At 38.7% G+C, this 57,671-nt stretch carries 53 protein-coding genes; 42 read left to right on the forward strand and 11 right to left on the reverse strand.

Translation table 11 applies throughout. The features are described from left to right. Positions 1 to 67 precede the first annotated feature (67 nt). Positions 68 to 1,933 carry a type VI secretion system baseplate subunit TssF gene (locus BM107_RS12120; protein ID WP_090983644.1) on the reverse strand — a complete coding sequence of 622 codons (1,866 nt, stop codon included), beginning with the start codon at positions 1,931 to 1,933 and terminating at the stop codon, positions 68 to 70. Between the two features lie 27 nt (positions 1,934 to 1,960). Continuing rightward, complete coding sequence (locus BM107_RS12125; RefSeq protein WP_090983646.1) at positions 1,961 to 2,395, reverse strand: GPW/gp25 family protein; 435 nt, start codon at positions 2,393 to 2,395, stop codon at positions 1,961 to 1,963. Between the two features lie 179 nt (positions 2,396 to 2,574). On the opposite strand from BM107_RS12125, the gene tssO reads away from it, so the two are divergent. The 23 genes from tssO (at position 2,575) to BM107_RS12230 (ending at position 26,010) form a co-directional block, all read left to right on the forward strand. Beyond that, positions 2,575 to 3,096 (forward strand): type VI secretion system TssO, encoded by a 522-nt coding sequence (tssO, locus tag BM107_RS12130; RefSeq protein WP_090983648.1) that lies wholly within the window; start codon positions 2,575 to 2,577, stop codon positions 3,094 to 3,096. A 10-nt stretch (positions 3,097 to 3,106) separates the two neighbouring features. Then, a complete protein-coding gene (locus tag BM107_RS12135) occupies positions 3,107 to 3,592 on the forward strand; it encodes a type VI secretion system transmembrane protein TssO (protein WP_159435233.1) in 486 nt (161 codons plus the stop codon). Positions 3,593 to 3,626: 34 nt separating this feature from the next. Further along, positions 3,627 to 4,610, forward strand: coding sequence for a PKD domain-containing protein (locus BM107_RS12140; protein WP_090983650.1), 984 nt, complete (start codon positions 3,627 to 3,629; stop codon positions 4,608 to 4,610). Between the two features lie 41 nt (positions 4,611 to 4,651). Continuing rightward, complete coding sequence (gene tssR, locus BM107_RS12145) at positions 4,652 to 7,027, forward strand: type VI secretion system protein TssR domain-containing protein (protein WP_090983652.1); 2,376 nt, start codon at positions 4,652 to 4,654, stop codon at positions 7,025 to 7,027. Positions 7,028 to 7,032: 5 nt separating this feature from the next. Beyond that, positions 7,033 to 9,519 (forward strand): ATP-dependent Clp protease ATP-binding subunit, encoded by a 2,487-nt coding sequence (locus BM107_RS12150; protein ID WP_090983654.1) that lies wholly within the window; start codon positions 7,033 to 7,035, stop codon positions 9,517 to 9,519. A gap of 86 nt (positions 9,520 to 9,605) precedes the next feature. After that, positions 9,606 to 10,052, forward strand: a complete 447-nt coding sequence (locus tag BM107_RS12155; protein ID WP_090983656.1) for a hypothetical protein — start codon at positions 9,606 to 9,608, stop codon at positions 10,050 to 10,052. A gap of 18 nt (positions 10,053 to 10,070) precedes the next feature. Then, positions 10,071 to 11,459 carry a DUF5458 family protein gene (locus BM107_RS12160; RefSeq protein WP_090983658.1) on the forward strand — a complete coding sequence of 463 codons (1,389 nt, stop codon included), beginning with the start codon at positions 10,071 to 10,073 and terminating at the stop codon, positions 11,457 to 11,459. Positions 11,460 to 11,582: 123 nt separating this feature from the next. Next, the gene (locus BM107_RS12165; protein WP_090983660.1) at positions 11,583 to 12,155 is read left to right on the forward strand and encodes an NAD(P)H-dependent oxidoreductase; all 573 of its coding nucleotides are present in this window, start codon (positions 11,583 to 11,585) and stop codon (positions 12,153 to 12,155) included. Positions 12,156 to 12,494: 339 nt separating this feature from the next. Further along, positions 12,495 to 12,890: a type VI secretion system tube protein TssD gene (tssD, locus tag BM107_RS12170; RefSeq protein WP_090496868.1), complete on the forward strand. Its 396-nt coding sequence runs from the start codon at positions 12,495 to 12,497 to the stop codon at positions 12,888 to 12,890. Positions 12,891 to 13,011: 121 nt separating this feature from the next. Further along, a complete protein-coding gene (tssD, locus tag BM107_RS12175; protein ID WP_090983662.1) occupies positions 13,012 to 13,407 on the forward strand; it encodes a type VI secretion system tube protein TssD in 396 nt (131 codons plus the stop codon). 153 nt (positions 13,408 to 13,560) lie between these two features. Beyond that, a complete protein-coding gene (locus tag BM107_RS24690) occupies positions 13,561 to 13,722 on the forward strand; it encodes a hypothetical protein (RefSeq protein ID WP_159435234.1) in 162 nt (53 codons plus the stop codon). 33 nt (positions 13,723 to 13,755) lie between these two features. Next, entirely contained in the window at positions 13,756 to 15,618 is a 1,863-nt protein-coding gene (locus BM107_RS12180) for a type VI secretion system Vgr family protein (RefSeq protein WP_090983664.1), read from the forward strand. Positions 15,619 to 15,621: 3 nt separating this feature from the next. Further along, the gene (locus BM107_RS24695; protein ID WP_159435235.1) at positions 15,622 to 15,798 is read left to right on the forward strand and encodes a hypothetical protein; all 177 of its coding nucleotides are present in this window, start codon (positions 15,622 to 15,624) and stop codon (positions 15,796 to 15,798) included. A 2-nt stretch (positions 15,799 to 15,800) separates the two neighbouring features. Then, positions 15,801 to 16,775: a hypothetical protein gene (locus BM107_RS12185; protein ID WP_090983666.1), complete on the forward strand. Its 975-nt coding sequence runs from the start codon at positions 15,801 to 15,803 to the stop codon at positions 16,773 to 16,775. 3 nt (positions 16,776 to 16,778) lie between these two features. Beyond that, entirely contained in the window at positions 16,779 to 17,714 is a 936-nt protein-coding gene (locus BM107_RS12190; protein ID WP_090983668.1) for a hypothetical protein, read from the forward strand. Between the two features lie 94 nt (positions 17,715 to 17,808). After that, the gene (locus BM107_RS12195; RefSeq protein ID WP_090983670.1) at positions 17,809 to 18,756 is read left to right on the forward strand and encodes a hypothetical protein; all 948 of its coding nucleotides are present in this window, start codon (positions 17,809 to 17,811) and stop codon (positions 18,754 to 18,756) included. Positions 18,757 to 18,758: 2 nt separating this feature from the next. Beyond that, entirely contained in the window at positions 18,759 to 19,238 is a 480-nt protein-coding gene (locus BM107_RS12200) for a DUF4280 domain-containing protein (protein ID WP_090983672.1), read from the forward strand. Positions 19,239 to 19,241: 3 nt separating this feature from the next. After that, entirely contained in the window at positions 19,242 to 21,842 is a 2,601-nt protein-coding gene (locus tag BM107_RS12205; protein ID WP_090983674.1) for an OmpA family protein, read from the forward strand. 9 nt (positions 21,843 to 21,851) lie between these two features. Further along, positions 21,852 to 22,547, forward strand: coding sequence for a hypothetical protein (locus BM107_RS12210; protein WP_090983676.1), 696 nt, complete (start codon positions 21,852 to 21,854; stop codon positions 22,545 to 22,547). Positions 22,548 to 22,611: 64 nt separating this feature from the next. Then, the gene (locus BM107_RS12215) at positions 22,612 to 23,394 is read left to right on the forward strand and encodes a hypothetical protein (RefSeq protein WP_139222290.1); all 783 of its coding nucleotides are present in this window, start codon (positions 22,612 to 22,614) and stop codon (positions 23,392 to 23,394) included. Between the two features lie 282 nt (positions 23,395 to 23,676). Beyond that, complete coding sequence (locus BM107_RS24700; protein WP_090983680.1) at positions 23,677 to 24,366, forward strand: hypothetical protein; 690 nt, start codon at positions 23,677 to 23,679, stop codon at positions 24,364 to 24,366. A gap of 99 nt (positions 24,367 to 24,465) precedes the next feature. Then, a complete protein-coding gene (locus BM107_RS12225) occupies positions 24,466 to 25,428 on the forward strand; it encodes a hypothetical protein (RefSeq protein WP_090983682.1) in 963 nt (320 codons plus the stop codon). 120 nt (positions 25,429 to 25,548) lie between these two features. Beyond that, complete coding sequence (locus BM107_RS12230; protein ID WP_090983683.1) at positions 25,549 to 26,010, forward strand: hypothetical protein; 462 nt, start codon at positions 25,549 to 25,551, stop codon at positions 26,008 to 26,010. Here BM107_RS12230 and BM107_RS12235 read toward each other — a convergent pair whose 3' ends face one another. Continuing rightward, positions 26,011 to 26,904: a LysR family transcriptional regulator gene (locus BM107_RS12235; RefSeq protein ID WP_090983685.1), complete on the reverse strand. Its 894-nt coding sequence runs from the start codon at positions 26,902 to 26,904 to the stop codon at positions 26,011 to 26,013. It abuts the gene before it with no gap. 77 nt (positions 26,905 to 26,981) lie between these two features. Between BM107_RS12235 and hutH the strand changes: the two genes are divergently transcribed. Beyond that, positions 26,982 to 28,517 carry a histidine ammonia-lyase gene (hutH, locus tag BM107_RS12240; RefSeq protein WP_090983687.1) on the forward strand — a complete coding sequence of 512 codons (1,536 nt, stop codon included), beginning with the start codon at positions 26,982 to 26,984 and terminating at the stop codon, positions 28,515 to 28,517. Between the two features lie 18 nt (positions 28,518 to 28,535). Beyond that, entirely contained in the window at positions 28,536 to 30,542 is a 2,007-nt protein-coding gene (locus tag BM107_RS12245) for a urocanate hydratase (RefSeq protein WP_090983689.1), read from the forward strand. Positions 30,543 to 30,718: 176 nt separating this feature from the next. On the opposite strand, the gene BM107_RS12250 is transcribed toward BM107_RS12245, so the two are convergent. Together BM107_RS12250 and BM107_RS12255 are read right to left on the reverse strand one after the other, a co-directional pair. Beyond that, positions 30,719 to 33,214, reverse strand: coding sequence for a PAS domain S-box protein (locus BM107_RS12250; RefSeq protein WP_090983691.1), 2,496 nt, complete (start codon positions 33,212 to 33,214; stop codon positions 30,719 to 30,721). A gap of 85 nt (positions 33,215 to 33,299) precedes the next feature. Next, positions 33,300 to 34,202 (reverse strand): LysR family transcriptional regulator, encoded by a 903-nt coding sequence (locus BM107_RS12255; RefSeq protein ID WP_090983806.1) that lies wholly within the window; start codon positions 34,200 to 34,202, stop codon positions 33,300 to 33,302. Between the two features lie 99 nt (positions 34,203 to 34,301). On the opposite strand from BM107_RS12255, the gene BM107_RS12260 reads away from it, so the two are divergent. Further along, positions 34,302 to 34,889, forward strand: coding sequence for an NAD(P)H-dependent oxidoreductase (locus BM107_RS12260; protein WP_090983808.1), 588 nt, complete (start codon positions 34,302 to 34,304; stop codon positions 34,887 to 34,889). 12 nt (positions 34,890 to 34,901) lie between these two features. After that, entirely contained in the window at positions 34,902 to 35,186 is a 285-nt protein-coding gene (locus BM107_RS12265) for a putative quinol monooxygenase (RefSeq protein WP_090983693.1), read from the forward strand. Here BM107_RS12265 and BM107_RS12270 read toward each other — a convergent pair whose 3' ends face one another. Then, a complete protein-coding gene (locus BM107_RS12270; RefSeq protein WP_090983695.1) occupies positions 35,187 to 36,038 on the reverse strand; it encodes an EamA family transporter in 852 nt (283 codons plus the stop codon). Positions 36,039 to 36,152: 114 nt separating this feature from the next. Then, the gene (locus BM107_RS12275; protein ID WP_090983697.1) at positions 36,153 to 36,500 is read right to left on the reverse strand and encodes a hypothetical protein; all 348 of its coding nucleotides are present in this window, start codon (positions 36,498 to 36,500) and stop codon (positions 36,153 to 36,155) included. 118 nt (positions 36,501 to 36,618) lie between these two features. Here BM107_RS12275 and BM107_RS12280 point away from each other — a divergent pair, with 118 nt between their 5' ends. Then, positions 36,619 to 37,149, forward strand: a complete 531-nt coding sequence (locus BM107_RS12280; RefSeq protein WP_090983810.1) for a superoxide dismutase family protein — start codon at positions 36,619 to 36,621, stop codon at positions 37,147 to 37,149. 112 nt (positions 37,150 to 37,261) lie between these two features. Further along, complete coding sequence (locus BM107_RS12285) at positions 37,262 to 37,795, forward strand: biopolymer transporter ExbD (RefSeq protein WP_090983699.1); 534 nt, start codon at positions 37,262 to 37,264, stop codon at positions 37,793 to 37,795. 627 nt (positions 37,796 to 38,422) lie between these two features. Here the strand turns inward: BM107_RS12285 and metK are convergent. Next, the gene (metK, locus tag BM107_RS12290; protein ID WP_090983701.1) at positions 38,423 to 39,673 is read right to left on the reverse strand and encodes a methionine adenosyltransferase; all 1,251 of its coding nucleotides are present in this window, start codon (positions 39,671 to 39,673) and stop codon (positions 38,423 to 38,425) included. 223 nt (positions 39,674 to 39,896) lie between these two features. Between metK and BM107_RS12295 the strand changes: the two genes are divergently transcribed. The 5 genes from BM107_RS12295 (at position 39,897) to hisS (ending at position 45,782) form a co-directional block, all read left to right on the forward strand. Beyond that, positions 39,897 to 40,778, forward strand: a complete 882-nt coding sequence (locus tag BM107_RS12295; RefSeq protein ID WP_244278801.1) for a diacylglycerol/lipid kinase family protein — start codon at positions 39,897 to 39,899, stop codon at positions 40,776 to 40,778. A 105-nt stretch (positions 40,779 to 40,883) separates the two neighbouring features. Next, on the forward strand, positions 40,884 to 41,234 hold the full coding sequence (locus BM107_RS12300; protein WP_090983705.1) for a translation initiation factor: 351 nt from the start codon (positions 40,884 to 40,886) through the stop codon (positions 41,232 to 41,234). Positions 41,235 to 41,760: 526 nt separating this feature from the next. Further along, entirely contained in the window at positions 41,761 to 43,431 is a 1,671-nt protein-coding gene (locus BM107_RS12305) for a sensor histidine kinase (protein WP_090983707.1), read from the forward strand. A gap of 1 nt (position 43,432) precedes the next feature. Next, complete coding sequence (locus BM107_RS12310; RefSeq protein ID WP_090983709.1) at positions 43,433 to 44,176, forward strand: LytR/AlgR family response regulator transcription factor; 744 nt, start codon at positions 43,433 to 43,435, stop codon at positions 44,174 to 44,176. A gap of 73 nt (positions 44,177 to 44,249) precedes the next feature. Next, complete coding sequence (hisS, locus tag BM107_RS12315; protein WP_090983711.1) at positions 44,250 to 45,782, forward strand: histidine--tRNA ligase; 1,533 nt, start codon at positions 44,250 to 44,252, stop codon at positions 45,780 to 45,782. Between the two features lie 133 nt (positions 45,783 to 45,915). Here the strand turns inward: hisS and BM107_RS12320 are convergent, their stop codons facing one another. After that, positions 45,916 to 46,647: a class I SAM-dependent methyltransferase gene (locus BM107_RS12320; protein WP_090983713.1), complete on the reverse strand. Its 732-nt coding sequence runs from the start codon at positions 46,645 to 46,647 to the stop codon at positions 45,916 to 45,918. A gap of 188 nt (positions 46,648 to 46,835) precedes the next feature. On the opposite strand from BM107_RS12320, the gene BM107_RS12325 reads away from it, so the two are divergent. The 5 genes from BM107_RS12325 (at position 46,836) to BM107_RS12345 (ending at position 52,795) form a co-directional block, all read left to right on the forward strand. Beyond that, positions 46,836 to 48,134 (forward strand): MFS transporter, encoded by a 1,299-nt coding sequence (locus tag BM107_RS12325; protein ID WP_090983715.1) that lies wholly within the window; start codon positions 46,836 to 46,838, stop codon positions 48,132 to 48,134. 291 nt (positions 48,135 to 48,425) lie between these two features. Continuing rightward, on the forward strand, positions 48,426 to 49,706 hold the full coding sequence (locus tag BM107_RS12330) for a replication-associated recombination protein A (protein WP_090983717.1): 1,281 nt from the start codon (positions 48,426 to 48,428) through the stop codon (positions 49,704 to 49,706). A 66-nt stretch (positions 49,707 to 49,772) separates the two neighbouring features. After that, the gene (locus tag BM107_RS12335) at positions 49,773 to 51,245 is read left to right on the forward strand and encodes a DUF5687 family protein (RefSeq protein WP_090983719.1); all 1,473 of its coding nucleotides are present in this window, start codon (positions 49,773 to 49,775) and stop codon (positions 51,243 to 51,245) included. Positions 51,246 to 51,247: 2 nt separating this feature from the next. Then, positions 51,248 to 51,940 carry an ABC transporter ATP-binding protein gene (locus BM107_RS12340; RefSeq protein ID WP_090983721.1) on the forward strand — a complete coding sequence of 231 codons (693 nt, stop codon included), beginning with the start codon at positions 51,248 to 51,250 and terminating at the stop codon, positions 51,938 to 51,940. 177 nt (positions 51,941 to 52,117) lie between these two features. Beyond that, entirely contained in the window at positions 52,118 to 52,795 is a 678-nt protein-coding gene (locus BM107_RS12345) for a YiaD family glycine zipper/OmpA-like lipoprotein (RefSeq protein ID WP_090983723.1), read from the forward strand. A 557-nt stretch (positions 52,796 to 53,352) separates the two neighbouring features. Here the strand turns inward: BM107_RS12345 and BM107_RS12350 are convergent. Further along, complete coding sequence (locus BM107_RS12350; RefSeq protein ID WP_090983725.1) at positions 53,353 to 53,703, reverse strand: hypothetical protein; 351 nt, start codon at positions 53,701 to 53,703, stop codon at positions 53,353 to 53,355. A gap of 105 nt (positions 53,704 to 53,808) precedes the next feature. Between BM107_RS12350 and BM107_RS12355 the strand changes: the two genes are divergently transcribed. The 3 genes from BM107_RS12355 to BM107_RS12365 are packed head-to-tail and all read left to right on the forward strand — an operon-like array spanning position 53,809 to position 56,536. After that, on the forward strand, positions 53,809 to 54,846 hold the full coding sequence (locus BM107_RS12355; protein ID WP_090983727.1) for a Gfo/Idh/MocA family oxidoreductase: 1,038 nt from the start codon (positions 53,809 to 53,811) through the stop codon (positions 54,844 to 54,846). Positions 54,847 to 54,854: 8 nt separating this feature from the next. Further along, positions 54,855 to 55,628 (forward strand): M90 family metallopeptidase, encoded by a 774-nt coding sequence (locus BM107_RS12360; protein WP_090983729.1) that lies wholly within the window; start codon positions 54,855 to 54,857, stop codon positions 55,626 to 55,628. Between the two features lie 17 nt (positions 55,629 to 55,645). Then, on the forward strand, positions 55,646 to 56,536 hold the full coding sequence (locus BM107_RS12365; protein ID WP_090983731.1) for a DUF6263 family protein: 891 nt from the start codon (positions 55,646 to 55,648) through the stop codon (positions 56,534 to 56,536). Positions 56,537 to 56,582: 46 nt separating this feature from the next. Here BM107_RS12365 and BM107_RS12370 read toward each other — a convergent pair whose 3' ends face one another. Beyond that, on the reverse strand, positions 56,583 to 57,569 hold the full coding sequence (locus BM107_RS12370; RefSeq protein ID WP_090983733.1) for an alpha/beta fold hydrolase: 987 nt from the start codon (positions 57,567 to 57,569) through the stop codon (positions 56,583 to 56,585). Positions 57,570 to 57,671: the final 102 nt, after the last annotated feature.

The raw sequence follows: 57,671 nt of genomic DNA on the forward strand, positions 1-57,671 counted from the left end.
TATGCAAACCTCTCCGTTATACGGCGTTCAATCCGATTGCTATCGGATTGAAATGTGGCACCTATTATTACACCGCCCTATACAATGCCGGCTTCAACATTAACCGATAATGTACATTCATCGTGCTTCTTAATTTTAATTTCGCCAGGGTAAGACTTAAAAGTTCGTCCCAATCTTGTGTACTAAGTTGAAGGTTGTCCGCAGGTTCAATGATAATATCTATCGTTTTAATAAAGCCTGCATTTGGCTTGTTATCCATAATAATGCCTTTAGCCAGCGTAACGCCTTTTAACTTATTGCCCAGTTCGTAACGGCAAAAATTAATGACGTCTGCTTTGGTGATAATCCGGTCTGCTGTGGTCAATCCATATTTATAGGCCTGTACGCTGTTCGTTGCATTTAACTTCGATCGGCCTCCTTTGGTCTGGCTCAACAAAAAAATACTTTCTGCATTTACCTTATTATTGTCGTATAGTGCTAATCGGCTACCGGCATTAATGTGGTTAGCCTCTTCGGCCTGTGTTACCCAGATATCCAGAAATAAAATATCGGCATCGTCAATTGGTTTTAATACAATATAGCTGGGTAACTCTTTGATGTCTTTTAACGCCGAACGGCTCTTTTGTTCGATAAGTGCTATATTTTGTTCTAAATTTTTAAGAATTGTACTTAAAAAATCAGGTCCATAGGCAGAGAATGAAGCTTTCTCATCCCGGAGCAGTTCAAACAGATAATCGACCAGTTCTTTTGCATTTCTGGTATCGAAACGCTCCGTGCCGCCATATCTGATCGAGAACGAACCATCCCCCTTATCATTCTCATTGGTGTAAGGGATTTCGTTATAGCTTTTGCCTTTATTGTCTTTCAGATTTTCTACCGCAAGCATCTGGTCCATCGCCTCGGTTTTAATCGGAATGATATTATTCATGGTTTTAAGCCGGTGTTTAATCTGGCTTAGCTTTTTATTCACCACCGGAAAAGCATTAATATAGATATGAAGTTCGTTCAGCATTTCCTGGTTAATGCCGGCGGGGAAAACCACCTTTAACCATTTCACTTTTGGGTCAATCTGGTTTAGTGCATTTGGTTGAAAAACGTGTGAGAAAGCAACTGGTAATTCCTGGCTGTTATCAATATTGAAATCATTAAGATCGCCAAGCGTAATAAATCTATTGTTGTAAAACTGTAAAACATCGGCCTTAACCAGATTAAGCAACTGTTTGTGATGAAATGGTGCTTCTATTTTACCTGTTAAAGGCTCGTCCATAAACCTTTCTGTATAAGCCGTAATTTCGTTGTCTTTATAGAACCATTTACCCAGCGATAACAGGTCGTAAGTGTTTTCTGGTACTGAATAATTCTTCCAATCGAAAAATAAGTTCAGTTTATTAAAATCCATCCAGTTCTTTATCCCGGTAAAACCAATATACAGGGTATTTTTTTCTAATGAAAAACCAGGCAATGTATTGAGCACTGGCTGTTTGCTCATGTGTTCTACATTAAAGAGTGTAGTTCCGGTGGCAATGTATTTTATAGCTGCATTTTTAACTTTTACAGTGTGTAAAGGGCTAAAGAAAATATCTGTTTTTTTAGCCTTATCGTTTTCCTGCAGGATATTTTTCTTGAAAGCAAACTGGGTATATGGCGATAGATAGTCCTCTTCTTCAATAGCGCGGGCATGGATGATGGCATGGGCAGGTAATGATGAGGTTAAATGATCCGGCGCAAGGATGCGGCTAATTTTATCGAAGATTCTATTCTCCAAGTTTTTTACATCATTGGATACATTAAAAAGCTCATTGCTCAGGGCATCAATAATCAGCTTTACAAGTGGATCAAAATCGTTACTGTCTTTAACATTCCAAAAATCTTCGGCATTTTTTAGAATTCTATTCCTGATTTCATCTTTTGATGAATAAAAAACTGGTTTCATGTGTAGAATATTTTGAGCGTTTTAATTTTAGGTTGATAATGGGCTAAGAAATAAAGCGGTATTAAAAAAGTATTTTTCTCCGGTGGTTTTTATTAGTGCCCTCACACTAATATCTACTTTCTTTTTGATCTCGGTTATCTTACGTAACGGATATACATTTTCTACCTCGGTAATGTGCACTTCAACGGAAGTATTATATATCCTAAACTCATAGTCGGTAATCGATTTTAGTAACGATCTGCGGAATTTTTCCTCCCAGATACTTTCGCTTACAATTAATTCAAAGTCAAGGTCCCATATCTCGCACCCAAAATCGTTGTTGAACCGATGTTCTCCAAACCGAGTAAAAATAATTAGCTCTATGTGGTTAGAAATCGATTTACCCAGGTCGGTTGGCTGAAGGCCACTGCCCGAAAAAACGGACTTAAATCTGAAGGGTTTGTGATAAAAATTTTCAGACATAGACGATTTGGCTTAAAGTTTGTTAAAAATAAAAGAAATAAAATCGTTTTTATTACCAAACAACGAATATTGAAAATTGTTATAGTACGGTGATAATTTGAGAAGAAATGTGTGATTTTAAGTGAATTTGATGTCAGATTAATCATTAAACTATTGTTATGCGAAACTATTAACCTTCTATGAAACCTATTAACGCCGTCGAAATTAGGAGTGCTTATACCAAGTTTATCTTAGACTTTGTGCTACTTGCATTATTCTCTATTTTGTGTGTATATCTTTTCTTTGCAGCTTCCGATTACGAGTACAGTCTACTCGATAAAAAGGTAAAAGAAACCGATAAACTCTCTTACTTAAGAAAAGATATCAATACAAATTTTGATCTTATTCAGGTTCGTTTTAAGGAGCTTGCCCAATATCGCGACTATAATGCAAACGAAATGAGCAAGCAAAGTATCCTGCTTAGTGATATCCAGAGTGCCAATAACCGGATCAAAGAATTGATTTCCAAAAAAACTGAATCCAGTCCGAGTTTTGATCTGTATGAGAAATTAAACAAAAATGTTGGTGCAATGGCCGATCTGCAGGATTCGCTTTTCCAATCAAGGAGCGATATACAGCGGTATAAAGAACGGATAAATGAATGCCAAAGGGCAAATCAATCTGCGGCACAAAAAATAAGAAGTGGTAGATATGGCAGGTAATTAATACGATATGATAAAATTAAGCATAAAAGAAAGGCGCGAACAATTCCTGTTTTTTACAGCGTTGTTCGTTTTTACGGTAGGGCTTTTAAGCTTCGGGATTTTCTATAGCGATAAATCGCGGTATGAAATTTCTAAAGAAGAACTCGAAGTAAAGATTAATGAGAACGAGGCTTTCGAAAATATGGTTAAGGAAACCATGCCCACTATTGATACTACTTTTAAACAAATTACCCGTTATAACCCGAATGTGCAGGCCGTTTTTCTTAAAAACGATATCCAGCTTTCATTAGGCTCAATCAAAGCTGCATTTGACCGTAAGGCATCAGATTCCCGCTATAAAATCTTTGTTCATACCGCACAGTTATACGACAGATTATTTTACGATAGACAAGAACAAAACAGAAATATTTCAGATATCGAGCTGCATAAAAGACAGTTGGATGATTGTATCACCAATAGACGTCAATTACAGCAAACCATATCTGCAAGATAAACATCACCAAAAACAACCTATAAAAACGCTACCTATGTCTGAAACAAACACCAAGCAAGTTAATTCAAATTCGCAGGGCTATGTTATTCTCTACATCCTGTTGGCTGTACTGCTCTTAACAGGCCTGATTTTCTTATTCAAGAGTTCATTGTTCGAAAAAAGGACAATTGATGCGAGAATCCTGAAGGATGAAATTTATTTAAATGAAGATCTGGTTTTCACCGATAATACCCCAAAGGCCTCCAAATGGTTATGGGAGTTTGGTAATGGTGAAAAAGCGACAACAAAAACAGGGACCTACCATTATACCAAGCCCGATACCTATATTGTGCGCTTAACCGTTGACGGTGAACTCCGTCAGGAATTTCCGGTTACCGTGCGCGATACCGTGCACACACCCGTTTTGGATAGTATACTCACCATTAGCGGGCCAACGGCTGGTTTGGTTAACGAAGAGATCAGGCTTGAAGGCGATGGCCCAGGAAAAGATTTTGAATGGTCTTTTGGCGAAACCGGCCGCGTTGACGTTAAGGGGAAGACAGCCTTATATACCTACCGTAGCCCCGGAAAATATGTAGTCCGTCTTCGGTCAGATAAAGCCCGTAAGCCTGCCTTTCTAACCGTTCTGATTACCGATCCAAATGCCGAAATCGTTGAAGATTTAGTTGCGCCTGGTGATGGAGAACGTAAAACCATTGATGATATCAGGGCCCGCTTACAAGCCATAGCCAACGGTGCAGATTTTAATTCCAACTATTACTACCTCATTAACAAATACATGTGCAACAACGAAAAAGTAACGGTAAATGTAGAAATGAATGGTAAGAAAAAACAGACTGATATTTATTCGTACTGTATGGGCTTAACATTTGGAGGCGAAATAGCGGTGGATGAGGCGCAGTTAACGATTAAGCCAAACTCTACCTGTGCCAGTTTATTAAATATTAAACAACACTCTGCAACTGCCCAGCCCGCAACAACAGCAACCACTGATGCTCAGCCGGCAAAAACGAAATAGATTAACATCTTCACCTAATTTTAAGCTCATCTACATAGAATATGAAAAAATATTATGCCTTAACCATCCTATTTTTAGGAATATCGTTTGCCTATGCGCAATCACCGGCATCCTTTGGCAAAAAAGTAAAATACATGCCTAAATCTTACGAGAGGCCGGCCGAAACCATAGATATTAACGATAATACCGGCAGAAGCAGCCTACCATGGATTGTTTTTTCCGACCGTGAAGATAATTATACAACCACGGCGCCTGGTGGAAGCCTTATCATGAAAAAAATCAGCTTTATGGAACCTTTTTATGTTTCTAAAGAAGAGAACGGCTATTTGAAACTAATCAAATATAAAGCGGGCATGATCAGGGGAAGGAAAATCAATGATAAAAAGAGCGCCATCAGCTACGGATGGATAGCAAAATCAAAATTGCTTTTATGGCAACGTGCATTCTCTAACCAAAAAACAGGTTATGCTGAGAAAGCCATTGGTATTGTAAATGGCAAAAATGCCTTAACCGAACCAAAATTTTATTTCGATACTACCGATTCCATCTTGGTTTACAATACGCCTGAACTTAAAGACAGAAGGGCAAAAGTGAGGTTGCACGAAATTGCTTACATCTATAAAAAATCAGAAGATGGTAAAAAATACCTGATCGGCTCTGATGACCAGCTGGTTGCAGATAGTGCGCTGAAAAGTGTTTATGGATGGGTTTCTGCTGAGGCAGTACACCACTGGGGTGATCGTTTATACATCACCTCCATTAAACCTGGCGATTACGACAAGGATGATTCTACCTCAATGGCCATTAAAAACGGAATCGATAACGGAACTGCTTTTGTGATAGACCCCTTATTGCCAAGAGAAAACCTGATTCTGCGTAGTGTACCTGTTGTTTCAAATGATGATGGTGCAAACACAGTTGGCATTGCCACCGATGTTTACAATAAAAAAGATAATAAGCTATTAACCATTAACGGTTCATCCCTTTCTTATCAGGATTATTTGAATCTGCGCAAAAATAGAACAAAGGTAAATATTGTTTTTGTAGTGGATGGAGGAAGTCCAATGACCAAATATCTTTCCGGGATGACCAATACCATTGGTTCATTCGAAAACCTTATGGGCGATTTTGGTAAGGGTACAAAGGTAAACTATGGCGGTGTAGTGTACCGGGGCGAAACCGGCTGCGGGCAGCAAGGTATTTTTGTAAGCCCGATCCAGGATGATTACCGGAAGTTTATGAATTTCTTATCAAACCAGGCAAAAAACACCATGAGGTGTAATGGAGAGATTACTGAAAGTCCGGTTTTTAGTGCTTTAAAAGCTGGAATAAATTTATTTAAAGGAAAAAAGAACGAAACCAACTTAATTATTTTAGTGGGCAGTACCGGAAACACAGGCGGCACCAATAATTACCTCATCAATGAGTTGAGTGAGCAGGTGGCCCTTGCAGATGCCCGAATTTTAGCCTTACAGGTATATAGCGATTTTAACCAGTCGTTTAATGATTTTGTTATCCAATCTCGCAAACTGGTTTCAGAATCAGCCATCCGTGCGGCCGAGTACAGAAAAAATACTATGGTTAAGGGAGAAGGATTGAAAAGCTTTCAGCCTTACAACACGAGCTTGCAAGACTCTATTTCTTACTATCTGGACTATCCTAAAAATAGTTTGATACAAGGCGGTGTGGTTTTCCCGACCAAAGGATCGGTAAACTCCAACCAGAGTATGACGATTGCCCTACGTCGTTTTATAAAAGAAACCAATATGGATATCGTCAACCAGATCAGCTCTTTAGATAGTGCTTTCCGTTTAACAGGTATTTCACGTAAAAACCTGTCAGCCGATGTGGAAGCTTTATTACCTCAGCCTGTCGGTATGGAAGTGGCCGATCGTATGCCGCATAATGCTTTTAAATATTATACTACTGCCAGTATATCTGCCGATGTAGTAAAAAATAATCCGACCACTTTACAATATGCAATTGTACTGAACAATATGGAGTACAAACAGATTGTAGATGTTTTTTCGATTATGTTAGGGCAAAACCTTCAGGCAGATCAATCCTCTTTCAGGAGAAAGCTGGTTAAAAACTATGTAAGGATGCCTAAGCAGTTGTTGGGTATGAAGATGTCATCGGGTGATATCAAGGCCATGACGCTAACAAACTACATTAAGTTGGTTACAGGTTTACCTCTAAACAATGAGTTTTTATCGAAATATACGGTAAGCGATTTAAAGAACACCTCTAAAATGCCGCTTGATCAGTTTGAAGCCTATATTAAATTATTGGATCAGTCGGTTCAGCAGATTAAGAGAGCTACGCAGATTGAACAACAGTTCATTTCGAACGGCAAAATCTACTACTACATTACCGAAAATAATTTTAACCCGGCAGTATTGCCTGCAACCAACTAAAGGCTATGGCAGTTACAAATTTAAGTGAATCGGTAAAAACAGCGTTGCATATTGCGCAGTCGCTGGCAAAGGAATACAGAAACGAATTGTTTTCTGCAGCTCATTTGTTAAAAGGATTAATGCATAAAGATGTAGGTTTAAGATCGTTTATCACTTCCATTGGTAAAGACGAGGAGTATATCAGCGAATGGGCTGAAGTTCGGATAGATGAACAACCAAAAGCGGCAAGCCTTAGTGATACCGTTAGCGGTGCCCCGGAAATTGCGGTGATTTTTGAAGAAGCCGATAATGTGCGTATTAAACTCGGGTTAGATTTAATTACCCCGGTTTGTGTATTAACCGCACTGGCAAAACCGGGTATCGGCTTTCAGCCCGATCAGTTAAAATCATTTCCGATCAAAGAACGCGAAATTTTGGATCTCTATGTAAAAGATGAAGAAATTTCGAAAGCAGTTTCGCCGGATAAAACAAATGCTGGTCCGGAAAATAAAAGTACAGGCAATGCGCTGTATAAATATTGCCTGGACCGCCTGCAAATGGTTAGAGATGGCAAAACAGACCCCATAATTGGTCGTGACAAGGAAACCCGGCAAATGATGGAAATCCTTTGCCGCAGAACCAAACCCAATGTTATTTTAACTGGCGATGCCGGTGTAGGCAAAACAGCATTGGTTGATGGCTTTGCGATTGATATTGTAAACCAGAACGTTCCCGATCGTTTAAAACCGGTTCAGCTTTTCGAATTGGATTTAGGATCGTTAATTGCCGGTGCATCTTATAAGGGAGAAATTGAGGACCGTTTAAAAAACATCATCAAAGAAATAAAACAGTTTGAAAAAGCGGTACTCTTTATTGATGAAATCCATACCTTATTGGATAGTAAAGGTCCTTTGGGGGCTGGGATTGGTAATTTACTGAAACCAGAACTTGCCCGTGGCGAAATCACTGTGATCGGGGCGACCACTATTGATGAGTATCGTAAGATTATTGAGCCTGAGCAGGCTTTTAGCAGGCGTTTTGAAGTACTTCAGGTAAATGAACCAAATGAAGAAAGTACCATAAAAATGTTGCAGAAACTTGCAGTGAAATACGAAGAACACCATACATTAACCATTGAGCAGGATGCTTTAGGGGAATGTGTGCGTTTGGCCAAACGTTACATGAAAGACAGAAGGCTGCCTGATTCCGCGTTTGATCTCTTAGACAGGACCATGGCTGCGATGAAAATGATGAACGATACCTCCGACCAGGCCATTGACAGTTTGGAGGCAGAATTAGAAACATTAAATGCCAATACAGAAGAATCAGAAGCTGATCGTTTTGCAGATTATAAATGGCTTTATTCCTTACTTCAAAATAAGTTAAGTCCGGTTTTATTAGGCCGTTTAACGGATGAAACACAGACTGACGCCTTTGAAACCGCTGATGAATACCAGGATTATATCAACAGCAGCCTGCAGGAATTAAAAAAATATGCTGCTGAAAAAAGCGACCGCATTTCTAAACAGGATATCGCTTCGATAGTGGCCTATAAAACAGGCATCCCAATGGGAAAACTGCAGGCTGGTGAGAAGGAAAAACTGCTCAATATGGAACAATACCTTAAAAAACGGGTAGTAGGTCAGGATCAGGCTTTAAAAGCTGTTTCTGATGCCATATTGGAATCGCGCAGTGGCTTGAACAAAAAAGGACAGCCAATTGGGTCTTTCTTTTTGCTGGGCCCAACGGGTACAGGTAAAACCGAACTGGCCAAATCAATTGCCGAGTTTTTATTTAATGATGAAAAGGCAATGATCAGGTTCGATATGTCAGAATTTAAAGAAGAACACAGTGCAGCCCTGCTTTATGGTGCGCCCCCGGGCTATGTGGGGTATGAAGAAGGTGGTCTGTTGGTGAATAAAATCAGGCAGCAGCCTTACTCGGTGCTATTGTTCGATGAGATTGAAAAAGCACACCCTTCGGTTTTCGATACCTTTTTGCAGATTCTGGATGAGGGCCATATGCACGATCGTTTAGGAAAAGAGGGAGATTTTAGCAATTCGCTTATCCTTTTTACCTCAAATATTGGCAGCGAATGGATAGCAGAACAGATAGGAAAAGGCGTGGTTCCGGCTTCAAACCAATTAATGGAGGTTATGGCAGGACATTTCCGTCCTGAATTTTTAGCCCGGATTTCTGAAATTGTTCCGTTTGCACCAATTAACGAAAGTAACGTGGTGCGCATTTTTGAAATTCAGTTAAACAGTTTGGTACAGTCGCTGAACAAAATGGGTATCGAATTTGAAATAGCAGAAGATGCCAAGAAAATGATTGCTTTAGATGGCTTTACGCCCAAATATGGAGCAAGGCAATTATCAGCAGTGATCAGAAATCTATTGCGCAGGCCGATTTCCAAATACATCATTTCCGGCGAGCTTAAAAAAGGATCGAAGATTAAAGTAAGCAAACATGCTGAAGAAGATAAAATAGAGTGGAATATTATTCAGCCATAAGCCATTATATTGGAACAAAAATTGAGTTAAAATGTTAACTATTATATTATTAGTATAAATTAATCGTAAATCTAAATCAACATATTATGTTTAACTATGAAATTGGAGGTAACGAGCGGAAAATTGATACGTCAGAAGCCTTCGCGGAGATTGCCCATAATAAAACGCTTTTCGTACAAAAACTTACCGATAACGAACCCATAAAACCGGAAAAGGTAGAAGGACTAAAAACCGTTAAGGAAGTATTTGCCCATTATAAACCAAATGTAAAAGTAGCTTTTGAAAAGCAGGATGGATCTACCGTTGGCGAAACCTTAAATTTTAATGATCTGGGCGATTTCGGTGTCAAAAATATCATCAATCAAAGCAACTACCTTACAGATGTGAACATTGAGCGGGAGATGTCGCTTAATGTGATTAAACAGTTAAAATCGAACAAAACCTTAAAAGCTACATTGGATGATGAAGAAACTAAATCGGCCTTCATCAGTGCTTTGAAGAACTTTGTAGATGAATTGGAGCAAAATAAATAATCTTAACGCGGAGAAAACATGTCAAATCCTCAAGAATTAAAAGCAGACCAAAATATATCCGAAGCAGGTTTTAGACCGGCAGAAGGTAAAACCATAGAAAAAACATCACTTAAAGATAACTTAGAAAAACTGGCCAGGGTTGGCGGTTTCGATTTGTTGGAAGCAACAGTTGATGGTCTTCAGAATTTAAATCCGGAAAGAAAAGCACGGAAACAGATTTTTTTAACCGGCGACGAAAAGAAGAAGGAACGCGAAGAGCTGAAAAAGAAAATCCAGCTTTGGATAGAAGTACTTGAGTCTTCCGGTTCGGTGGCCGATATGGTTGAAAAAAGTACTGAAAAACTGAATGCTGCAGAAGAAAACTTAAATAAGAACATTGCTACCGCGTTAGAAAGTACCAGGGAACTGGAACAGGCTTACCGTTCGGTACATTTATTTTATAAAAATACCGAGTCAGACAAACTGAAAAACGTGGTGCTGTTAAATGCTTCAATGGATCAGATCAAAGATCTTGATAATCCGCGTTTCATAGAGTATGTAGATGATGAATTAAAGCAGAATTACGATCGTTTGGATCTTCGTAACAACTATTCATTGATGGTTGTTCCGGGTTATATGGGGTCTAATAAAGTACTCGAAAGATGGGCTAAGATCGCACACAACAATAAAGCGATGCTGGTAACCGATTTTGCCGATTTGGATCAGCCGGATGATGTACTTGATTTATTTACCGCCGCCAACTTCACCGGCGGAGATGCCTTTAGATCAAACGTAATCATGACCTGTAACTGGCTGGTAGGCCGTGGTAAAGTGGCAGAGGTAGGCGAGGAAGATGATCTTACCGTGCCAGGATCGGCAGCTCTAGCCGGTAAAATGTACTATACCCTGATGTCGCAGGTTACGGCGGGTAAAAAACATGGTGCTATCAATGAAGTTGATGGTGTGAAATTCGATTTAAAGAAAAGTGAAATCTCTCATTTAGAGCGGGTAGGTTTAGTGCCAATGGTTAATGAGTACGGTAAAGTAATGGCTTTCTCAGCTAAAACACTATTCAATGGCGATAATATTGGTTTACAAACCTATTCAGTAGTGCGTGTATTCGATTATATTACCAAAGTATTGTTTGATTTCCTGAACAGAAGGGCTTTCGAGAACTGGACTTCCAAAACCGAACAGGATCTTCGCGGACAGATTGTTAAATTTTTGGATGGCATCCAGGGCGCCGACCGTTTGATTGAGCGTTTCAAGATTATGCGTTTCGAAAGGGATGAACAGCAAAAAGACAGAATTCACCTGGATATCCACATTACACCGTATTTCCCGGCCAAAAGTTTTGTGGTAAAACTAGACGGACATAAAGGTGAAGATGAAAGTACCACCTGGAGCTCAGAATATAATCAGCAATAGTTTTTGATAGCTGAAAATAAAAACCCAACCCTGGCGTTGGGTTTTTTTATGGGGTATGCATAACACTTAACAAATTCTTTATAATTTTGTAATGCATCAGCCCAATCAGATTAATCAAAAAAAATGAAGCAAGTACTTATCCTGAATGGGGATATCGAAAAAAACGCGTCTACAAATTTCCTGATTAACGCTTATAAGCAAGGTGCAGAAAGTGCTGGTGCTACCGTTAGGGAGTTGGCCATTATCGATCTGATATTTAACTCGAACAAGCTATTTAACAATAGACAGATTGCCGAGTTAGAGCCTGATTTGCAGAAAGCCTTAACGGCAATCAGGCAAAGCAACCATATTGTACTTTTTTGTCCGGTGTATGTGGATCATATTCCGGCAAAGATTAAAGGCTTTTTTGACCGTTTGTTTATGCCTGATCAGGTTTTTGCTACGCAGCAACAAAACGTGAATAATAACTTCAGTGGCCGCTCGGCTAGAATTGTATCCATTTTAGATGAAGCCACTTTTAAGGAGTGGAAAGCAAATAAAAAAACTACTTACCTTTCTATCAAAAAAGTGGTTTTTGAAAAATGCAAAATGAGCCCGGTATTGACCAATACTATAGGCGAACTACATTCGCTTGAAAATCACTACAGCCAGAAATGGTTGGCTAAAATGGAGAAATTTGGATCGCAGCTGATTTAAGAGACTATAGTCTATTTCTAATAAGTTCAGCCTTTCATTTTGCAACAACTTGTCCTAAAATGCTACACTTTGTGTATAATCGCTACATTTTTGTTGTGCATTTAACTACTCTAATGTATTTGTTACAATAAATATAGTTTGGGTTTTTCCACAGTTTTTCCACAAAACGCAATTCATAACTGCGTTTTTAGGCGATAAACGCCCATCCGGTATATTAAAAACTTTGCTTGCTTATAGCTGATAGGCAATATATGGCACGTTTGGCCTGATATTTGGTTAACATTAAAAAGTAGCGGAGGCTACTGATAATCAAATTTTTAACCTTTAAATTTTAAAACTATGGCTTTCAAAGCTAGATTAAATTTTTCGGGCAAGGAGTACGATGTGCTTCACTGTGCCTATGCGTTAAACCGTGATGTAGATGCAAAAGGAAGACCCTCTTCCGGAGTTTACGGCGGTACCATCGACATTGAGATCGAATCAACCGAAGACACCTCAATTATCGAGGCGATGGTGAACAACCAGTACAAACCTATTACAGGAACCCTTCTGATCAAGAAAACAGAGGAAGATGCCAAAATGAAAGAAGTTCATTTCGAAGATGGTTACATTGTTAAATATTCCGAAGGGATAAACATTGTGGGCGATCATCCGATGACACTTAAGTTCCAGATTTCGGCCCGCAAGCTAAAATTAGGAAATGCAGAACACCTTAACGACTGGCCGAAGGCCTAATTGAGGTTGAGGGTAGGGAGGTATAGGGTGTAAGGTTGAAAACGCCACACGCCGAAAGCCATGCCCTACGGCAACCGCTCAGCGCAATTCATTCATTTAAAAACATTTAAATTTTACTACAATGGCATTCAAAACCCGTTTAAACTTAGGATCAAAAGAATTTGATGTACTACAGTGCAGCTTTTCATTAAATAGAGATGTTGACGCAAAAGGTCGTCCATCGTCAGGTGTTTATGGTGGTACCATCCACATCGAAATCGAATCTACAGAAGATACTTCAGTAATAGAATCGATGGTGAACAACCAATACAAGCCGCTTTCAGGCAACATCATCTTTAAAAAAGGCGAAGAAGATGCAAAAATGAAAGAACTGTCTTTTGAAGATGGTTACATTATCCAATATAACGAAGGTATTGCAGTAAACGACAATACACCTATGACTTTAAGCTTTGTGGTATCGGCGCGTAAGCTGAAACTAGGCAATGCCGAGCATGAAAACGATTGGCCTAAGGCTTAGTCCTTTTATGCATATCAATTAATTGATGCGCCCCGATTTTTCGGGGCGTATTTAGTTCAACGCGCTTCAATTCTGTTACTATATAGTAGATCTAAATTATCGTCGAACGGTAGTGGGTTTATCCCGTCAGCTACTTTTACATTAAAGCTCAAGATGTCTGGCCAACGCAAATATATTGCAGTAGAAAACAATTACCAGTCTGGTAAAGTGTTTGGTTTGGCATACGCACACAAAGATCATCCGAAGAGTCCTTTTATAAAAGTGGAATCATTTTTATCAAAGAGTTATGCTTTAAAACCTGGCAACTGGATTTAGCTTAGGTAATTTTTGTGATCAAGATTAATCAATATGGAAAAGAAACTCATTGCAGAAATCAATATAGAGGATAAGGAAATTACCCATTTTGCTTCCTTTAGTCTCACACAGGCTTTTAACGAACACCATTATTTTGAGCTGCGTTTCAACCACGATCAGATGGGCGCGCCCGGGCTGATCACTTTAGATGATAGCCGCGATTTCGTAGGCAAAACCTTAACCGCATCCTTCGGTCATTCGCCAGAAGGTATGCAGAATTTTAAAGGCCTGGTCTCTAAAGTCGAGCTATCACAAAACCATGGTTACCATGGTGTTTTAATCGTAAGCGGTTATAGCCCCACCATTTTAATTGATCGTGGGCCCGATCTGGGTTCTTATCTGGATAAAGATCTGAATGAGATCGTAAAACTGGCTACGAAAGATACCCCCGCTAACGATTTAAAGGTTGTGGCGAATGCTGCCAGAACTTCATCTATTGATTATATTATTCAATATAGGGAGAGTGATTTTGATTTTTTAAATCGTCTCTCAGCCGAATACCACGAGTGGTTTTTTTACGATGGTAAACAGCTTAATTTCGGCAAACCCAATATACAGAAAGAAATATCTTTGTTTTATGGTAGAGATGTGCAGGAAATGCAGTATGCCATGGAAATCGCGCCGATCAAAAATAAGCGGTTCTCCTATAATCCCAGGCAGAACGAAATGCTGCAAAGTGAAAGTACGGGCAAGGTAGAAGGAACCCCTGATCTTTCGCACGCGGTTAAAGCTTCCAACTTAACTTTTAGCAAAACTTTTAATCAACCTGCTTTAATCAGGGTTGACAATAACAACGATATCAAAAACCTGGTTGAAAATGAAGAAAAGGCCAATACCAGTGAACTTTTAAAAGTTACGGCCCGGGGTGATAATGCAGGATTGAGCATCGGAAGTATCGCTGAAATTACGATGAGCCTTAGAAAAGAGATGACGTTCACTACCGAAAGTTTAGGCAAATTTTTGATTACCAGTATCAAACACCATATCGACGAGAATGGTAAATACCATAATAATTTTGAGGGAAGAATATCCACTACCGAGCGTATTCTGGTAAAAAACTTTGAAAAACCGCAGCCCGATATGCAGTTGGCAGATGTAATCGATAATAATGATCCGCAGGGCCAGGGCCGGATAAAAGTGAAATTTAAATGGGAATGTTTAACCAATGATGTTACGGAATGGCTGCGTGTAGTTACTCCAAGTGCAGGTATCGGAGACAGGGGTAATAACAGGGGTTACTTCGCCATCCCTGAAATAGATGATCAGGTGATGATTGCTTTCGAAGAAGGCAATATTGCTCGCCCGGTAGTGATGGGGAGTGTTTATCATAGTTCCAGCGTAGACAGCAGTCCTTTAATTAAAAACCACCTTAAAAGTATTATTACTCGGAGCGGTCACCTGGTTGAGTTCGATGATGATCCAGGTACACAGGGGATAAAAATTACCGATATTCATAACAACATTATCCATATCGATACCAAAGGCAATAACATCACCATTACTGCATTGGAGAACATGACTTTGAACTGTAAAAATATGCAGATTAATGTGCAGGAGAATATGGATGTGAGTGTGGGGCAAGATCAGAGTACAAGTGTTGGAAATAATCAAAGTACTTCAGTTAATAAGGATATTTCAACTGTTGCAGGAAGTAATTATTTACTGAGCGCTACTGGTGAAATCCGTGAAAACTCAGATGTCCGCTCAGAGTTTGTTACCAAAGATTTTGTCAGACAGGCGGAAACATCTAATGAACTGGCTGGGGAGATTACGCTATTTAGCCAGAAAGAAAACATGACATTACAAAGTGGTAAAACAGTCGAAGTTAACAGTGCGGAGAAATCAAAACTATTTTAAGCGATGGCAATTAAAAAACAATGCACCAGTATGAGGATTTATGTAAGCACAAATTATAATCTTTTAGTGGAAAGTAGCTTTAAAAAAATTGCTGATCGGATAAATGTTGAAGCAAAAAGTAATAACCTTTTTCTTGTAAGTAATAAAAAAGTAGTTGGCGAGGGTGGTAAATCAAGTTAATTATGGCAAACGTCACATTTGGAAACTATACTCCACAGGAAGATCCTAAGGATGCCTTACAATACGTTTATTATACACGTGAGGGAGAGTATCTTGGTGGGATTACAGGAAGTGCGAAAATATTTACGACAACTAAAGACAAATATGATCAGGCTGTAGCTGCAAAAAATTGGGAGTCTTTAAATGTGGATGCGAACCTGGTTAAATATGATGGTAAAGCTCTCTCACATTCAGATTTCCGCTACATTGCCTACATTGTGAGTCATGAATCTGGTAATGCTGATATAAAGGAACTCAGGTGCGTAGCCTTTACCAGTCGAAACAGAGCTGTTTCCACAAAAAAAACGTGGCGATCACTACTCGCTTCAGGTTACTCGTCCGTGCCTAATAAGAAAGAGCTACCTGATAAAAATGATGAAAAGTCAAAACTCGCCAGATATGCAGTGCTAGATGTTTGTTTCGGTGTAAAGGATATTACAGACGGAGCGGAATTTTGGGATGGAACAGATTTTCTCGCTTGGGGCAATTCTGAAACAAACCCATACAATAAATTGGGACAAAATAAATTTGATGAATATAAATTCGTCGAAATTCCAAAAGCCATTTACGATGATTTTGTTGCTGCTAATGGTACTTCAGCCAGATATAAGGATAAAGGTAACCATGATGCCAATACAGATCAGGGTACACATGAGCATTTAAAAAAGAAAGTTAAAAAACCGGTACTAGGTCCGGATGGCAAGCAGGTAAAAGGACCTGATGGCAAACCACAATTTAAAGAAGTTGAAGTGCCTGACAGAATTAAATATGCCGTTCCATCAGCCGATTTTCAAGATCAGCAATACTGGACGAGTGGAAATTTTTATTACGAAACTAATGTAAAGGCTACAAACGGTATTTCTGCTACCATTACTGCCGGGAAAAGTATATTCTGGAAATTAACACCTAACCGTTTAACTGCTGAAACTGCAAAATAAAATATGAATAAGATTATATTGGTATTTATACTCCATTTCTTTATTGTTTTTTCTGTAACTGCACAGCAGTCACAGAAGAAAGCAAATCCCTATGATGGAACTTTATTAACGCAAGTAACAGAAGTTAAATCTGAGCAGGGCAATGAAAGGGATACCACTAAAATATTATACCTTCAAAACAGTTCAAAAGACAGTCTTTTTGTTTATAAAATTGCTGAAGGTGTAATCTCCGAAGCCACGGCTTATATTTTAATAGGTAATAGTAAAGGCCTTTATTTAATTGCTAAGCCTATTTTTGGTGATGCAGAAACCCTTAATAAGCTGCAAATTGAGTTCTCTGACACCGAGCATGTTGTTCTCATCAATCAACAAGATAAATATCTATTATATCCGAAGTTTTATGCTTCGGCTAAACAGGAAATAAATACCAAACATTCTGTTATTGGTTTATTTGATCTTTTAGAAGACTATCTTGAGGATTATTCTATTCTTGATATTTATCCGGTCTTATTGTCTGAAAATAAAGCAAGATGGAGTAAAATTATTCAGCATGCGAAAATTATAACCCAGCGGAACCAATCAGATTTAAAAGATACCTGGGATTCAAAATATCAATACAACAGCCAAGGCAAACTGCTATCGGTTAAAGCTACCTCAGCAGAGGAGACACATTTTAGTAAGAAAATGAGTTATATCAATTCTAGCACAATCAAAATGGATATTTACCGGAATATAGAAGATCGTCAGATTTTATCAAGAAAGGTCATCTATAATCCTTTGAAAAATAACCAGCTTGATATTACCGATCAGGTTGAAGAAACAGGTCAGAATAAAGAAACAATACTGATCACGAAGATTCATAAAAAAAACATAGGAAAAGTAAAATCGCTATACCTATCTCAGTTAGAGATAAAGAAGTTAATAAAGCAATTAAAATAAATGTAAATGATTTGATGTAAGTAATCTACGACAAGAATTTGCTCCAATTAATTAACATTTCTTTTAAATCTAATCAGTTTATAACGGCGACAATATGGACATCTCAAATAAAAAAATATATTACTCAGGTGTAAATGCGCTTCGTTTAGAGTGGCCTGTCGATTTGTCTGCACATTATGGCGTTGTGATCACCTTCAACGAAAGGGAGGAAAATGCTAATGAAGTAAAGTATGAATTAAGGGTAACTCGGCTAAAACCAGGTAATGCAGGGCAGCCGCTTTTTCAGATTGAAAGAATAAGTGATGTTTTTATTAATGAAATATCGCCTGACCTTATAGCCGATAAACTGGCATATGCCCTGGGGAAAGTATTTTATCCTTTGGTGATAGCAGTTGATTATAATGGAGGTTTCCAGAGCGTTTACAACCATGATGAAATTTTAAAAAGATGGCAATTGGTTAAACAAAAGGTGCTTGATAATTTTGAAGGTCATCTGGTAGAAGATTATATCTGCCGTATGGAAAAACAGCTTTCCAATCCTGATCAAATTACCCTTGCGTTTTATAATAACGACTGGTTTATACATACTTTTTTTAAACCTGTTTATAAAGAATATGGACCCAACTATGCTACAGAAAGCTTGTTTAAGTTTCCGATAGCAAGAGATTTTATTGTAGAGGGTTATTTGACGCAAGAGAAAATAAGCAGCGAGACCAACCATTTTGGGGCAATAGAACTAACACACAATGGTAAGGTAATGTCTGTAGCCGATGAAATGGCTATAGCCGGTAGCAAAGAAGGAAATTACGAGGGATATTATCTTTTACATCCTAAATTTAAGCGGATCCTGTCGGTTGTTTCTGATTTTAGTTATGAACAGAAGAAGGTAAAAGTGAAAATAACGCTTATTCCAGAAAAAGGGCAGGAATTTGATCACGATTTTGAGCTTGATCGTCATGTTAAAGGTGTTCCGGTAACAGAAATGGTGATCATTGACGGCTATACTAAAAAGAAGTTTTGGAATCGCATATTAAATAAATAAAGATGGCAGAGAAACATGTAGTAGTTCAAGGTGCGCAATGTTTGTGCAAATTTGGATCAGCTCCAGATAAGTTGAAGGTGCTGACGCATACTAAAGAATATGCCAATGATAAGGATGGAAGTCAAAAAATGATCGCTACCACTATGGATATCGGTTCTACTTTTGAGAAAAACATGTTCGGATCTTGCTCAAAAATGAACAACAAACCATGCAATGCAACAGTAACGAAATGGTCGGGTTTTTATGAAGATACGGTATTGACAAATGGAGGAAAAATTTTGCTTGAAGATAGTAAGGCGACCTGTCCGATAGGAGGCGCCGATTGCATTGAGATTATCCAACACGGTCAAAAGTCAGAGGCCTCAAAACAAAACTTTGATAATGCAAATAAAGATGTACAATCACAGCTCAACCCTTTGTCAGAGTCTTTAAATGAATCTGCAGATAATTTTAACGGTTTAGAAGCGAGTGTTAAAGCATAACTTATGGCAAAGGGAATCAAGAAAATTGTTTGGACCGGCGAAGGTAAAGTATATAATGCCAAGAAAGGATCTATACCCGGTCAGTTAATGGTAGTAGCCCCTAGTGAGCGTATTTGGTTTAAAATTGGCGAATGGGAGGCTGGAACAACAGAGCAGGATAAAAAGAAAGATATAAAATGGGCAATTTTTAATCAAAAAGGAGTTATTGATTTTCAAAAAACAATCCCCAGCCATTTTAAATATGGCTTTAAAATTCCCAGAAAACTCTGCGGTCCTTATTTATGGTATATTGAAGCAAGCTGGAGTGGAAACTTTGATGGCAAATCAGGGCTGAAAGTCAGGGGCGAATCACCAGCAAAAATAGTAGACAGCAGATGGAGCCAAAATGAAGGTGGACCTGATGTACGCAAAACTTACCAGTTTTCTTATGGAGAACTTATTTGGCTCCGGCTTTTTACCGAAGGTTTAAATGGCTATAACAACGTAGAAGTAAGGGTTTTCAGAAGGTTGAGGTCGGCAATGGGTTTATGGCCAAAAGATGATGAAGTAACCCGTAAAATTTACAGGGTTAGTGTAATTAATGGCGAAATTAATTTGAAAATTCCTAATACTTATTCCTGGTACCAGTCTATGAACGATAGGGCTGAAGTGGAGGAATTTTATGTTCGTGTGGTACATCCGGTAACTGGTAAATATATTGAAGATACCAGAAAGAAACCCGATACGGCCCATGCCCGTTTTTTAAGGATAAAAGACAAGGTGAAATCGCAGGTAGTGGAAAAGCCTCAAAACAGAACACCTGTTACCATTTACCAACCGGATAAAAATGAAGCAAGGTTTGAGTTATGTAAGTTTGAGCAGATTAATTTGACCGAAGAGGGGGGGAAACCCGAACTTATTTTTGATAATGGAAAAGGAATTAAGAATACTGTCGATAGAAGGGAAAAAATAGTTGAATCTATTCATTTTAAGTTTGATAGTACAGAATTATTACCTGAAAGTTTAAGACAGCTTAATAACATTTTGAGGTTTTTATTAGAGCATCGTCATAGCACCATTCATCTCGATGGTTTTGCCTGTGTAATTGGGAAACAAAATCATAATAATGTATTATCGCAGAATAGAGCAATAACCGTTAGGGAATTTTTTGTAAAAGGAAAGTTAGATGCTAACCGGATTAAAACCACTGGACATGGAGAAGTTAGTCCTACTGATGATAAAATGGGTCGGGATAATATCAAATATAAAAATGAATACGAATACGTAAATAACAGACGGGTAGATATTGCATTTGAATATTATGGTCATAATGCCGAAACTATTATTTACGAAACAATAGCAGGAAATAAACCCAAAAAAATTACAATAGAACCAATAAATTTTGATACCAAAGCTTGTTTCGAACGCAAAAAACATAGCAAAACCATCAAGTTGGTCAATGTTGATGTAAATGCTGAAAGCGAAGGTAAAATTACGGTGCCTGCAGTATCTACAATGAGTAAATTTAACGTTGTACCTTTGAATTATATCTGGCCGAGACGGGATGGTATAAAGAATATCTATTCCGTTCATATTCATACCTGCAGGTATTATTCTGTGCTAAATAATGCAACACTTGCCATACATGTTTACTCAGACATTAAATGGACGTTAGAATTTAAATGGTCTCATACGCAGCCTTTCGCCTATTCATATGGTAATAAACTATACGGTTATGAGTTAAAAAATGCCCAAGATAAAGCCATTGGGTCCGCTATTGATGCAGAGTGGTCTAAACGATACGGGGAAATGGCGCAAAAGTTTGAGTTATCTCTAACAGGAGAATGGACTTCGGCAAGTGGCAGCAAACAGAAAATAGAATTTGGGAAGGAGTGGGCAGAGCGTATTGCAAAAACATTGAAAGTTATCAATCAGGTTAAGCAGATGGCTGATCGTGTATCAAATTCCAGTTTAGCCAAAGGACGTTTTATGTTTGAAGTTAAAGCACCTGTTTTGGCCGTTTCTGCTCAGTGGTACCTTAAAAAAGCAAATCGTGTCGTCGGCGAGATCGTTGAGATTGGAGCAGATACTAGTCCTTTGATTGAGGCAGATATAAGTATCGATCTCATAGATATTGTGCTTAAATATGGTGGTAATGCAATATGCCCGGGAGCTGGAGAAGTGCTGGCATGGGTAAAAGATAAAATGAACAAATATGTCAAAATTACGTTTATAGTAACACTTGGCGGTGCAATTAACGTTTCGGGCAAGACGATAATTAATATCCGGTTTCCAAAAGAAACAACTGGTGAAGTAAAAATCACTGGCGAAATAAAAGTGAGTATTGAATTTAAAGCTACTGCAAAAGCCGAAACAGCAAGTATGGGTATTTCAGGAATTTTAAAGGCTGATGCTAAAACCAGTGTTACTGGTGGTGTAAAAGTTGGCGCAGATAATGATGGTGTATATGTTGCTCCTGTAGCAGAATTTGGAGGGATCAAAGCAACTTTTGTTGCTGCGACAACTATTAAGTTTGGCTTTATTAAGCGAACTTTCAGTTATGATGGAGAAGCAGTGCTTGTAGAAAAGGATGAGGTTAATTTTAAAAAGCATTATCTAATTTAATTTTTATTTATGAAAAAAATTACGGTCATTTTATTTTGTTTGGCGCTATGGAGTTGTAGTCAAAAGAAAATCGATTTAAAAGATCTTATAGTAGGTCAAAAGCCAAATATTGATCTTTCAGCTTTTACCGATAATATCAAAGAACAGCGTGGACGTTTTGAAATGCCAACGGAAAATGGTGTTCAACTAGTTGATAAAGGCGAAAAAGTAGTATATTATTATTTTGCAGGTAAAAAAAACATAACTTTCTATAAGGCTAAAATTGCAGATGTTTTAGAAACCAAAGTTGTGACCTATAATGGTTTAGTGAGCTTTATAAGCGTGCATCCAGATAACAGAGATGCTGTAAGTTTGCTTAAAGATTTGCTTAAAACTTACGGCGCCCCCGATTCGATTTCCTATGATACAAGAAAATTCATAGGCTCAGATAGCGAAACCGCTAATGTTTTAAAAAATGCATTACCACGCTATGTAAAGGAGGTAGCAGATGAATTTGATAATAAGTCAACACAATATCCTCAGCAGTTTTTTTGGAGCAAAAATGATATACTTAACTACATAACAATAGATCCGACAAACGCAAATCTCAATATGTCTGTTAAGATTGTAACCAAACGAGCTTATATGGACCACATTGTTCAAGAATATGCAAAACCACTATTAAAAGAATATGATAGTCCCTTTGCCCACCTTTTTAAAAAATAGTGGATCACCCAATTTGGGTATCCGACGAACAAAGACTAATAGTTAGTTTGTACATAAATTACCAATGATGAAAGAACCTTATTACTTAGTAGACTTTAATGTCTCACTAGCAAATTTTGATATTTTGATCAATGATGTGCTTGCCTTTTCTTATAACGATGGGGGAAGCATTTACTCAAATTATCCTATTAACCATTTTATCCTAAGCAGTGGTGTACAGCAGGTTAAAGTAAGGTTCAAACCTTTAAAAAATTCACAAACCATACATCATGAAGCCGAAGCCATTATCAAAATCCAATACCTTGATGCTTCTACAATGGATCAGGAGCAGCTGACAACCGTATATGAGTATAAAATGCCAAAGGCTAAAAGGGATACATTACCGATGTTAGAATCAATAGGCGAATTTAAGGCAGAAGTACCTTACCGGTTAATAGGCTGGAGTGATGCAGGTATAATCGATATTAAAAATGAAGTTGCTCTTGAACGGATACATAACTATTACCGCCGTATTTATACCCTTTTTAAAGATAAGGATGTAAACAGTCTTGCCTTGCTCTTAAAAAAAAGATATGAAGAAACAGATGCATCCATGTACCTCGACGAAGATAATATAGCTGGATTAAATAATATTTTTAAGATGCTGGAAGCTGAAGGCTATATCATGCAGGATTTTCCTGAAACGCCACAGATATCTTTGTATGCGAAAAATAGAATAGTGAATTTAGTTAGGGAGAATACATCACCTGTTATTTTTTATCTAAAAAAGGAGACGAATGAAGAATTTGGGTTTCCTTTCTACATTTATCTGCCTAAAGGCAAAAATTCTTTTGAAATTATCCGATAGATAATTTGTATTAACGCATAAATTAACTTCATTTTTATCTTTTTGGATTGCGACATTCCAAATACAAACCTAGAAAAGAAATTGATTGGTAAATGTATATGTGAATTAAGAATTATGAAACAATCACTTACTAAGATCAAGATATATACAGGCTTTACCTCCCTGAAATGGTAAATTTTTCGAAAGGTCATGAGAAAGAGCAAATGACTTCGAAAAAGATCTATCAGTCGATGCTTATAGCATGTAAATGGTGTAAATTTGATAGCGGTATTTATTAAAAGCATGATCGTCAAAAGAATTTCAATTGTCTTATTCTGTTATTTCCTGCTTTTTAGGCTTTATGCTGTTTGCTCATTATTCTATTCCTTCATTAGCCAAGCCCCAAATAAAGCCCTGATAAGAAATACCAACGATGGTTATCAGCTGACCATTTTTCAGCTTGAATTTTATTTTTTCCTTATTGTTTTATATAGTTTCAGGCCTTCACGTTTTAAAAAAACGATTGCTCAAAGCTATAAGCAGAGTGGTACTGAAATGGCCTCTAGAAAATCATTTTTCTGGATCGTTTATGTTGGTATGCTACTTGCCGTTTTTGGGATACCTTTATTAATATTACATGATTCAATCGCTGGTGTATTTGAGATCATTACAGTAGCCAACCAGTATATTATTGAAAGCTTTGGTTTACTGATGATGGCTGTTATTTTTATTGGTTTAAATATAACGGGCTTTTACTACGATTTCGTAAATGCTTTTGATCATGCCAGGACTCAGTTTTTCAGGTCTTTGTTCGCATTTATATTAACCATCCCAATCTCAGCTTTTTTGTATTTTATTTCAGTTCTACTACAGAAAAAAACCGATGCATTAATCATAATTTGTTTGGCCTTTAATCTTTCTTTTCTCTATCTAAGTATTATCGGCCCTTTAACTAAAATAATTTATAGGTCTAAAAGAAAAACTGCTAAATAATTACTTAGAAAAACCAATCAGAGATATTTGGTGCATGGTTTGTGGATTAGATGTGTAAATCCAAATAAGAAAACCGCTCAATTAAATTTTAATACAGGAATGACAGATAGGTTGATAAAATTGATTGCACTAGGAGTTTGTTTAAGTTTACCATCCTGTGCACAGGATAGAAAAGATACAGCAGCCGACAATAAAATCGCAGGAAAAACAGATTATCAAAAGGAAGGTGTTTTGTTTAAATTAAAGCATGAGCATTTAGACTGTTCGTATGAAATATTGTTGAATGACATGCCGATAGTTACTTATTTTGGATTAGGCGAAAGATCTGGTTTAACGGTAGATCTCAATCAGTATATCTTGAAGCCGGGAAAACAGGAAGTAACCATAAGAATGTTCCCTGTAAAGAAAGAGGAAAATCATTTTGCTCCAAAGCTATCTAAAAGCGCTTTTGTTAAAATAGAAATTACAAAGAACAAAGAGCCAATGACGATGCTCGATCAGTTAAATGCTAGGGGCAAAGGAAAAGAATATAAATGGGAAACATTAACCTATCAAACACCCAGGTTAGATAAGCCTTTGCCATATATAGCGTATAAAACGTCGTTTGTAGTTGATGAGAAAGATGTTAACTGGAAAATTGTGGGCTGGAGCAAAAGTAAAAAGTTAAATAACGATCCAAACCTTCGTAAAGAAGTTGATGAATTTTATAACAATTACAAAAAGGTATTGGAAGAGGGGGATAGAAATAAATTTCTTTCATTAGTAAGAACTGCAATTGATGAAGAAGCAGCATCAAAACCCTGGGATAAAGAGATTGAAAATCAGCTTACCAAGAATATGATTGATTATGCTGCTGAAAAAAGAAATTTTATATACCCCTGTACAAAAGCAGAATTAAAATTTTTTGGAGATGGGAGAGTGGTAACTTTGGTATGTGCAGATACACTTACATTCGGAGATGCTCCGCTGATTTCTAAGACTGCTAAAAATATGGTGCCAAAATCTCACACCTTTTATCTTCACAGACCAGCAGGTACCAATAAACTCGAAATTATCAGATGATAAAAGAAAGGTTGTTTTTATCTTTTTCTTAAAATAGGCCCTAACTTTTTATTTCCGGTATCGAACTTAAATAATAAGACTTTGGAAGCACTTTTAATAAGATAATTTATATTGTAAAATATGTTTTATAAAATCTATTTAGAAAATAACGAGCTGATTATTCAAACATTCTTTTTAAAGGAAAAAATTGCTATTGATTCAATTGATGACATCATTATTTTCTATAATCGAAGTTTTAATAAGCATAAACTATTTACTTACTTTAATAAGCCAGTACAATATGAACTAACCAGGAAATCCTGGTTTTATCAAATGTTATTTCAAATATTTTTAGTTTTTAATACAGAAAAGTTTAGAATTTACCGGGTTTATGAAAACGAAATCATTACCCTAATGTTCAGCTTATTAAAGCCGTACCTTCCTACGCTCATTGAAACCAGAGATCTGGATCTAGACAATAGTTTTATATGGATGACTGAGGATGAGGGTGGCCACTTTAAGCAAACGAAACTTGTTTATAGTAGGGAAGGCTTAGGTTTGAAAAGAGTAATGTTGAAGCATAAGATATTGATGCAGAAATAGCTAAGTGTTATCTTTCAACAGCAATTTAATCACATTTTTTAACGCAGGATTCCGGTTAGATTCCTTCCAGATCATATACAGTTCCGTTCGCTGCGGAATATGGGTAAGTTCTACAAAATTTACATTTTCCTGGTAACCATATTGTAAGCCGGTGGGTACAATGGCAATACCTAAGCCTTCCTCTACCAGTTTAAAAATCGTTAACGCATTAACGGATTTATGATAAGTTTTGGGTTTAAAACCATGATCCTCACAAATGCTCATCATTAAGTCGTAATAAAAAGGACTGTCATCGCTCGAGAAAAAGATAAAGGGTTCGTCGCCCAGTTTTTTTACCGCTTCGTAACTGGCCTTTTTCATTGGGTGACTTTTAGGCAATACCAGCGAAAAGGTATCCTGATGGATCATGTGTTTAGAAATGCCAGGATTAAACTGCTGCATTCTTACAAAACCGATGTCGAGCATATCTTTTTCCAGTAATTCGATCTGTAACTTATTGGGCATTTCATCCAGATTGGTGCTGATTTCCGGAAAAACTTTGTTCAGTTTAAAGATCACTTCAGGTACAATTTTTTGTGCTGCAGAACCCAAAAATCCAATGCGGAGTTCGCCCTGTTTACCCTCATTAATATTACTGACCTGTTTTTTAATGTTTTCGATATGGCTGAAGATAAAGTCTACTTCATCTTTAAGATAAAGGCCTGCTTCTGTCAGTGCGACTTTTTTCTTGTTCCGGTCAAATAGAGGTGCATTAAAAATCTCCTCCATTTGCTTAATCTGCCGGCTTAGTCCAGGCTGCGAAATAAATAAGCGGTCTGCAGCCTTCCTAAACTTCAGTTCCTCCGCCAAAACCTGAAAATATTTCAAATGCCTAAGCTCTATCTGATAACTCATGGTTATTACGTGATGATGTAATTGGTATTTATAGGTATCAAATATAGCGCTTATTTTTGTTTAAAGCCTTCATCGTTATGAACCAACAAGAGATTTTTAACTACGGAACCGATCATTTAACTGCTAAATTGGCTTTAGCCATCAGTAAGGGTGAAGTGAAAGGCATATTAAGCGAAAGCACAAAGGAGAGAGTGCTTAAAAGCAGCGAAGTGGTTGAGCGGATTGCGGGTTCCGGGCTGGCTGTTTATGGTATTAATACAGGTTTTGGTCCGCTTTGTACTTCCATGATCTCGGCTGTTGATACGCGAAAGCTACAGGAAAATATCCTGAAAAGCCATGCTGTGGGTGTTGGTGAACCGATAGATGATGAAATATCAAAGCTAATGCTGGTATTAAAATTACAAGCACTGGCTAAAGGTTATTCGGGCATTAAGATCGAAACGCTTGAACGAATGACCTGGTTTCTGGAAACCGGTGCAACACCTCTGGTTCCCAAACAAGGCTCTGTCGGTGCTTCGGGCGATCTTGCTCCCCTTTCTCATCTCTTTTTACCTTTGATTGGTTTGGGTAAGGTTCACTATAAAGGAGAAATTATAGCTACAGCTGAACTTTTAAAAGAACACCAGATGCAGCCTTTACAATTAGGACCCAAAGAAGGCCTGGCTTTAATTAATGGTACACAGTTTATTGCTGCGCATGCCATTAAGGTAGTGCAACGTTTAGAGAATGTGCTGGCATCAGCAGATATTATAGCGGCAATGATGATTGAGGGCTTACAGGGATCACAAAAACCTTTTCATGCAGAGCTCCATGAGCTGAGGCCATATCCTGCAAATATTTCGGTGGCAGAACAGGTGCGCAAACTCCTGGAGGGTTCTGAAATTATGAAATCACATGCCGACTGTGCTAAAGTACAGGATCCGTATTCTTTAAGATGCATTCCGCAGGTACACGGCGCTTCCAGAACGGCCTGGTTACATTTAAAGGAAGCTTTAGAAATCGAACTGAATTCGGTAACCGATAACCCCGTGATATTTGATGATGATTTAACCATCAGCGGAGGTAATTTTCACGGTCAGCCACTGGCTTTGCCCCTTGATTATGCTTGTTTAGCAGCTGCTGAAATCGGAAATATCAGTGACCGGAGAATTTATCTCTCGCTTGAGGGAAATACCCCCGGTGTGCCGAAATTGCTGATGAAAGAGACCGGATTAAATTCTGGTTTTATGATTGTCCAATATACTTCCGCAGCTTTGGCAAGCGAGAATAAAGGTCTCTGTTTCCCGGCCAGTGCGGATAGCATCCCAACTTCTTTAGGTCAGGAGGATCACGTGAGTATGGGTTCGATCAGCGGACGTAAAGCGCTTCAGGTGATCGAGAACGTAGAGAAAATTTTGGGTATAGAATTATTTTGTGCTGCACAGGCTGTTGACTACCACCATCCATTAAAGCCTGGTAAAATATTGGCTGCGGTACATGATTTCGTGCGTACCGAAATTGATCATTTTGAAGAAGACCAAATCATGTATGATAGGATGGAAAATGCCATCGAAATGGTGCAGACAGGTAAAATTGTAGTCATTGCCAATCAAGCCGCATCTACATTGAATTAACAATTTAATTTTCAGATTATGGATTTTAAAGCACAGCTATTAGCTGGTATTCCTGCTACATTGCCAGCAAAAAAGAACCGGAATCCGGTACTGAACCATGCTCCTGTAAGGAGAGCTGTCTTAAATACTGAAGAGAAAAAGCTAAGCATTAAAAATGCTTTACGTTATTTTCCAGAGGCATGGCATCTGGAATTGGCACAGGAGTTTTTGGGCGAGCTGGAAAATTACGGGCATATTTATATGTATCGTTTTATGCCAGATTATGCCATTTACGCCAGACCAATAAGCGAATATCCCTGCCGTACACTACATGCAGCCGCAATTATGCTTATGATCCAGAATAACTTAGATCCGGCAATAGCGCAGCATCCTGAAGAGTTGATTACTTATGGGGGGAATGGTAGCGTGTTCCAAAATTGGGCCCAATATCTTTTAACCATGCAGTACCTCGCTACTATGACCGATCAGCAAACGCTTAATATCTATAGTGGGCATCCGCAGGGGTTATTTCCCTCTAATGCTGCGGCGCCCCGTGTTGTGGTGACGAATGGCATGATGATTCCTAATTATTCCTCGCCGGAAGATTTTGAAAAGTTCAATGCCTTGGGGGTTACACAATATGGTCAAATGACTGCGGGTTCATATATGTATATCGGTCCTCAGGGTATTGTACATGGTACGGCCATTACCCTAATGAATGCTTTCCGTAAACAGGGATTTTTTGGAAAAGAGGTAGCAGGTAAAATCTTTTTAACGGCCGGTTTGGGCGGCATGAGTGGAGCCCAGACCAAAGCAGGGAATATTGTTGGTTGTATCACGGTTTGTGCCGAGGTAAACCCAAAGGCTGCAATTAAAAGGCATCAACAAGGCTGGGTAGATGAGCTTTTTGAACATTTGGATGAACTGGTGAAAAGGGTTCTACTGGCCCAAAACGAAAAGCAAGCGGTTTCATTGGCTTATATTGGTAATGTAGTGGATGTTTGGGAACGTTTTGAGCAGGAAAATATTGAAGTTGCAATCGGTTCTGACCAAACTTCGCTGCATAATCCATATGCCGGGGGGTATTATCCGGTAGGTTTAAACTTTAACAAGGCTAATGAAATGATGGCTGAAGCGCCGGATCAATTTAGAGTTTATGTACAGGAATCGTTAAAAAGACAGGCAAAAAGCATCAACAACCATACAGCTAAAGGAACTTATTTTTTTGACTATGGAAATGCCTTTTTGTTGGAGTGCAGCAGGGCAGGTGCCAATGTAATGGCTCCAAATGGTATAGATTTCAGGTATCCATCCTATGTGGAAGATATTTTAGGTCCCCTTTGTTTCGATTATGGTTTTGGCCCGTTTAGATGGGTTTGTACTTCAGGAAATGAAAAGGATCTGGATTTAACTGACCGTATGGCTCAAGAAGTAATGGAAGAGCTAAAGCGAAACGCTCCGGAAGAAATACAACAACAATTGCAGGATAATATTAACTGGATCACTGCCGCCAAAGTAAACAGGTTAGTAGTCGGTTCAAAAGCCCGAATTTTATATGCCGATGCTGAAGGCAGGGCAAAAATTGCGTTGAGATTTAATGAGGCCATTAAAACAGGTAAATTATCGGCGCCCGTAATTTTGGGAAGAGATCATCACGATGTAAGCGGAACGGATTCGCCTTTTCGAGAAACCAGCAATATTTACGACGGAAGCAGGTTTACGGCCGATATGGCCATTCATAATGTGATTGGCGACAGCTTTAGAGGTGCCACCTGGGTTTCAATCCATAATGGCGGCGGTGTAGGCTGGGGCGAGGTAATAAACGGTGGTTTTGGGTTGGTATTGGATGGAACTGAACAGGCTGCCGAAAAATTGCAGAACATGCTCTTTTACGATGTAAACAATGGAATTGCCAGAAGGAGCTGGGCCCGTAATAAAGAAGCCAGGTTTGCCATAGAACGCGAAATGGCACGTACAGCAGATTTAAAGATTACGCTGCCAAATTTAGTCGATGAAGAGATTTTAAACGGGTTAGAAATCTGTTAAATTTTTGTCGGCAAGAAATACACCATGTCATTCTGAACGCAGTGAAGAATCTTTCAAGCTTATAGAGAAAGATTCTTCGTTTCACTCAGAATGACAAACTAAAACCATTTTTTAGAAAAAACTTAACTCACTCCGTGAAAAACTCAATGTACTTTGTGGTAAAAAAGTTGTAAAAATTAACTCAATGGCAAAGTAAAATGGAAAACCGAACCCTTACCTTCTTCACTTTCAGCCCATATTCTGCCACCATGCCTCTCTACAATTTCTGCACTTAGGTAAAGTCCAATACCAAAACCCGAAATGGTGTGATTGCCCTGTACCCGGTAATAACGTTCAAAAAGCTTTTCAATGTCTTCAGGCCTTATCCCGATGCCTTCATCTTTAATCTGGACTTCAACCTCTGTGTCACTTAAATTACAGCTTATTTCGATCGATGTTCCATTGTCGGAATATTTTATCCCGTTACTGATCAGGTTAGAAATTACGTTGCCGATTTTATCCCTATCTGCATAAATGTCGACCCCACAGGTAGGGTGTAAGATAATCTGATGAGAAGATTGTGAAATATAAGTTTCCTCAATGGTTTCTTTCAGCAGGTCATCTAAATTGAAGTTTGTTTTTTCGATCAGTAGTTTGCTGGATTCCAAGCGCGATACATTCAAGAAGCCGTTGATCATGGTTGTCATTTTTCTGATCTGGCTGTTTGTTTTTTCCAAAGCCACTATCGCATAATTGTCTTCATCTTTTTTAGCCTTGCGTTGCAAAACCTGTACAAAGCCGTTGATGGCTGTTAATGGAGTTTTTAGTTCATGACTAACCATTCCGATGAAATCATTCTTTCTGATTTCATCTAATTTTTGCTCCGTGATATCGATAAAGAGTCCAGAATATTCTGTTATATGGCCATGCTGATCTACAAATACCCTTCCTGTTGTCCTAATCCATTTTTCTTCGCCCGTAGTTAAATTGGTTATCGGATATTCATTGTCGCTTGAAGAATGAGTGTTTAATGCATTTGCAAAAGACTTTTTCAGTTCATTATGATAGTCGGCATGGACTGCGCTCATAATGTCGCTCGTTTTAGCAGGCTCGTCAAGTGGTAGGCCGAGCAGGCTTTTCACAAATCCCGATACCGTAATTTCGAGTGTTTTAGGATCGATGCTCCAGGTACCCATTTTTCCGGTATCAATGGCTTGAAGCAACCGTTCCTCGCTATCGGCTAACTTTTGGGTATATTGAATCAGGTCTTCATGTGTTTGTGCGAGCTCTTCATTGGTTGCTGCCAATTCCTCATTTGCCGCTGCCATTTCGATGTTGATATCCTGCAGCTCTTCCTGATGGAGTTTTCGTTCGGTAATATCCGGACTTACCGTAGCAATCGCCGTTATTTGACCTGTTTCCTGATCTTTTATGGCAAAACCACTCCATTCAATCCAAAAAGGATTTCCTGTTATTTCGTTCCAGAAGCGGATTTCCTGTTTAAAATCAATGCCTTGTAAAACTCCCGATAAAAGCTCTTCAGCTGTGGGTCTGTCAGCAGGGAAAATAACCTCCAGCATATTTCGGTTGGTAATGTTTGCCCAACCTAACTTTCTTAATCCTGCAGGATTTAAGTATTGGATAGACATATCCAAGCCGATCAAAGCGATAAATTCTGAACTGGCTTCGATGAGTTTATTCAAATTTAAGCGCTCCAGTTCAATTAATTTTCTTTCTGTAATATCAATACACGAACTGATATAACCTGCAAAAGATCCATCGGCGTGGAAACGTGGTGGACCACTGGTAAGCAGCCATCGGTAATCGCCTTTTTGAGTCAGGACCCTAAACTCTCCGGTAAACGGCTTTTTATCGCGAAGGGCTGAAAGGTAAATATCCAGATACCGGTCCCGATCTTCGGGATGGATCAGGTCAGCCCAGCCGAAAGCGAGCAGGGCATCCATTGATCTGCCCGTTAAGTTTGTCCACGGTTTATTAAAATAAATCGCATTTCCAAACTCGTCGCCAACAGTAATGAAAATGTCAGTTCCCTCTGCCATGGTTTTGAAGCGTTTTTCACTTTCGGACAGCTGGTTAAACCTTTCTGCAACCCTTAATTCCAGTTCGTTATTTAACACATGTAATGTTTCCTGTGTTTCCTGTAATTCTTCGTTTGTGGCCACCAGTTCTTCATTGGTAGCTGCAAGTTCTTCTACTGTGGCCGCTAGTTCCTCATTTAGTACCTGTTCCCGCTGTAAAGCCTCATCTTTCTGCTGCTCCCTTTCTATAGCCTCACGCCTTAATACGCGCTCGCTTACATCAACCGCCGTATGTAAAATACAGATGGTTTTGCCTTCATCGTTTTTGATTGCCCGGTATTCAAAATCAAAATAAAAGGTCTTTAGCTCCCCGTCAATAATCAGGTCTGCTGCTGTATCCTTTCCTGAAATAACAAGGCCTTCCAGCCAAACCTTCCTGAACATCTCAATAAAAGGCTGTCCTTTTAACTCAGGCAGGGCATCTTCAAGCGATTTTCCGATTACATTTCTGTCTTTGCCCCAAATTCTAAGCATCGCGTCATTTGCAGTCTGTATAATGGCCGTTTCTCCTACATGAACTGCGGTTGCGGTATGTGTATAATTAAAAACTTCTATTAATTGATCATTACTTAAAAAAGGACTGGACTGGCTCATTCTGGATTTTTACGGCGTGATCTAAAATAATTATTTACTTAAGTTTCAAAATAAACAAAACCTAAGCAGGATTTTCCAATGTAGATTATATACTAACCATAACCTCTTTAAAAAGGTTTTTGATTAAATGAATTTCTGACGCATATTGGGTGTTTTTTCTACAACCAAAGTACAAAGTGTTGGTGAGTTTGGATGTACCTTCCCAGATTACCTTTATTTTTTCATCCTCAACTTCTTTTTTGCAAAGAAAGTCGGGGATAATGGCCAGGCCTTTCCCCGCTGACAGGCAGCGGACGATCGAATTAAGGTTAGGTACAATGTAGTTTGGACGGAAATCGGCGTGCTTGCCAAAGTTAAGCTGCCAAAAACGTAACAGGTGTTCCATGTCTCCAGCAGTACCATACCATTTTTGCTGTTTTAACCAGGTCTCCATTCCTGAGAGATTTTTCTTTTTAACCAACGCATCAAAAGCCTGTACATCAGTTTCTGTTCCACCTACTAAAACAATGGTTTCTGAAGAAAAGGCTTCATGTTCTACATTTGGCGAATTGCCTTTTTGTGGGGTGATAATGAGGTCTAAAATACCTTTATCCAACTGGTCTAACATCTCTGGATATTCTCCAAAACGGATAATGACATTAAACGGAAGCGTAGAAATATATTGCTCAAGCGTAATCTGAAAAGTTTCGAAACACATGCCCACGCTGATGGTTGGAGTATGTTTCTCCGTACTTTTCTGGAAATGTTTTTCTGCATCTTCCAGTTTGGTTAAAGGTTCTACAATAAAATTGTATAGTACTTTTCCCTTTTCCGTGGGAATCATTTTCCTGCCCGTTCGCTCGAACAGTTTATAGCCCACGTAGCTTTCTAAAGAGCTTAAGTGTAAACTTACCCCAGGCTGAGAAATAAACAGATTCTCTGCTGCACCGGTTAAGGTTCCTGTTTTATAAACCGCCTTAAAACTTCTATACCACTCTAAATTAACCAAAACTAAACTATTATAATTATGATACAAAGGTATAAATTAACTTATTTTAATGATACTTTATATTGCGATAATTTTGTGTCAGTAAATAGCAAAGACAAAATGACAAAAATATTCATCATCAACGGCGGGCAAAAATTTGGTCATTCCGGTGGCAGATTTAACGAAACAGTAGCCAATGCTACTGCAGATTTCTTCTCTTTACAAGAGGGATTTGAAATCAAAACAACCAATATCAATTATGAGTATAATCCGAAAGAAGAAGTAGCGAAGTATGTTTGGGCAGACATTGTAATTTATCACACCCCGATCTGGTGGTTCCAGTTGCCGCACGGATTTAAAAAGTACATTGATGTGGTATTTACTGAAGGGCATAAAAATGGGATTTACATTAGCGACGGGCGGAAAGCTGATCATCCAACCCGGAATTATGGTACAGGAGGCATGTTGCATGGTCGGAAATACATGGTTACATCATCATGGAATGCGCCCAAAGAGGCATTTACCTTGCCCGGAGAATTTTTTAAGGAAACCGGTGTGGATGATGGTGTCTTGTTCGGTTTCCACAGGATGAATGCCTTTACCGGGATGGAACAAATACCAGGAATTCATTTTCATGATGTAGAAAAGAATGCAGATATTAGGACTGCACTTAAATTGTATCAGGAACATTTAAATCAGATTTTTTAAATACAGTAATATATGAGCATTTATTTAACAGCGATAGTTAAAAGCAAAAAAGAAACCGTGGATGAACTAAGAGCCATGCTGCTGAATATGGTTGCAAATTCGCGTACCGAGGAAGCTTGCATTCAGTACGACCTGCATGAGGCAGGAGATACTAATACGTTTATTTTTCAGGAGGAATGGAAAGACCAGGCAGGTTTGGATCTGCATAATAAGCAGCCTTACCTCTTAGGTTTTGTCGCGCAAGCCAGTCGGTTGACCGATGAGATTGTGATCTATAAAACAGAAAAGTTAGCCTGATTATCCTTTACTATATTTAGTAGTTAAGGAAGAGCCTACGGAAGCAATTACAACAAAAGCAACAGCAAAACACTCTTTTAAGCTGAGGTATTCCTGTAAAAATACAAGTGCTGCTAAAGAGGCCATAGCAGGTTCAAGACTCATTAAAATACTAAAAGTACGAGGCGGAAGCTGCTTAAATGCTTTCATTTCTAAGGTGAAGGGTATGGCGCTTGAAAGTAGTGCAAGTGCCGCTCCCAATCCCATTAATTTAGGATTCAACGTGCTCAAACCACCGCCATAAATGCCGAAAGGCAAAATGACGAGGGTAGCAAATAACATCCCGATAGCAACGGCATCGCCTCCTTTCATCATTTTGGAAATTCTACCACCTAAAATAATATAACCAGCCCAGAAAACACCGGCCAAAAGTGCCAGCAGTACGCCGGTTAAATTGAGTCCGGTACCCGTCCAGGGGGTAATTAATATGATGCCAGTGGCAGCAAGTACCACCCAAAGAAAATCAATAGGTTTTTTTGAACCGAAAATGGCAACCCCAAGCGGACCAACAAATTCTAAAGTTACTCCCAAACCGATCGGGATTCGTGCTATGGCCATGTAAAAAACCATATTCATTACTCCTAAACAAACGCCGTACAGGATCACGTATTTCCATTGTTTGGCATTTAATTGATAGAGGTTTGGCCTAAAGGCAAGCAGTAAGATTAATGCTGATAAACCAATACGTAACGATGCGGTTGCAGCAGCTCCAATTTGCGGAAAAAGGCCTTTTGCAATTGCCGCCCCACATTGTACACTGATGATAGACAGTAAAACAGCAGGTACCGGCGGAATATTGATTTTGCTTTTCATCAGGGATGTGTAAATGAGGCGCAAAATTAGGGAATTATAAACTGCCGGAGGTCTAAAATGAAAAAAGGAGAATCAGATTACGCTGCTTCTCCTTCGATTATAAGCTGAATTTTATCAACAGAACAGTTCCTGTTCATCCCGGTTTTCAGTAGGAATTTTCTTTAAAAAATCGTCAAATGCCGGCCCCTCATTATCCGAATATGTTCCGTAAGCATCCAGTACATACCCAATATTTTTTTCTCTATCTTCTATCAGATATAATACTGAATTGTCAGCAGGGTCAGAATCTCCTTCAAAACGATAAGTTTTAACAATTGTCAAATCTTCGGGTTTATAAATTTTTCCGAGTGATTTACTTTGCATCTTACCGTGATCAGACATTTTTAATTCGTTATCTTTTCCTTTCAGCCTCAATTTTTCCAAAATTTGACTTAAAGTGTTCATTTCATTTGGCTGTTCCATAGTTGTACTATTTTATAGTGATTAAACAAGTGGCGTGCAAAATGGTTTTGCCAGCATTCTTTTTAAAGCAAACTAAATGATTGCCCGTCTGTTCTTCATTAAACTAAAATCTAATCATATGAAAAAATACTTTTTAAGCTTGGCAATTGCTGGTATTGCGATTTTAAGTGCCTGCACCAAAACCGATAAAGAAATTGCCCGGGCCACTTTAACTGAAACAGCAGACAATACGAAAACCATCGGAACAGCAAAGTTTTATGAATTGAGCGATGGGAGAATTAAGATGGATATTGAAATGAATTTTGCGGCACGCGCCGACAGCAATGTGGCGGTACACTTTCACGAACATGGCGATTGTGGCAACATGGGTGAAAATACCCACGGCCACTGGAACCCAACTAAAGAGGCCCACGGCAAATGGGGATCGGCAGCGTACCACAGTGGCGATATCGGCAACATCAAGTTAGATGGTAAAGGCCATGCCACACTTTCGGTTACTACGGATAGATGGAGTGTTAAAGATGGCGATATTAAAAATATTATTGGCAGGGGAATTATCGTGCATGGCGGTACGGATGATTATACCACGCAACCAACGGGTAACTCAGGACCACGGGTGGGCTGTGGGGTTATCGAAGCAGTGAAATAATTTGCGTTAAAAAATCGGTCGTTACTGACCTTTCTCAAGCGGTTAAATTTTTAGCCGCTTTTTTTATGCAATTTGGCGAGCCTTGTCATCATTATTAAAAAACCTAAATCATATGGCAACGCTAAACGAATCTCAAAGCGGCAAGGCTGCAAAAGGAAGAACCAAAAAAGTAACACCAAGGGTAGATCTTACTGCAATGGTAGATCTCATGTTTTTATTGACCACATTTTTTATGCTCACCACAACGCTGAGCCAGTTAAATGCTGCCGATATTGCTAAGCCAGATAAAACGAATATTAATATCAAAGAAAATTTTCCCGAATCGCGCACCATGACTATTGTATTGGGTAAAAATAATAGGGCCATTTCTTACATGGGTACTATTGAAAAGGCCAATATGAAAGTAATGCCTGTTGCAGATCTACAAAAAGAAATTATGGCGAATAAGCTACTGGTTGCAGCTTCCCATCAGAACAATCCATCGAAGCATATGATCGTGATCATCAAGCCAGGCAAAACTGCCAGATTCCAAAATTTTGTTGATGCAGTTGATGAGATGAAAATCGCAGATATTAAATCATACAGCATAGATGATGAGCATTTCGAAGATAAAGAGTTATTGTTTATGAAAAATAATGGACTTTAATGTTTTAGCGTAGTGTTGGATATTTGTGGTGTTGGATGTTGGCATCCGACCCAAAATCGGCATAGTAAAGAGAAAAAGTTAAATATTGTTTGTTGTTTTTATGGAAAGCAGTTGCAGTAGCTTTTTTTAATGTCCGTCCTGCTTTTTGCTTGTAGTCCCGATTAGAAAAAAATCGGGAGCTACCGCTTCAATCAGGTTTGGATAAGTCAGGTTTTTGCAAGTATTATTTGTGATATTGGATGTTGGCATCCGACCCAAGATCATCATAGTAAAGATAAAAAGTTAAATATTGTTTGTTGGTTTTTGGAAAGCAATTGCAGTGAATCTTTTTAATGTCCGCCCTGCTTTTTGCTTGTAGTCCCGATTAGAAAAAATCGGGAGCTACCGCTTCAATCAGGTTTGGATAAGTCAGGTTTTTACAAGTATTATTTGTGGTGTTGGATGTTACCATCCGACACAAACACCTGCTTAACTTAGCAGGACTTTCGGAACCGATAGATGCGGAACCCTGCTTTTCAAAAAAACATAGTGGTTTTTCTGCTGTTTGATGGACCACCAAACAGGAAAACAAAAAAGGCGTTTTGCAATGTCGCAAAAACGCCTTTTTATATCATTTTATTAGAAGGATTAAATACCGAAAGCAGCTTTAACCTGATCTACGTAATCTAATTTCTCCCAGGTAAACAACTCAACTGATACGGTTTTTTCTTCGCCGTTTGGCGTTCTGAAAGTTTTGGTCACTGTTTCTGGTGTACGGCCCATGTGTCCGTAAGCAGCAGTTTCGCTATAAATTGGGTTTCTTAATTTTAAACGTTGCTCAATAAAGTAAGGGCGCATATCAAAAATCGATTCTACAATTTTAGCAATCTCTCCATCCGTTTTACCTACTTTACCTGTTCCATAAGTATTGATGTAAATACCCATCGGTTTAGCCACACCGATTGCGTATGATACCTGAACCAAAATTTCATCAGCAATGCCGGCAGCCACTAAATTTTTAGCGATATGACGGGTAGCATAAGCCGCACTTCTATCTACTTTACTTGGATCTTTACCAGAGAAAGCACCACCACCGTGCGCACCTTTACCCCCGTAAGTATCAACAATAATTTTTCTACCGGTTAAACCCGTATCGCCATGCGGACCGCCGATTACAAATTTACCGGTTGGGTTAATATGGTACTCAATCTGATCATTAAATAAATGCGCATACTGCGGATTGTTTTTGATGATGCGAGGGATTAAAATATTAACCAGGTCAGTTTTGATTTTGGCCAGCATGCCGGCTTCTTCATCAAAATCATCATGTTGTGTAGAAATTACAATCGCATCAATGCGAACAGGTTTGTTGTTATCATCGTATTCTAAAGTCACCTGACTTTTTGCATCCGGGCGTAAATAAGTGATTTCATTATTTTCGCGACGTAAAACAGCAAGTTCCTGTAGTAATTTATGAGAAAGGTTTAATGCCAAAGGCATATAATCTTCAGTTTCATTTGTAGCATAACCGAACATCATACCCTGATCGCCCGCGCCTTGTTCTTCTTTGCTGCTTCTATCTACACCCTGGTTGATATCTTGCGACTGCTCGTGTATGGCAGATAAAATACCGCAGGAGTTGGCCTCAAACATGTATTCGCTTTTGGTGTAACCAATTTTCTTGATTACATCGCGCGCAATCTGCTGTACATCTAAATATGTTTTAGATTTCACCTCACCCGCCAAAATAACCTGACCCGTAGTAACCAAAGTTTCGCAAGCTACTTTTGATTCTGGGTCGAAAGCCAAAAAGTTGTCAATTAATGCATCCGAAATTTGATCGGCGATTTTATCTGGGTGACCTTCAGAAACAGATTCTGATGTAAATAAATATGACATTTATTAAATAATTAATGATAAATAAACAAATTTATGATTGCCAAACCCCTTGGAAACAGGTGTTGAAATGATTGAAAGGAGGCATTAGCAATTTTTTTAAGTGGTTGCAATCCGGTCCCGCGGTATCGGGATAGCAAATCAATCCACTTTTTACTGCGGCAAAATTAGCATATTTTCTTTATTTCAAAAATTATAGATTATTTTGTGCACTCAATCTTACACTTTGCACACAAAGATCAATATTCTCTTTATCATAAACCCCATCTCCGGTGGGAGAGGGAAACGGCGTATCCCCGATTTTATAGATAAATATTTAAATAAGGAAAAGTTTAGTCCAAATTTCGTTTTTAGTGAATATGTGGGGCATGCCAGCGAATTGGCAGATGAAGCGGCTACCAAAAACTTTGATGTAATTGTTGCTGCGGGTGGCGATGGTACCATAAATGAAGTGGCTACAAAAGTATTAAAGCACCAGAAAATTTTAGGAATTTTGCCGCTGGGATCAGGTAATGGCCTTGCCCGCTTTCTGAATATTTCCAAAAACTTAAGGTATGCACTTTCCATCATCAATGATTTTAAGATCGATAAAATTGATACAGCCGAGTTTAATAAAAAATGTTTTTTCAACCTGGCCGGAATGGGATTTGATGCTCACCTGAGTGCTGTTTTTTCGAAGGATAAAAAACGCGGGTTATCAGGCTATGTAAAATTGGGCTTTAAGGAGGTTTTTAATTATAAGCCGCAACTTTATCAGCTGGATATTGATGGTAAAACTTATAGCCGGAAAGCCTTTGCTATTAGTATTGCCAATTCATCTCAATATGGAAATGATGTGTACATCGCACCAAATGCATCGGTAAAAGATGGATTACTGGATGTTTGCATTATTAAACCTTTCCCCATAATAAAATTACCATTATTGGGTTATGTAATGTTAAATGGTAAAGCCGAAACATCTGATATGATCGAGATTATTAAAGGGAAAAACATTAAAATCATAAGAGAAATGTCCGGTGCGGTGCATGTTGATGGGGAGCCTTTACAGATGGGCGCTGAGATTGAAGCGGTGGTGAATCCACTCTCTTTAAAAGTGATCGTTCCGTAGTTAAGTTTGGAGCTTGGCGGTTAGAGTTGCGGGTTAATTAACCGATTAAAACAATTAACCATCTATCATCATCCATTTTACATCTCCCATATTACATTTAAAACCATGAAATCGAAGAAAAATAGTTTAAGCGACCTTGGCGGAATTATGTATTCTACCAATCCGGAGTTCGAATACGAAGAAGAAGTTGATAATACCGTTACTTTGCCAAACAATCAGCAGGATTTAAGGGTGATGCTGGATAAAAAGAATCGTGGAGGTAAGGCCGTAACGTTAATTACTGGTTTTCGAGGGCGTTCAGAAGATTTAGAAGTGTTGGGCAAAATGCTGAAGACCAAATGTGGTGTAGGTGGTTCTGTTAAAGATGGTGAAATCATGATCCAGGGTGATGTGCGCGATAAAGTGATGGGTATTCTGCAAAAGGATGGTTATAAGGTGAAAAAGGCCGGGGGATAATAGTTGTCATCCTGAGGGATAATTTATGATATAAAAATCAATATGATTGACGTTTTTTCCTTCGCACAATTCTTGCCTCGGCTCACCGCCGCCGAAGGGCTCTTACTTTTTGGCATCAAAAAGTAACAAAAAATGCCGGCTGAAAATTTTTCTTTTAAAGCCAGTGTTATGGCTAGAACAGTGCAGTCCGAAAAATTTATTAGGCCGGTTTTAAGTAGAACGGTGATACGGTGCTATGGCCTAGCTATACGGAAATGCATGATGCCGCATTCTGCTCATTAATAGGTAATTACAAAATAACGTCAATGGTAGTGAAACGAAGGATCTTTCTATTCGGGGTAAATTCTTATGCATTAGTCTTCGACTCCGCTCAGACTGACAGATGTTGATTGGTTTACCCTCATTAACCACACTCCCCATATAAATCCTGCTCCAAACCTATTCTTTACTAATTCAGCTCAATCAGATCCTGTTTTAATGTTTCTTAACCAGATTTTTTGCAAGATGTTTATGAAAAATTAAACTCATGAAAAAAATAATTTACTTCTTTCTCTTTTGTTTGCCGCTACTCTGTTTTAGTCAGGAGAAAAATGATATTTTCTTAAGTGAAGCCAATGGTAACCCAACGTATTATAGGATTTCCAGACCGAATTCAGACTGTCCTGTGTTGCTACGGGTTGATGAAAAAACTAAATGGATTTCATTCAGTAATCATGAATCGGGCGATACGCTGAAAAATAATGTTTTCCTTGGAGAGGCAAAAACGATTCATCTGGAGATGAGGATTCACAAAGACAGCCTAAGATATTATAGGTATTCTGTCATAAAGAATGATAGTGTTTATCTCGTGGATGATGCTATTCCGCGTAAGATAAATTTTAAATGGCCCAAAGGCAGTGATTTTCCAGAATACTTTACAATGAGTTTAGGCGATTATAATGTTGTTGGAAAAAAGATTGTGGTTAAAATATACAAACTGCCCCAGAAATTTAAAGTTAACACAATTGTAATTTACAATCAGCCTCTTTTGCTTCCTAAAGTGTTGACTAAGAGTTTATTTTTAGAATCAATAAATACAAAGGGACTATCCGTTAGTGAAATCACCAAAATGATGATAAAAAGAGGGCGGGAATCATTTTTCCTCAAACGGCAACCTCTAAATGACGGCGAAACTATTACTATAAGTGATAGTATAAAACTAATGTCGATCGGTATAGAGAATACAGGTGTTAATTTTATTTACAAGGTTAAAATAACCCGATACGGTAGTGATTACCCTGAAGAAACTGTTTTAACAACCAGCGATTGGGATAATTCTTATATATCAGTTGATGCTGAATATTTTAAGAAACCTGGAAATTATATGGTTACTATTGCTCCTGAACTTAGGTCTTTGGACATTCCACGCGGTGCATCCCTAACATTGCCGCTAACCTCATTTAACTTTATTGTTATTGATAAGAGGGCAAAACTTTTTACTGCCAAAGAGTTATTCCTCATTAGCATTATTATTGGTGGCTTTGTCGGACTTATATCTGTGTTAATTCTTAACAATAGAAAAAAAAGAGCAGCTACGCAACTTGCTCAGAAATCCCAGGAAAAAGAAATCGCAAAACTCCAGTTGGAATCCGTTCGCTCACAGTTAAACCCCCATTTTTTGTTCAATGCGTTAGCGGGCATACAGAACCTAATGAACAAAAATGAAGTCGACAATGCCAATCGTTACCTCACTAAATTTGCCCGCCTTACCAGGAATGTTTTAGATCATAAAGACCTCATCAGTTTAACAGCAGAAAAAATGTTATTAGATGATTATCTGCAGATGGAGCAGTTGCGCTTTGGCTTTCAGTATAATATTAGTGCTTCACCAGATCTGGATGTGGAGAATATTGAAATTCCGGCCATGCTTTTACAGCCTTTTTTGGAAAATGCGGTTAAATACGGTGTGGCCGAAAAAGGAAGTAATGGTCAGATTGAAATTAATTTCATCAAAGTTGACGCTGACCTAATACTAAGTATAACCGATAACGGAACTGGTTTCGATACTGCAAAAAATTACGACGGTTTGGGCTTGGCACTAAGCAAAAACCGGATATCTTTACTGAATTCAATTTATAAAGAAACTCTATTTATGCTCGATATCCAGTCAGGTGGCAACGGTACTACCGTTAAAATTACACTTACCCAATGGTTATAAAATGCGGACAATTTTAGTAGACGACGAAGCTGCCAATCTGGAAAATTTAAAGATTTTACTGGCTAAATATTGCCCAGAGATCAAAGTAGTGGTTTGCTCTACCACGATAGAAGAGGCTTTTGCACAGGTTAAACTGCATCATCCCGATTTGCTTTTCCTGGATATCCAGATGGGTAAAACAACAGGTTTTGACTTGTTGAAGCAGCTTACAGAGAAAACTTTTGAGGTGGTTTTTGTAACTGCTTATGATCATTATGGCATCCAGGCCGTAAAGTTTGCGGCTTTAGATTATCTGCTCAAGCCGGTTGATCCCGAAGAGCTGAAAGCTGCAGTTGAGAAGGCCAAAATCAGGATCAAAAACAAAATCGATGGCGACCAGCTCAATTTTTTGCTGAGCCAGATTAAAAAAAGTGAGGCAACTATTCCTAAAATAGCGCTGCCGCAACAACATGAAATCCGATACGTCTCTGTTGATGATATTGTGCGCTGCGTAGCCGATAATACGTATACGTTTTTCTTTTTAAGCAACGGTGATAAAATCCTGATCTCGAAACCGTTGAAAGAATATGCAGATCTGCTTAAACCGCAAGGCTTTGTGCGGGCGCACCAAAGTCATCTGGTGAATCCCAAATTTGTAAAAAGCTGGTTAAAAGAGGACGGAGGAACGCTATTGATGACCAATGGCGATAAAATCCCGGTTTCTAAACCGAACAGGGAAATGGTGAAAGAAGTATTGGGGAAATGACATTTCAAACCTCGCAGGTTTCAAAAACCTGCGAGGTTTAGACATTACCTTACATTTTTGTACTTTTGCGGCTATGTCAGTTATTAAACCCTCACTACCAAAAGGTACCCGCGATTTTTCTCCCATAGAAATGGTAAAACGCAACTTTATTTACGATACCATTAAAACGGTTTTCAGAAAATATGGTTATGCTGAGATTCAGACACCAAGTTTCGAAAACCTGTCTACCCTGACCGGAAAGTACGGCGATGAAGGCGATAAACTGATTTTTAAAATATTAAATAGCGGCGACTTAATAGATCAGAAACTCATAAATCAATTTTCTGAGTTAGCAAATGCTCTAAATGAAGAAAATTGGACTGTAAAAAAGGACGATGATAAAGAGACTGTTACTTATGTGTTTAAAGGTAAAAAAGAAGATTTTTTTACTAGCATATTTGGGTTTGGAGAATTCGATAAATCAAGCGCTTTATATAAGAAAAGTAATAAAGAACTTATTAATAGGGTTTCTGAAAAAGCATTACGGTACGATTTAACTGTACCTTTTGCCCGTTACGTGGTGATGCACCAGCACGAAATTACTTTACCTTTTAAGCGTTTCCAGGTACAGCCGGTATGGCGCGCCGATCGTCCGCAAAAAGGCAGGTACCGTGAATTTTACCAGTGCGATGTGGATGTAGTGGGTTCGGAAAGTTTATTGAACGAAGCCGAGTTTATTCTGATCTACAACGAAGCTTTGAGCAAATTGGGCTTAAAGGATTTCACCATCAAAATTAATAACCGCAAAATTCTATCAGGTATTGCCGAAATTATCGGTAAGCCGGATTTAATTATCGATATGACGGTGGCCATTGATAAACTGGATAAAATCGGCCTAGATGGTGTAAGTAAAGAATTGTTAGAACGGGGTTTTACAGAACAGGATTTAGAAAAACTCCGTCCTGTAATTTTGTTAGAAGGTTTTAATGAGGAGAAACTGGCCAGCCTGAAAGAAGTTTTAGCTGAATCTGAAACCGGTTTAAAAGGTATTGAAGAAATAGAACAGGTTTTTGATTATGTAGAAAGCCTTATTGCTTATGGTTTACCTTTAACTGCGAAATTAGAATTAGACATTACTTTAGCCCGTGGATTAAATTATTATACGGGTTGTATTTTCGAAGTTAAAACCAACGAAGTGGCCATGGGCAGCATTGGTGGCGGTGGCAGATATGATGATTTAACCGGTATGTTTGGCTTAAAAGGCTTAACAGGCGTAGGTGTTTCTTTTGGGGCAGACCGCATTTATGATGTACTGGAAGAACTTAATCTTTTTCCAGCATCAGCAGAAGTGGGAACGAAAGTTTTGATCAGTAATTTCGATGAAACAGCGGAAAAATATGCCCTGCCGATTGTTCAGCAGCTAAGGAATGCAGGGATTTCTGCAGAATTATATCCGAGTTCTGCGAAACTGAAAAAACAAATGGCTTATGCTGATGCCAAGAACATTCCATATGTGATTCTAATTGGTGGAGATGAAATGGCCAGCGGAGAATTGACACTAAAAGATATGCAAAGCGGCGAACAGAAAAAACTGACTGTTTTGGGGATACTGGAGTTGTTGAAATAATACTCATTTTCTACTGAAGAGAAAATCCGTCATTGCGAGAAGGCTTTTTCAACCGACGAAGCAATCTTTATGATAGAATCACTTAGCATAAATGATTGCTTCGTCGTTCCTCCTCGCAATGACGAGTGCTGGATTATCGGCCAACCCGCAATAAAACCGGAAAATGCACATCCTTTTCTGCGTCATCACCCCAGGCTTCTTTTAGTTCGGTAAGCATGTATTCTAATGGATTGCGTTCGTTAGCTTTTTTATAATGTTGTAATGCAGACCAGGTATTCAAATAACCGATTAACTGTTTAAAATTCCAGGTGGTTTTGATCTGAAAATGTGGTGCAATAATTTCTTCAAAAGGAAATGGAATGGTTTTGTAACCTTCTTCAATATAACGGCGTTCATTATCCCAGTATTTTCCCAAAATATCTTCATATAGCTTATGGACTGCTACATCTACTTTTTTATCAATAACCATTAAACCGTAACCTATTACCGCGAAAAGACCATCTGGTTTTAGTGTTCTTTTTACTTCCCCATAAAATGCTTCGAAATTAAACCAATGGATGGCCTGCGCCACCGTAATTAAATCGAAACTATTATTCTCCACCGAGATTTGTTCTGCTGGTTCTAATTTATAAGTGATGTTGGGCAGCTGTAAAGCATTTTTTAACTGATTCTCGCTAATGTCTGTGGCATAGACCTCATTAAAGTGCTGTGCCAATACCCGTGCAACCTGGCCATTTCCTGTAGCACAATCCCATGCTGTTTCCTTATTTTTTACCAGGGCAAACAAATAATCATATAACGCTTGTGGATAAGTGGGCCGGTAAATGGCATAATCGGCAGATTGAGTTGAAAAATTATCTTTCATTGTTATAATGATTGAATGTTGAACGATGAAGGAGTGAATGGGTAAGGGCGGATATGACTTCGCGCTTTCTTATAAAATTATTATATTTTTGATAAACAAGTGTTATTAATTTAAGTTTCATATTCGGCAATTACTCATTCAAATTCTCTAAAGCAATCTATTGCTCATTTATTAAATAAGTCTACACCATGGAAAAAGCAGTACCAAAAGACGAAATTAAGGATGTAGAATACCGGTTAAAATCTATATTTGGTGGTTCGGTCGGGAACCTGGTTGAATGGTACGACTGGTACACCTATTCTGCTTTTGCATTATATTTTTCTCCTGCCTTTTTCCCGAACAGCAATCCCACGGCACAATTGTTAAACACGGCTGGAATTTTCGCGGTAGGGTTTTTAATGCGCCCTATTGGTGGCTGGTTATTTGGAAGTATTGCCGATAAACTGGGCAGAAAACGTTCCATGACACTTTCTGTGCTGATTATGGCTATAGGGTCTTTAATTATCGGTTTAACTCCTGGCTACAAAAGGATCGGCATCGCTGCTCCGTTATTGCTCGTTATTGCCAGATTGATTCAGGGTTTGAGTACCGGCGGCGAATATGGAACGTCCGCTACCTATCTGAGCGAAATGGCCACCAAAAAACACCGTGGATTTTATTCAAGCTTTCAATATGTAACACTTATCGGCGGACAATTATTGGCTTTAGGTATCCAGCTGATTCTGCAGAACTGGCTGCTTAGTCCTGAAGAATTACATGCCTGGGGTTGGCGGATCCCCTTTTTTATAGGCGCTGCCCTCTCGTTTTTTGCACTGTATCTGCGCAGGCATATTGATGAAACGGCTGTTTTTAAAAGTAAGAATACCGAAGGCAAAAAAGGCGGAATGGCTGTGCTGTTAAAGTATCCGAAAGAGGTTTTTACCGTAGTGGGCCTAACATTGGGCGGAACCATCGCTTTTTATACCTTTAGTACCTATATGCAAAAGTTTCTCGTAAACACGGTTCAGCTGAGTAAAGAAACTTCTACAACTTTATCCTTCGTTTCGTTGTTGGTTTTTGCCATTATGCAGCCTTTATTCGGCTTGCTGTCTGATAAAATCGGGAGAAAGCCGCTCTTAATCGGGTTTGGGATATTGGGTACATTATGTACCTATCCCATTTTAACGGGCGTAGCCAGCGAGACCAACACTACCATTATCTTTTTATTAATGATTGGTGCGTTAATTATCGTCAGCGGGTATACGAGTATCAATGCGGTAGTGAAAGCTGAATTATTCCCCGCTGAAATCAGGGCTTTGGGTGTGGGTTTACCTTATGCTTTAACCGTTGCTGTTTTCGGTGGAACGGCAGAATATTTTGCACTCTGGTTTAAAAATATCGGTCATGAAACTTATTTTTATTGGTATGTAACCGGATGTATTTTAATCTCCCTGATCTTATACACTACCATGAAAGATACCAAACACCACTCGAAGATTGAGGATTAGACTTCAGTTCTTTTTTATATGCGATCGTCGCCCTGATCCGATAGCCATCGAATTTATCCCAAATGGTCCTCGTTTGTAACGGGGATTATTGAGATCTGCAATTATAACGCAGATAAAAAAAGGTGGCGATTAAATCGCCATTATCCTTCATCCGCGTTACAAACGCGGAAGAAACACTTTTACTGATAAGCATCTTCGTTAATCTATGCCTCTGTAGCAAACTTATGCCGCTCCTGTTTGGTTGGTAAATTATCGACAAACAACATATTCAATTTTTATATATTTACCATTATGCAAAACCTACCTCCTTTAGCCGAACGTATGCGCCCTCAAAACCTAAATGAATATGTTGGCCAGCAGCATTTGGTAGGAGAGGGTGCCGTATTGCGCAAAGCGATTGAAAGTGGCCAGCTGCCATCCATGATTTTCTGGGGGCCGCCCGGAGTTGGTAAAACCACATTGGCCTATATTATTTCGCAAGCTTTAGACAGGCCTTTTTTTAATTTGAGTGCCATAAACAGCGGCGTGAAAGATATCCGTGAGGTGATTGACCGTGCCGCGCAGTTAAAAGATAGCTTTTTGGGTTTGCCTATTTTGTTTATTGATGAGATTCACCGTTTCAGTAAGTCGCAGCAAGATAGTTTGTTGGGAGCTGTAGAGCGGGGCCTGGTTACTTTGATCGGCGCCACGACAGAAAATCCATCTTTCGAAGTTATTTCCGCTTTACTTTCCCGTTGTCAGGTTTACATTTTAAAATCACTTACTGAAGAGGAATTGGTGGGCTTATTGCAAACAGCCATTAAAAAAGACACTGTTCTTATAGAGAAGAAAATTTCGATTAAAGAACATGAGGCTTTAATCCGTTTATCAGGTGGTGATGCAAGGAAATTATTAAACGTACTCGAAATTGCCATCAATGGTATAGGCGGCGATAAAATTGTGCTCACCAATGAGAATGTTCTGGCTCATGCTCAACAGAACCTGGCACTTTATGATAAAGCCGGAGAACAGCATTACGATATCATTTCGGCATTCATTAAATCAATCCGTGGCAGCGACCCGAATGCGGCAGTTTATTGGTTGGCCAGGATGATAGAAGGTGGAGAAGATCCATTGTTCATCGCCCGCAGGTTGTTGATTTTATCTTCAGAAGATATCGGAAATGCCAATCCAAATGCACTGTTATTGGCGAATAATTGTTTCACGGCTGTCAATGTAATCGGCTATCCGGAGGCACGGATTATTTTATCGCAATGTGTAACCTATCTGGCCAGTTCGCCAAAAAGTAATGCCGCTTACGAAGCCATTAATAAGGCACAAGCTTTGGTTAAGCAAACGGGTAATCTGCCTGTGCCGTTACACATCCGCAATGCACCTACCAAACTGATGAAAAATATCGGCTATGGTAAAGATTACCAATATTCGCATGGATATGAAGGTAATTTTTCGCCACAGGAATACTTTCCTGAAGAATTAAGCGGCACAAAACTCTACGATCCGGGTAAAAACCCCGCAGAAGATAAACTGCGCGAAAAGCTTAGGCAAAACTGGAAAGACAAATACAAATATTAGTGTAACATTTTGTACCTAATGTATACTAATAGATAAACTGACTAAAATCAAACACCTAAACTAAATATGCTGAGTACTTTTTTAAGCCATCAAAGAAAATCTTTCTGGCGTTCGCGGAACCGGGGCAGCAGTATTGCCGGCCAGATTGTTTTGGGTTTCTTTATGCTGTACTTTTTTACGCTGGCACTAGGAGCCGGACTAGGTATGTCTCATTTATTGACCTACTTTTTTCCAAATCAGGATGTAGTTAAAAGTTTCAACGGCATCATTCTTTATTATTTCGCATTCGATTTTATCATGCGTCTGCAGTTTCAGGAGCTCCCGACCTTAAGCATCATCCCTTATTTGCATTTAAGGATTTCCAGAAGCCAGATCATTAGGTTTTTAAATGTAAAAGCATTGTTTTCGGCATTTAACCTTTGGCCGTTTTTTATTTTTCTGCCCTTCTGTTTTATTAAAATAGCCCCCACACTAGGTGTCGTTACCACCATTATGTATATGGTTTCGATATTTTCAATGATGGTTTTTAACAATTACCTAGTGTTATACATTAAGCGAAAGTCCATTACCAATACACTTTATACCTTTATCGGATTGGTGATCATTGCAGCATTTGCCGCTTTGGAATATTATAAGGTTATTTCAATTATGGCCGGCTCCGATTTTGTGTTCCGTGCCATTGCTGCCCATCCTTATTATGCGTTCGCATTTACCTTTGCGGCGATAGCTATATTTTATTTCAACTCCGGTTTCCTGCGTAAAAACCTTTACGTGGAAGAGTTAAGCAGTAAACAAGAGAAAAAGGGCAGTACCGATTATGCTTTCCTTAACCGCTTTGGAAAAGTCGGCGAGCTGGCTGCTTTAGAGTTAAAATTAATTCTCCGTCATAAACGTCCACGCTCTGCAGTGATTATGGGCTTCTTTTTTCTTTTTTATGGGTTTATTTTTTATAAGGAAAAAGCAATCAATAGCGATGCTTTTGGCCAGATGATGTTTGGCGCCATATTTATGACGGGTATTTCGATCATTATTTATGGCCAGTTTATGTTTGCCTGGCAAAGTGCCCACTTTGATGGGATATTGGCCAATAAAATCAATTTTAGAGATTACATAAAGGCCAAATTTTTGCTTTTCACTATTGGTTGTACCATTATTACGGTGTTGGCAAGTTTTTATGGGTTTTTGAGTCCAAAATTATTGCTGCTGCATTTGGCTGCCTATTTTTATAACATCGGGTTTGGAACAGTGGTAGTGCTTTATCTGGCTACCTTAAATTATAAAAGATTAGATATTACCAAAGCCGCAAGTTTTAACTATCAGGGAACCGGTGCTACGCAATGGCTTTTAATGTTCCCTTACGCACTTACACCCATTATCATGTACGTGCCATTTGGCATATTAAATAAACCTTACTGGGGATTAGCCGTGGTAGGTGTATTTGGTTTAGCCATGCTTTTGTTAAGAGGCTTTTGGGTAAATTACATTGCAAAACGACTTGAAAAACAACAATATAAAATAGCCGAAGGCTTTAGAGAATAATTATGATTTTAGAAGTTAAGAAATTACAAAAAGTTTATGGCGATAAAACCGTTGTAAACATCGAAGATCTGCAGATTGCGGCCGGCGAAACCGTTGGTTTAGTAGGGAATAACGGTGCAGGTAAAACTACTTTCTTTAGGATGCTTTTAGATCTTATCCGCCCAACTTCAGGGGAGGTTTTATCCAAAGGCGAAAATGTAATGCAAAACGATAACTGGAAAAATTATACCGCATCTTTTTTGGATGAAGGTTTCCTGATCGATTATTTAACACCTGAAGAGTATTTTATTTTTATCGGAAGTTTACACAATTTAAGTGTTGCCGATGTTTCTGCATACCTTAACCAATATGGTGAGTTTTTTAATGGTGAAATCCTGAACAGTGGGAAATACATTCGCGATTTCAGTAAAGGAAACCAGGTAAAAGTAGGTATTGCTGCTGCCTTGATGCAAAAGCCTGAAATATTGATTTTGGATGAACCTTTTGCCAACCTTGATCCAACCACCCAGATCCGTTTGAAGAACTTGTTAAAGGCACAGGCGGGTAACATGACAACTTTTATCTCTAGTCACGATTTAAACCACGTTACCGATGTGTGTAATCGCATCGTGTTGGTAGAAAAAGGGCAGGTAATTAAAGATTTTAAAACAGACGAAAACACGTTAAAAGAACTGGAGAGTTATTTCTCCGCTTAGTTTTGTACTAAGATTGATACAATGTATGCCAAGGGTCCTGATTTATCAGGACTCTTTTTTTGTGAAAAGAATTGCGGTTTATCAGGGGTAGTGGTAAAAATGTATTGAAAACCGAGCGTTATATATTTTTGGCATTGTGTTTGAATATATTGGTGGAAATTATAAATCTAGCATATCATGAGTATTTCAAAAGTAAGAATAGCCACATTAAGTATAGGATTAGCCGTAGGATCGATGGCATTCCAAAGTTGTGATAGTTTAACTAAAACACAAAAAGGTGCTGGTATTGGCGCAGCGGCCGGCGGTGTAGTTGGCGCATTAATCGGTAAAAAGGCAGGTAATACAGCAGTTGGTGCTTTAATCGGTGGGGCAATAGGTGGTACAGCCGGAGCTTTTATTGGCCGTAGAATGGACAGACAGGCTGCTGAAATCCAAAAAGCTATTCCTAATGCAGAAGTGATCCGTGAGGGTGAGGGTATCATTGTAAAATTTGATAGTGGTATTTTGTTCGATTTTGATAAAACTGCTTTAAAAGACGCAGCGAAAACCAATATTCAGAGTTTAGCTTCTTCGTTAAACCAATACCCTGATACAGATATCAAAATTATCGGCCATACCGATAGCCGTGGTACCGAACAATATAACATGGGGCTTTCAGAAAGAAGAGCGGCTGCAGTTAAAGCTTATGCCGTTTCTCAAGGTGTTCCATCTTCACGATTAGTTACCATTGGTAAAGGTTTTTCTGAGCCAATTGCAGATAACAGCACTGATGCAGGACGTGCAGCTAACCGTCGTGTAGAAATTGTAATTGTTGCAAATGATGCCTTAAAATCTACCGCACAAAAACAAGGTTAATATCACAAATTCCCTCTACCTATGAGGTCAATATATATTCACCCCAGTGTACCAACACTGGGGTTTTTTGTGGTGTCTGATGTTACCATCTGACACTGGACAATACTTTTCTTTGGTTTTTGGAAAGCAGGTTCCTGTGTTTATAGGTTGCGGTAATCCCGCCATTCGCTTTATCCCGACTTTACGTCGGGATGCTCGCTACTGTCGGGTTTAGTTAATATTGGTTTTTTGCTTCGATGCTACCCTCCTGCAATCCTAAATAGTTGTACCAACAAAATGTTCTTAAACGGGACTAAAGCGGCATCCTCCGATCTGATTTTTCATCAGCATCGGAGATATAGCGAAAAGCCCGACTGACATTAAAAAATGTAGATGGCCTTGCTTTCCAAGTTTTAAATAAGCTTGTTCCGGATGGTAAAATCCAGCACCAAGATGCATGCTGCGCAGTCGGATGTTAGCTTTTGGTTGAATAAAATAGTGTCAGATAGAAATATCTGACAGCACGGAGAAATAAATATAAATTTGTGTCGGATGGGAACATCCAACACCACTATAAATTAATCTGCAGGATAAATATCCTCAAAATAACTTACGATCAAGGATTTCATCAACATCTCCTGCTCTAACATGGTGTAGGGCGGAATGGCTTTAATTAATTTCCAGTGTGGCCAGCCATCCTGGTCTAAGCCCTCGAGTTCATAAAATCCCATTTCGCTTAATAAACGACAGGTGGCAATATGCATCAGTTCTTCTTTCTGGCGCTTACTGTATTTTTTTGGACCTTTGCCCAGTTCCTGAACGCCAATTAGAAAAAGCATCACCTTTAAATCAGGAAAATCTGATTCAAATTCGATTGAAATCCTTTCCTGTAAAACTTTCCACTTGGCATTAATCTCCGATGGCTTCATAAGCGCAAAGATAGTGCAAAAACGTGTAAGCCTTAAGTAAAACGTTTAGGCTTTTTAACACAGGAGCTTGAATGGTAACGGTATTTTTGGTTACATTTATAACCTATGGATACAAATAGCAACAAAACAATTAATGCGGGTTTATTAGCTTATGGCATGTCGGGTAAAGTGTTTCATGCCCCTTTTTTGCAGGCACACAGTGGCTTTAACTTAAGGGCTGTAGTAGAACGCAGCCATAAAAACGCAGTAAATGATTATCCGGCTATTACAAGCTACAATAGTGTTGAGGAACTATTAAATGATGACGAAATAGAACTGGTGGTAGTTAATACCCCAAACAATCTTCATTACGAACATGCAAAAGCGGCTTTAACTAAACACAAACATATTTTGGTAGAGAAGCCTTTCACTGCAACAACCGCACAGGCACAAGAGCTATTTGAACTGGCTGATAGCGTAGGCAAACAAATCTTTTTTTACCAGAACCGCCGCTGGGACAGCGATTTTACATCCGTACGTAAGGTGATAGCAAGTGGTAAACTGGGTAAGCTGGTCGAAATGCATTTACGTTACGATCGTTACCGCAACGTAATCGGGCCAAAGAAATTTAAAGAGAACCCCGTTGAGGCCAGCGGACTCCTATATGATTTAGGTCCTCATCTTTTAGATCAGGTAATCAGCCTGTTTGGCAAACCTTTAAATTACCATAAAATTTTGGGTAAAAACAGGGAAGGTACTTTGGTAGATGATTACTTTTCAATTCAACTGACTTACCCTGATAGCCTGTATGTTTTTGTTACTTCGAGCATGTTGGTGGTAAACCCACAGCCAGGATTTGTTTTACATGGCGTAAACGGCAGCTTCATTAAACACAGAACCGATATTCAGGAAGAACAGTTGCTGGCAGGCAAGAAATTAACTGATCCGGGTTATGGTATTGAGCCTGCAGATAAAGATGGTTTATTAACGACCATTGATACTGATGGAAAGAAAACCGAGGAGAACATTCCATCGGAGGTAGGGAGTTATCTACCACTTTTCGAAGCCATTTATCAGGGGATAATCAATAATAAACCCTACCCTGTAACAAGAGCGGACGTTTTAACGCAAATTGAAATTATAGAAAGTCCGGTAACAGCATAATCCTGATCATGAATTCTCTCCCTTTTATATACCTGATTCCAATTTTTCTGATTGCCCTGTATTTAATCCTGAAGAAAAAAAAGATAGCGGTAACGCCTCTAACAGATGTAGACAAGAAAATACTGGATGATTATGTGGGTTATTACCATAATCTTGACTCGACAGATAAACTTAGGTTTGAAGAAAAGGTAGCTACGTTTTTTAGTACGGTTAAAATCGAACCGGTTGGTTTAGAAATGACCACATTAGATGAATTGCTGATTGCTTCTAGTGCAGTAATCCCTATTTTTGGTTTTGACGATTGGCAATACAAAAACCTAACCAGCGTTTTGCTGTATCCGGATACGTTTAATAAGGATTTTCAGTTTGATAGTGGCGAAAGAAATATTATGGGCATGGTGGGCACAGGTTATATGAACGGACAGATGATTTTATCGCGTTCGGCATTACGCCATGGTTTTTCTAAAAGTGCAGGCAAGGAAAATACTGCCATACACGAATTTGTTCATCTTTTGGATAAATCTGATGGGGCAACAGACGGTGTTCCTGAAAATTTACTGGCACATGAGTACACTTTACCCTGGATTAAAATGATGCATGAGGAAATGGAAAAAATTGAAGATAATAAGTCGGATATTAATCCTTACGCCATCACCAACCAGGCAGAATTTTTTGCGGTGGTATCAGAATATTTCTTCGAAAAACCCGAGCAGCTAAAAGATAAACACCCTGAATTGTATTTTCAGTTAAGTCGCATTTTTGCCCAGCAACCTGCCGGATAGTTTGATCAATAAAAAAGATGAAAATAATATTCACTTTACTCTTCAGTTTAACTTCGCTCGTTGTATGCGCGCAAAAAACCTATGTGCTTAAGCAGAATTATCCGACAGGTAACAAGTATGATTTTTCGTTTGTTTCAGATCAGATTATCAACCAAAAAATTACCGGGAAAAGCATTAATTCCACACAAACCATCGGCACAGATTACATTTTTGATATTACTGAGGGACATAATGGCGATAAAGACCTAAAGGTAACCTACAACAGGCTGTATATGAAGTCGAATGCGATGGGAAATGCCATGACATTAAGCTCCGATGATCAGGATAGCACAAAAAAGAATCCTTTTAGCGGTTTGAAAGGGGCGTCATTTTATATGACGATCAGCCCAAGCGGTACGATTAAAACTGTTGCTGGCATCGATCAGATGTTGGATAATATGGCAATAAGGATGACTAACGATACCAGCCAGGTTAAGCAGATTAAAAATGCACTGAGTAAACAGTTTAGCAATGAAATTGTGAAGCAAACAATGGAATCGTCATTTAAAATTTATCCTGATAAGGCAGTTAAAATAGGCGATAGCTGGACCGTTGACACTAAAATGCAAATGAGTATGCCTATTGAAACGATTACGCAATACACGCTGAAAGAAGTGAAAGACGGCATTGCCATCCTCAGTGTAAAAGGGACATTGGTTTCAAAAGGCAATTTTGAAGCAATGGGGAACAAAATGGAAACAGATTTACAAGGAACCAATTCCGGAGAGACCTCTTTAGATATCAAAACCGGTATTGTGTTGGACAGCCACCTGCGTGTGGAGTTGTATGGAAAGATGAAATCGATGGGGCAGGATATCGATTTTGAAATGCAGGGTATTAATAAAATTACCGGGAAAGAGATTAATTAATTTATTCAGACCTTACAGGTTTTAAAAACCTATAAGGTCTTTAGAACTAAAGGCTACCCGTTAAAGCCACCAAAAACTCTGTAGGAATCTCAATGTGCGGTATATGCCCACAAGCATCAAACTCAATAATTTTAGCGCCGATAATTTTGGCTGCGGTTTGCTTCCCTAAGAACTTATATTGCCCGTGTAAAGCTTGCTGATCTGGTGTAAGTAAGCTTTTTCCCACAATGGTTTTGTCTTCCTTACCGATGAATAGAACAGTGGGCACTTTTAAATTCTGAAATTCATATACCACAGGTTGCTCATAAATCATCGTGTAAGTCAATGCGGCAACTTTCGCCCAGCGTGGGTAGTCTGCGCTATTGGTAACTCCGCCGGCAATGCTGACCAAATATTCGTATTCTGGTTTCCAGTAAGTAAAATAAGAACCCTGATAATGTTTTCTAACACTTTCTGCTGTAGTTTTAAGCTCGGTTTGATATTGTTGTGCTGTAGTAATGTAGGGGATAAAAGTTTTATAATCCTCTAATCCGATCGGATTTTCAAGTAAAAGCTTTTCTGTTCTTTCAGGATACATTAGAGCGAAACGGGTAGCCAGCATACCGCCCATACTATGTCCTAAAACTACGGTTTTTTGGACGCCCAGCGTATCTAAAAGTCTTTTGTTCCAGGTAGCCATTTGATGGAAACTGTAATGGATAAATGCTTTTGATGATTTGCCGAAGCCAATCTGATCAGGAACAATTACCCGATAGCCGATATTAGTGAGGGCTTTGATGACGTTGGTCCAATAGTAGCCGCCAAAATTTTTTCCATGAAAAAGGATAGCTGTTTTGCCATTGGCATTTGAAGTGGGGGCAACATCCATATAAGCCATTTTAATATCCTGTCCTTCCGTATTGATCGGGAAATATTTAACCGGATAGGGATATTTTACATTATCCAATGTGATGGACAATGTATCTGTTTTTTGTGCTTTGAGCTGGCCAAAAACGAATAAAAAGATAGCAAATAAAATGAAAAACTTCTTCACAGGTCTGGTTTTGATCTAAAAACTAAACTAATTGGCAAAAGTTAAACTTTTGCCAATTAGTTAGCTTAAAAATCATGCCTTTTTTACATGACCGATGAATAG

Source organism: Pedobacter suwonensis (assembly GCF_900111825.1).
GTDB lineage: Bacteria > Bacteroidota > Bacteroidia > Sphingobacteriales > Sphingobacteriaceae > Pedobacter > Pedobacter suwonensis.

Excerpts from the sequence above, each read along its gene's own strand:
- BM107_RS12345 (WP_090983723.1), top strand. The coding sequence starts at position 52,118 with ATGAGTATTTCAAAAGTAAGAATAGCCACATTAAGTATAGGATTAGCC.
- BM107_RS12235 (WP_090983685.1), bottom strand. The coding sequence starts at position 26,904 with ATGAGTTATCAGATAGAGCTTAGGCATTTGAAATATTTTCAGGTTTTG.
- tssR (WP_090983652.1), top strand. The coding sequence starts at position 4,652 with ATGAAAAAATATTATGCCTTAACCATCCTATTTTTAGGAATATCGTTT.
- BM107_RS12265 (WP_090983693.1), top strand. The coding sequence starts at position 34,902 with ATGAGCATTTATTTAACAGCGATAGTTAAAAGCAAAAAAGAAACCGTG.
- BM107_RS12310 (WP_090983709.1), top strand. The coding sequence starts at position 43,433 with ATGCGGACAATTTTAGTAGACGACGAAGCTGCCAATCTGGAAAATTTA.
- BM107_RS12270 (WP_090983695.1), bottom strand. The coding sequence starts at position 36,038 with ATGAAAAGCAAAATCAATATTCCGCCGGTACCTGCTGTTTTACTGTCT.
- BM107_RS12275 (WP_090983697.1), bottom strand. The coding sequence starts at position 36,500 with ATGGAACAGCCAAATGAAATGAACACTTTAAGTCAAATTTTGGAAAAA.
- BM107_RS12120 (WP_090983644.1), bottom strand. The coding sequence starts at position 1,933 with ATGAAACCAGTTTTTTATTCATCAAAAGATGAAATCAGGAATAGAATT.
- hutH (WP_090983687.1), top strand. The coding sequence starts at position 26,982 with ATGAACCAACAAGAGATTTTTAACTACGGAACCGATCATTTAACTGCT.
- BM107_RS12360 (WP_090983729.1), top strand. The coding sequence starts at position 54,855 with ATGAATTCTCTCCCTTTTATATACCTGATTCCAATTTTTCTGATTGCC.
- BM107_RS12260 (WP_090983808.1), top strand. The coding sequence starts at position 34,302 with ATGACAAAAATATTCATCATCAACGGCGGGCAAAAATTTGGTCATTCC.
- BM107_RS12320 (WP_090983713.1), bottom strand. The coding sequence starts at position 46,647 with ATGAAAGATAATTTTTCAACTCAATCTGCCGATTATGCCATTTACCGG.
- hisS (WP_090983711.1), top strand. The coding sequence starts at position 44,250 with ATGTCAGTTATTAAACCCTCACTACCAAAAGGTACCCGCGATTTTTCT.
- BM107_RS12135 (WP_159435233.1), top strand. The coding sequence starts at position 3,107 with ATGATAAAATTAAGCATAAAAGAAAGGCGCGAACAATTCCTGTTTTTT.
- BM107_RS12150 (WP_090983654.1), top strand. The coding sequence starts at position 7,033 with ATGGCAGTTACAAATTTAAGTGAATCGGTAAAAACAGCGTTGCATATT.
- BM107_RS12305 (WP_090983707.1), top strand. The coding sequence starts at position 41,761 with ATGAAAAAAATAATTTACTTCTTTCTCTTTTGTTTGCCGCTACTCTGT.
- BM107_RS12350 (WP_090983725.1), bottom strand. The coding sequence starts at position 53,703 with ATGAAGCCATCGGAGATTAATGCCAAGTGGAAAGTTTTACAGGAAAGG.
- metK (WP_090983701.1), bottom strand. The coding sequence starts at position 39,673 with ATGTCATATTTATTTACATCAGAATCTGTTTCTGAAGGTCACCCAGAT.
- BM107_RS24700 (WP_090983680.1), top strand. The coding sequence starts at position 23,677 with ATGATCGTCAAAAGAATTTCAATTGTCTTATTCTGTTATTTCCTGCTT.
- BM107_RS12125 (WP_090983646.1), bottom strand. The coding sequence starts at position 2,395 with ATGTCTGAAAATTTTTATCACAAACCCTTCAGATTTAAGTCCGTTTTT.
- BM107_RS12250 (WP_090983691.1), bottom strand. The coding sequence starts at position 33,214 with ATGAGCCAGTCCAGTCCTTTTTTAAGTAATGATCAATTAATAGAAGTT.
- BM107_RS12160 (WP_090983658.1), top strand. The coding sequence starts at position 10,071 with ATGTCAAATCCTCAAGAATTAAAAGCAGACCAAAATATATCCGAAGCA.
- BM107_RS12165 (WP_090983660.1), top strand. The coding sequence starts at position 11,583 with ATGAAGCAAGTACTTATCCTGAATGGGGATATCGAAAAAAACGCGTCT.
- tssO (WP_090983648.1), top strand. The coding sequence starts at position 2,575 with ATGAAACCTATTAACGCCGTCGAAATTAGGAGTGCTTATACCAAGTTT.
- BM107_RS24695 (WP_159435235.1), top strand. The coding sequence starts at position 15,622 with ATGGCAATTAAAAAACAATGCACCAGTATGAGGATTTATGTAAGCACA.
- BM107_RS12340 (WP_090983721.1), top strand. The coding sequence starts at position 51,248 with ATGATTTTAGAAGTTAAGAAATTACAAAAAGTTTATGGCGATAAAACC.
- BM107_RS12180 (WP_090983664.1), top strand. The coding sequence starts at position 13,756 with ATGGAAAAGAAACTCATTGCAGAAATCAATATAGAGGATAAGGAAATT.
- BM107_RS24690 (WP_159435234.1), top strand. The coding sequence starts at position 13,561 with ATGTCTGGCCAACGCAAATATATTGCAGTAGAAAACAATTACCAGTCT.
- BM107_RS12200 (WP_090983672.1), top strand. The coding sequence starts at position 18,759 with ATGGCAGAGAAACATGTAGTAGTTCAAGGTGCGCAATGTTTGTGCAAA.
- BM107_RS12205 (WP_090983674.1), top strand. The coding sequence starts at position 19,242 with ATGGCAAAGGGAATCAAGAAAATTGTTTGGACCGGCGAAGGTAAAGTA.
- BM107_RS12190 (WP_090983668.1), top strand. The coding sequence starts at position 16,779 with ATGAATAAGATTATATTGGTATTTATACTCCATTTCTTTATTGTTTTT.
- BM107_RS12285 (WP_090983699.1), top strand. The coding sequence starts at position 37,262 with ATGGCAACGCTAAACGAATCTCAAAGCGGCAAGGCTGCAAAAGGAAGA.
- tssD (WP_090496868.1), top strand. The coding sequence starts at position 12,495 with ATGGCTTTCAAAGCTAGATTAAATTTTTCGGGCAAGGAGTACGATGTG.
- BM107_RS12300 (WP_090983705.1), top strand. The coding sequence starts at position 40,884 with ATGAAATCGAAGAAAAATAGTTTAAGCGACCTTGGCGGAATTATGTAT.
- BM107_RS12245 (WP_090983689.1), top strand. The coding sequence starts at position 28,536 with ATGGATTTTAAAGCACAGCTATTAGCTGGTATTCCTGCTACATTGCCA.
- BM107_RS12355 (WP_090983727.1), top strand. The coding sequence starts at position 53,809 with ATGGATACAAATAGCAACAAAACAATTAATGCGGGTTTATTAGCTTAT.
- tssD (WP_090983662.1), top strand. The coding sequence starts at position 13,012 with ATGGCATTCAAAACCCGTTTAAACTTAGGATCAAAAGAATTTGATGTA.
- BM107_RS12195 (WP_090983670.1), top strand. The coding sequence starts at position 17,809 with ATGGACATCTCAAATAAAAAAATATATTACTCAGGTGTAAATGCGCTT.
- BM107_RS12210 (WP_090983676.1), top strand. The coding sequence starts at position 21,852 with ATGAAAAAAATTACGGTCATTTTATTTTGTTTGGCGCTATGGAGTTGT.
- BM107_RS12335 (WP_090983719.1), top strand. The coding sequence starts at position 49,773 with ATGCTGAGTACTTTTTTAAGCCATCAAAGAAAATCTTTCTGGCGTTCG.
- BM107_RS12225 (WP_090983682.1), top strand. The coding sequence starts at position 24,466 with ATGACAGATAGGTTGATAAAATTGATTGCACTAGGAGTTTGTTTAAGT.
- BM107_RS12365 (WP_090983731.1), top strand. The coding sequence starts at position 55,646 with ATGAAAATAATATTCACTTTACTCTTCAGTTTAACTTCGCTCGTTGTA.
- BM107_RS12330 (WP_090983717.1), top strand. The coding sequence starts at position 48,426 with ATGCAAAACCTACCTCCTTTAGCCGAACGTATGCGCCCTCAAAACCTA.
- BM107_RS12280 (WP_090983810.1), top strand. The coding sequence starts at position 36,619 with ATGAAAAAATACTTTTTAAGCTTGGCAATTGCTGGTATTGCGATTTTA.
- BM107_RS12185 (WP_090983666.1), top strand. The coding sequence starts at position 15,801 with ATGGCAAACGTCACATTTGGAAACTATACTCCACAGGAAGATCCTAAG.
- BM107_RS12215 (WP_139222290.1), top strand. The coding sequence starts at position 22,612 with ATGATGAAAGAACCTTATTACTTAGTAGACTTTAATGTCTCACTAGCA.
- BM107_RS12140 (WP_090983650.1), top strand. The coding sequence starts at position 3,627 with ATGTCTGAAACAAACACCAAGCAAGTTAATTCAAATTCGCAGGGCTAT.
- BM107_RS12325 (WP_090983715.1), top strand. The coding sequence starts at position 46,836 with ATGGAAAAAGCAGTACCAAAAGACGAAATTAAGGATGTAGAATACCGG.
- BM107_RS12230 (WP_090983683.1), top strand. The coding sequence starts at position 25,549 with ATGTTTTATAAAATCTATTTAGAAAATAACGAGCTGATTATTCAAACA.
- BM107_RS12155 (WP_090983656.1), top strand. The coding sequence starts at position 9,606 with ATGTTTAACTATGAAATTGGAGGTAACGAGCGGAAAATTGATACGTCA.